Origin of the sequence: Streptomyces blastmyceticus, assembly GCF_039521185.1 — a bacterium.
Lineage (GTDB): Bacteria > Actinomycetota > Actinomycetes > Streptomycetales > Streptomycetaceae > Streptomyces > Streptomyces blastmyceticus.
On the sequence record NZ_BAAABW010000018.1, the window covers coordinates 54694 to 110906 of the forward strand.

The following is a 56213-nucleotide window of genomic DNA, read 5'->3' on the forward strand; positions in this document are numbered from 1 at the left end:
GACCTCATCACCGAACCGTGACCGGCGGCCGCCACGAGCCGCCGGGCCGTGCGCCGCCGCCTCAGTGGTGCGGATCGCCCTCGATCCGGCCGCCCAGGGCGCGCGCCGTGGCGGGGAGATGGCGGACGCGGGTCGCCAGCAGCAGGACGGCGAGGCCCAGATACACATAGGTCAGGACGAGCCGGGCGGACTCCCCCGGCAGGGCGAACTGCACCGCGAAGAGGACGAACAGCCCGGCGGCCTGGAGGCGGGCGAAGCGCAGGTCGAGCAGGACCACCACGGCCAGGACGGTCTGGGCGGCGGTCAGCGCGACCTCGTCGACCTGCCGGGTCACCAGCGGCAGCGCCGCTCCGCCGCCGCCCAGCGCATGGGCCAGGGGAAGGCAACCGACCAGCAGCGTCCACTGGTTGACCTTGCTGGACAGCAGCGCGCCGAGCCCGTCGCTCGCCCGCAGCCGCCAGGCGAAGACCACGGCGACGATGAGCTCCGGGGCCTCCGACGCCAGCGGCGCGAGCCACTGCACCAGGACGAAGCGGTCGATCCCCAGCGAGGCCCCCGCCTCCACCAGACCGTTGGCGAAGGGCTCCGCGCAGGCGAAGACGACGGCCGCCGCGGCGGCGAACAGCGTCGCGGTGGTGGCGCGCCGGCGGGGCGCGGGCAGCGTGGCGAGCCGCGCGGGCACCCCGACGAGCTCCTCCATCTCGCCCGAGCTGCACTTGCCGATCCGGTAGAGGTAATAGCCGTACCAGGGGACGAGCACCACCGGGACGTACCAGCCGATCTCCCGGGTCAGCGGCATCACGAAGGCGAGGACGGCGGCCACCGCGAGGAACGCGACGTCGATGCGCCGGTGCGGCTCCAGCACGATCCCGGTGTCCGGCGCGGACCGCCGGCGCAGCGCGAGCGCCGAGGCGAGCGCGACCAACGGCCAGCCGACGCCGACGAGCAGCCGGTTGGCGCCGGTCATGTTGGCCGCGGCGTAGGCGGCGTACGAGGGGTCGGAGCCGGCCGCGTAGGCGAAGTACAGGTCGACGGCGTACTCGGGCAGCACGGCGATGAAGGCCAGCAGGGCGAGCGCGAGCGCACCCGCCATGTCGGCGCGGGCGGTCTCGGCCGCCCACATCAGCAGCAGCGCCGAGCACAGCACGCCCAGGCCGAAGACGGCCACGGCCCACCCGGGCGAGAGCTCCGTCCCGCTCAGCCGCAGCACCGCCGCCGGGACCGCGCCCGCGCAGGCGGCACCGATCCGTACGCCGCTCGCCGCCGCGGAGGGCACCCCTCGGGTCTCGCGCATGACGGGCTCCTTCGCGTCGCGCCTGTACCCGTCGCTCTATCAGCAGGTACCGGCCAAGCCGCGTGGACAGCCCGGCGCGGAGCCGGGCGACGCCCGTTCGGAGCAGACGGGCACGGTCGCGCGCAGGGGGCGGGACCCTTGGCCCCGCCGTCTCTATAACGCCGCTCGCGGAAGCTGCCGGCGGATGTTCCCCGCCCACTGCTGTCCCTGTCGGTCGGTCAGCGAACGAATGGTGTCCCCCTCCCTCCAGCTCCCTCGCGACCGCAAGATGCGGTGAAGTCGGCCAGGTCAGCGGCACCCCCGTGGCTGCTGACCCGCAGGTAGATCATGCAGGAGGGATGCGATCATTTCTGCTGAGAACTTTTTGCAGGAAAAACTCGCCTATGAAATCGGCTTCCCCTGGCGGCGCCGTTCGTGATATTGGGGGAACCTCCGTTGGACAAGGAAGCCCTTCAGGCATTGCTCCGGGAACGCCGGGGCCGCATCGCGCCGGAGGACCACGGGTTCCTGCGTCCCTCGCGTCAGGGGCGGCGCGCCCCGGGGCTGACCCAGGGCCAGATCGACCAGTTGCTGCACCGCACACACGGCACGTTCAACCGGCTGGAGACGGGCGCCTATCCCCATCCGCCGGAGGACCTGCTGCGCGACGTCGCCCGGCTGCTGGCGTTCACCGAGCACGAGTGGACGTCGCTGTGGCTCTACGCCGTGCACCGCGACCCGCCCTACCCGCTGCACCAGCGCTCGGGCACGGAGGTGCCCCGGGCCTGGCAGGACGTCGTCGAGGGCCAGTCCCACATGGCGTACATCAACGACCAGTCCTGGCGCGTGCTCGCGCACAACGAGGCGTTCACCGAGATGTTCCCGCGCCGCGAGGTGCCGGAGAACACCATGCGGTGGATGACACTCCACCCGGAGGCCCGCACGATCCTCACCGGCTGGCAGGAGCACTGGGTGCCGATGATCCTGCCGCAGATGCGCGCGGCCGTGGCCGCGCTGCCCCACGACGAGACGCTCGCCGAGCTGGAGGCGGACATCCTCGCCGACCCGGTGGTGGGACCGCTGTACGAGGCGGGCGGCCGGGCGTACGTCCACCCCGACGGCGACGAACGGCCGCTGCTGCACCCGGTGCGGGGCCCCGGCTGGGTGTCGCTGTGCAGCGCCGAGCCTCTCGCGTCACCGCGCGCCCGGCTTATGGTGCTGGTCTTCCGCCCCGGTGACCGGAGCGGCCCCACCCGCCGGCCCATGCTGCATGCAGGATGACCGTGCGGGGGCGGCCCGCGCCGGGCACCGGCACCGCCCCCGCCGGCCCAGGCAGAAGGCCGCCCCGACCCGTGGAGCTCCCGTGACAGCGCACGTCTCACGCCCCGCCATAGCCCTCCCCCGGCACCGTGTGACCACCGAGGACATCGTCGAGGACATCCGCGAGCACCACGCGGACCACCCACGGCTGGAGTCCGTGCTGCGCGTCGTCCGCGCCACCGGTGTCCGCACCCGGCAGTTCACCCAGCCCCTGGACTCCCCCACGGTCTCCGGCACCGCGTCGGTGGAGGAGCGCAACCGGGTGGCGTTCGCCGACTCCGCCGAGCTGGCCACCCGGGCGGCGCGGGCCGCGCTCGCGGACAGCGGCCTGGAGCCGTCGGCCGTCGACTGCATCGTCACCAGCCACTCCACCTCATGGGCCGTGCCGGGCCTGGACATCCACCTCATCGGCGCGCTCGGGCTGCGCGCGGACGTGCGCCGGGTCCCCATGACGTCCCTGGGCTGCGTGGGCGGGGCGCAGGCCCTGGTCCGCGCCACCGACCATGTGCGGGCGCACCCCGGGAGCCGGGTCCTGGTGGTCGTCGCGGAGACCATCAGCACCATCTACAACCACCGCAACACCGCCTTCGAGTCGATGATCTACAAGGCGCTGTTCGGGGACGGCTCCGGTGCCTGCGTCGTCACCGACGCCCCGCTCGGGCCCGGCCTGTGCGTCGAGGACACCTGGGAGTACCTGCTGCCGGAGAGCGGCAGCCGCTACCGGGGCCGGCTCGACGAGGCCGGTCTGCACTTCGACTCCACCCGCGCCGCCGCAGAGGCCACGGGCGAGGTGATGCCCGCCCTGGGCGCCTGGCTGAAGACCGTGCAGGAACCGCCCGCCGAGCCGCAGTGGGCGGTCGTCCACCCGGGCGGGCCGCGGGTCCTCGACGACACCGCGCGGGGCCTGGGCGTCGACGCGAAGATGCTGCGGCACTCCTGGGACAGCCTCGCGGAGAACGGGAACCTGGGCGGCGTCGCGGTCCTGGACGTCCTCGCCCGCACCTACGAGGACCCGCCGTGCGACGGCGAGCGGGGGCTGTTGCTGTCGTTCGGGCCGGGTTTTCTGGCGGCCGCGTGCCGCGGTCTCTGGCGCGCGTGAGGAACCCGGGAGCCGTGTCCGCACCGGGGCCGGGGAAAGCCGCCGTCAATGCGCCGAATCCGCGCGGAAGTTCTTCGGGACCAAGATCGCCGCCAGGGCCACCGCCACCGCGACGATGCCCACGGACACCAGCGCCGTGGTGGTCAGCGCGTCGTTGAACGCCGAGCGCGCCGTCGCCAGCAGCGCGCGGCCCACCCCGCTGTCGATGCCGAAGGAGCGGGCCACCTGGTCCGCGCCGCCCACCGACTGCCGCGCGGTCGTCAGGTCCGCGCCCCGCAGCCCTGCCGGGAGGCCGGTCATCCCGGAGCGGAACAGCCTGGTGTGGATGCTGCCGAGCAGCGCCACGCCGAAGCCGATGCCCAGTTCGTACGCGCTCTCCGAGACGGCGCCCGCCTGGCCCGCGCGCTCCGGGCGCACGGCCGAGACCATCACCGCCGCGGAGGCGGTGATGGCCATGCCGTCGCCGATGCCGAAGGTGACCAGGGCGACCGCCACCACGCCGTAGGCCAGCGGCTGCGGGGCCGCGGCCAGCAGCGCGAAGCCGCACAGCAGCGCGGCCAGACCCACCGTCAGCACGGTCCGCACGCCGATGCGGCGCAGCAGCCAGGGGGTCAGCAGTGACGAGGCGAGCAGGGCGAGGGCGACGGGTAGCGTGCGCAGCCCGGCCGCCAGGGCGTCGTAGCCGTGGACGTACTGGAGCCAGAGCGAGATCAGGTAGAGGGCGGCACCGATCGCCATCATCGCGGTGAGGGTGGCGAGCGCGGCGGCGAGGAAGGGGCGGCTGGCGAAGAGCCGGACGTCCAGCAGCGGGTCCGCGGCGACCAGTTGACGGCGTACGAACCAGGTGAGCGCCGCCAGGCCGACCAGCAGCGCGGCCAGGTCGACGGGCCGGAAGCCGGCCGCCAGGTGCTTGATGCCCCAGGCGGTGGCGATGACTCCGGCCACGGACAGCACGGCGGACCAGAGGTCGAGGTCGTGGTGGGAGGGGCTGCGGTACTCGGGGAGCAGCAGGACGGCCGCGACGACGGTGATCACGACGACGGGCACGTTCACCCAGAAGGCCGCCGACCAGGAGAAGGCGTTCACCAGCGCGCCGCCGACCAGCGGGCCGATCGCCGCGCCCGCGCCCGCGACGGCGGCCCAGACCCCGATCGCCAGGGTGCGTTCGTGGGCGTCGGTGAAGATGGTGCGGATCAGCGAGAGGGTGGACGGCATCACCATGGCCCCGCCGATGGCGAGCAGCACCCGGCCCGCGATCAGCTGGAGGACGCTCTCGGTGAGCCCGGCCGTGGCGGCGAGCACCGAGGCCACCCCGAACACGGAGAACCCGGCGACGAACAGCAGCTTCCGGCCCACCCGGTCGCCCACCGCGCCCGCGGTGACGAGCAGTCCGCCCAGCACCAGCCCGTAGATGTCGATGATCCACAACTGCTCCAGGGCGTCCGGCCGCATCTCCTTGATGAGGGACGGCAGGGCCACGTTGAGGATGGTGGCGTCCATGGCCACCAGGAGGAGGCTGGCGCAGAGGACCGCGAGCATCGCCCAGCGGGCGGGATCGGCCGCTTCCGGGCCGGAAGGGGCTGCCGAGGTGCCATGGTCCACGCGACGTCCCGTCCCTTCGGGGATCACGTGCGATCCCGGGACGGGGTGGTCCGCGTCCCGGAACGGAACCTAATCCGTCGTCCGGCGGGCCGCATCCCGGGAAGTGTCCCGCCCGGCGGCCGCGCGGTGCGTCTTCCCCGCCTTTTCCGCCGCTGTCGGTGGCACGGGTTCCGGTGAACTGCCGATTGGGCAGGGTGCCTCTACGGAAAGGAACGGAAAGGAGGTGCCCGTGGGACGTATCGCGGAGTCCGCCGGGGAGAAGGCGCGGAAGCCAGGGCACGGGGCCGGGCGGGATGTGGTCGTGATCGGGGCCGGTGTCGCCGGGACCAGTGTCGTGCTGCACCTGGTGCGCGCGCTGCTCGATTCGGAGCGCCCCCCGGTGCGGTCCGTCCGGCTGGTGGACCCCCACCCGGCGGGCTGGGGGCTGGCGTTCGGGGACACCGACCCGCTGCTGCTGTGCAACACCGCGGTCGAGATCAACTCCCTGCTCGCGGACCGGCCCGGCGACTTCGTCGACTACCTCCGCGAGCGCGGCTGGACGGGCGGGGAGAAGGACTGCGTGGCCCGGGCCCGGATGGCCGAGTACGGTCACGACCGCTACGCGTGGGCCCGGGAACAGGCGGCGGCCCGTGGTGTCGCCGTCGACCAGGTGCACGGCACGGCCGAGTCCGTCCACGTGGGCGGCGCGGACGGCGCGCAGCGGGTCCGGCTGGCCGACGGGCGCGAGCTGCGGGCCGACGAGGTCGTCGTCTGCACGGGCGTGCACCGCCCCCGCATACCGGACGGCTTCGCCGTCTTCGAGGGCCACCCGCACTATCTGGACAGCCCCTACCCGGCCGACCGGATCCGCCGGCTTCCGCCGGACTCGCGGGTGTTGGTGCTCGGCAGCCACCTGTCGGCGGTCGACGCCGCGCTGCTGCTGTGCCGTGACGGCCACCGGACAACGCTGACCTCGCCCTCGGGACTGCTGCCACCCGCACGGGTGTCGCTGTCGATGGCCGTACGCGACTTCCCGCCGCTGGAGCGGATCTCGCTGCTCGACCCGGACGACCCGCTGCTGGAGGAGCGGCTGACGCGCTGTGTGGTGGAGTCGGTCCGGCTGCTGGACCGGCGGCCGCTGCGGCTCCAGACCTCCCGGGCGGCCGACCCCGTACGGCGGCTGCGCGAGGAGACGAAGCTGGTGGAGGAGGGCGCCTGTTCGTGGGCGGACGTGATGGTGCCCCTGATCGAGACCGTGATCGCCCTCGCGCCTTCGCTGCGCCCCGCGCGCCGCCGGGCGCTGATGGCGCGCTTCTCCTGGTTCACCGGCCGTTACGCCACGGCGATGACCGTCGTCAACGCCCGCCGGCTGCTGGCCTGCTTCGAGTCCGGCGCGCTGCGCATGGCGGATTCCTATCCCTCCGGCGTCTCGTTCGCCCGGGGCGTCTGGCGGGTCGAACGGCCGGACGGGCACGTGGACTGCTTCGACTACGTCGTCAACGCCACCGGCTATCACCCGCCCGTGCTCCACTGGGACCGCGAGGGCTCCGCACTGCACCTGGGCGATCCGCCCGCGCGTGCCACGGCCGTCGACCATCTGGAGGGGGACCTCCGGGTGCGCCGGGCGGGCGGGGCGGCGCCGGAGCGGGTCTGGGTGGTGGGGGTGGGGACGCACGTCCGCATCCCGTTCGCCAATCACCTGCGCAATGTGGTGCGGCAGGCACGGCAGGTCGCGCGGGAGCTGTCGGGCGCGGAGATCCCCGTATGAGCCGGGGCGCTATTCCAGCAGCCCCCGCCGCATCGCCTCGGCGACGGCGGCGGCCCGGTCGGACACCCCGAGCTTCTCGTACAGCCGCTGGGTGTGGGTCTTGACGGTGCTCGCGCCCAGATAGAGCTCCGCGGCCACCTGGGGGATGCTCTTGCCTTCGGCGAAGCCGTGGAGCACCTGCCGCTCGCGCTCGGAGAGGACCGTGGTGTCGCGGTCCGCCCGCAGCCGGATCTCGTCGACGAGCCCGCCGGCCAGGTCTTCGGAGACCACCTGCTTGCCGCTCGCGACCTTGAGCACGGCGTCGACGATCTCGGCCCGCTTGGCGTCCTTGGCGAGATAGCCGGCGGCTCCCTCCTCCACGGCGCGGTAGACCACGGCGGCGTCGGTCGTGGCCGACAGCAGGATGGCGCGGGTCGGCAGCTGGTCGCGTACGAGGGCGTGCACGACGGCGATGCCGTCCATCGTGGGGATCCGGTAGTCGATCAGGGCGACCTGAGGTTCCAGCTCCCGGATCACCCGGAGCGCCTCCGCGCCGTCCCCGGCCTCGGCCAGCACCTCGATCCGGCCGCTGAGCCGCAGCCCGCGGGCGATGCCCTCGCGGTAGACGGGGTGGTCGTCGGCGACGACCACCGTCACCGGCGCGCCGGAATCGGACTCCATGGGACCGTCCTCCCGCATGCGCGCCGCCTCCGACAGCGGCGCCGTTCCTGTGGACCACGATAGGCCGGTTCGCCCGGGGCGGCCGGACGTGCCGGACGTGCCGGACGGCGGGGGGCCGGGGCACGCCGGCTCCCGTCAGCCCGGCGCCCCGCGGATGCGGGCCGCGGCGCGGGCCACCCCGCTGAGCCAGGCCTCGGCGTCGGCGATCAGCAGGGCCTGGGTGTCCGGGACGGCGGGCGTCCGGTGCGCGACGTAGCGCAGCGGCCCGGAGTCCTCGGGCGGGCAGGTGGCCGGAGGCGTCCGCGCCGGGTCCGCGCCGTCGCTATCACCGGCCCGCAGCGCGTCCGCGGCGCGGAGGACCTCCGCCGCCACCCGCTCGGCCAGGCCGGTCAGTTCGACGGTCACCGCCGCCGGCAGCGGCCCTTTCTGATGGCTCATCAGCATCAGGTCCCCGCCGTGCACCATGTCGTAGCCGACGGTCAGAACCGCCTCCCAGGGCCGGTCCGAGGGGTGCCGGTCCCCGCACTCGATGTGGTACTGCGCGGAGGACGCCTCCGCGAAGTGCATCGCGTGGCGCACGGACTGCTGCAGGTCGGCCGGACCGGGCGCGCCGCCGAGCCGGGCGATGACGGCGCGGCAGGAGGCGGCGCCCCGGGCGAGGAAGTCGGCCATGTCGCGCCGCAGTTCGCCCTGGCCGCCGTGGGGCCAGGCGAGGAGGCTCGCCACCGCGCCGATCGACCCGCCGAGGAGGACGTCGACGATCCGCACCTCGGAGATCCGCCAGTCCGCGGTGGACAGCTGGGTGAAGATCAGAACGAAGGCGACGGTGAACACCCCCTGGATCCAGGCCGGTCCGAGCAGGGGGGCCACCGTGAAACCGACGAGGACGACGACGAGGAGCGCCACCGCGTAGAAGAGGGGGACCTCACCGACGAGATAGAGCAGCCCCGCGGCGAGCACCGCCCCGACGGCCGTGCCGGCGAAGGCCGGGCCCAGGCCCGCGCGCGTGTCCGCCGCCGAGGTGCGCATCAGGCTGAGCGTCGCCAGCAGCACCCAGAAGCCGTGCGACAGACCGAGCGCGCCGACCAGCAGGCGCGCGCAGGCCAGGGCGGCGGCGACCCGGAGGGCGTTCTGGAGGTGTACGGAGCGGGGCGTGAGGTGCATCCGCAGCCTGCGCCACCACAGGACGGGCGCCGGGGTCGCGGCGTAGGTGAAGGGGGAGCTCGGGGTACGGCCTCCGGGCGGCCGGCCGCCGAGCGCGATCCGGGCGGCCTCCGTGACCAGGCGGGCTCCCTCGGCCACCGCGCGGACGACCGCGTCCTGCCGCAGCCGCCCGGCCGTGGTGCCCGGGAGCGTCTCCGCGCGGGCGGCGTCGAAGGCGTCGAGCTCCTCGGGGAGGGTGCCGTCCTCCTCGGCGGTCCCCGCGCGCAGCGCCGTCGCGGCGCGGCGCAGGGCGCTCTCGGTGTGCCGCAGCAGGGCCAGGGTGGCGGGCGGGGCGCCGGGCGCGCCGCCGGCCTCGGTGAACAGGCGGTCCAGCTGGTCCCTCACGTGCCGGATCGCGGCGTGGGTGTGGCGCAGCGCCCGGACCCGGGCCGCCGGGGAGACGGGCCGTTCCATCAGGGGCACCCGGGAGAGCCGGACCCCGTCCAGGGCCCGGTCGGCGGCCGCGCGCGGGTCGGGGGCCAAGGATGTGCCGGGGCCTGCCGCGAGCCGGTCCGCGGCCGCGCCGGTGCAGTCGGCGACGGCCGCCGCGGCGCCCGCGAGGCGCATCCGGTAGGGCTCCGGGGCCGGTTCGGGCCACAGGAACCGTTCGGCCAGAACGGTGAGCAGGACGCCGAGTGCGAGGCCCAGGAGCCGGGAGCCGAGGGTCTCGGGGGCGTAGGGCGGGAAGCACGGCAGGACGTAGTAGAGCTGGAAGGCGGTGGCCAGTCCGGTCAGGCGGGGGCCGCCCACCGAGCAGTAGGAGATCACGAACCCCACGACGAACATCCCGCAGGCCGCCGCCCAGGAGCTCACCGCGAGCAGGGTGCCGGCGGTGACGAGGAGGACGCCGACGGGCAGGGCGGTCAGCAGCGTACGGGTCCGCTCGCGTGGCGCCCCCGGCACCTGGCAGAACATGATCAGGGGCAGGGCGCCGAAGATGGCGTACAACGCGATAACCGGGTCGTGCAGCCCGTAGCGGAAGAAGTAGAAGCCCGGGCAGCCCGCCGCGGCCACCCAGAGCGCGCGGCGTGCCGACTCCCGCGCGTCCGGCAGCCGCAGGAGCGCGCTCATGCGCATGGGCGGGTACCGGCCGTCACCTTCCTCACGTTAAGTGAACCCTTCTCGACCGCAACCCGGGGAATGCGCGGCGAGCGGTATCGCTTTTCGCCGTCGGTCTCCGGACGGTCCGAAGGGAATTCGGCGAATACCGCGTTCAGCAATTCAGGGGCATGGGAATGTTCCGCGACGTGGACCCCGAATTGCGGCACAGCCCGTAGCCGTCGTCGCGGAGGTCGTCGATGATCCCCGGCAGTGCTTCGGGGAAGTGGGTGAAGAGGTGTCCGAGCACCACTCCGCCCCGCTTGTCCGCCGCCGGGGCTTCACGGACTCGCGCCCGTACGGTGGCCGCGTCGGGGAGACTCCCGCCGGAGCCGTCCCAGTCGAGCGTGTCCACGGTCCATGTGCACATGCGGTAGCCGAGTTCGGAGGCGATCCGGGTCTCCCGGTCCCCGTAGTCGCCGAAGGGCGGCCGCAGCAGAGTGCTGTCCAGCCCGTCGCGGATCTCCGCGCGGGCGTCCGCTTCGGGGAGATCCGGCAGGCGCCGGTGGGAGTACGTGTGGTTGCCGACCCAGTGGCCCTGGGCGCGCAGGGTCTCGGTGATGCCGGGGTACTGGGAGGCGAACTCGTTGATGAGGAAGAACGCGGCGCGGATGCCCCGGCTCCGCAGATAGTCCCCCACCTCCACCGTGAGGTCCGGGTCGTCGTAGGACCAGTCGTCGAACGTCAGCAGCACTCTGCCGGAGGTGTTGCCGCAGCGCTGGTGGTCGTACGGGGCGGCCCGGTGCGGACCGGCGTTGACGGTGGCCGGGGCGAGGGTCAGTGCCAGGGTGGTCAGGGCCGTGACCAGCGCGATGCGCCTGCTCTTCCGATAACCGGACATCCGGGGACTCCTCTTCCGGCCGCCATGAGGGTCCGATCATCCCGGCGGCCGGGGCGCACCGCCAGCAGCGGGGAGGCGTGTCGGACGCTCTCCCGCGGCATGGACAATCGGAGGATGTCCAACACACGCACCACCCCCCTCACCGACGACTGCCCGTGCGGGCTCGGCAAGCCCTACGGCGACTGCTGCGGCGCCCTCCACCGGGGCGCGCGGAGCGCGGCCACGGCCGAGGCGCTCATGCGGTCCCGCTACAGCGCGTTCGCCGTGCGCGACGCCGCTTATCTGCTGCGGTCGTGGCATCCGGACACCCGGCCGGAGAGCCTCGACTTCGACCCGGAGATGCGGTGGACCCGGCTGGAGATCCTCGGCACGACGGGCGGCACGGCGTTCCACAACGAGGGCACCGTGGAATTCCGCGCCCACTTCACGGAGCGTGGCCGCGCGGGCGACCAGCACGAGAACAGCCGCTTCGCGCGTGTGAACGGCGAGTGGGTCTACGTCGACGCGCTCGACTGAGGACTCAGCAAGGCTCGCGCCAGGCGTCCAGCGCCAGCCGCTTGCGCATGGAGCTCAGTCCCAGGCTCTTCGCCTCGGCGCAGAAATCGCCCCGGCCCAGCTCGTACTCCACATGGAACACCGCCTTCCCCTTCTTTACGAACGGCGTCAGCGCGTCGCACTCCTCGAACTGCGCGCACTGCTCGTTCACCGCGAAGTCGAAGTCGGAGACCAGTTCCGGGATCTGTTCGAGGTCGTTCTTCAGCCCGATGGAGAGGCCGCGGTCGTGGGCGAGCCGGGCGAGCATGCGGTTGAAGGCGAGCTGGTCGGCGGCCTTCAGGGGGAAGCCGGTGTGGTTGCGGTAGCCCTCCGTCAGATCCGGTTCGACCGCGTCGAAGCCCTTCTTGCGGCACATGTCCATGCGGGCGGCCATGATCGGGCGGAGGGTGTCGAGGCGGCGGATGTCCAGCCACTTCTCACCGTTCCAGCCCTTGTTCTTGTCGCCGAGCAGGGATTTGGGGTAGGCGCCGCGGTCGGGCCGGAAGTCCTCCCACGCACCGGCGTTGATGTAGCAGATCACCTTCCGGCCGCGGGCGTGGAGCCGGTCGACGACTTCGGCGGAGTTCTCGAATCCGTCGATGTCGTAGACGGGGACGTCCACTCCGGTGTCGACCTTCCCGTCGAGCTGCCACTGCCAGCGGGTGCCGGGCCGGGGCTGCCAGCGGCCGGACGGCGGGTTCTCGGGGCGGGCCGTCGGGTCCGCCCCGCCGTCCGGCTCCCCCTGCGACGGGCCGGTGGACGAGCAGCCGGCGAGGAGCAGCAGCACGGCCGGCAGTACGGCCCACCACTTGCGGCTCATCGCCCCTCCCCCGCGGTCGCGGCGGCCCGGGGCACGGCCTGCCAGGGGTTGGGCCCCTCGCCCGGCACCGCGCAGTGCACGGCCGCTCCCCGCCGCTCGGCGGTGCGCGCCACCTGCTCGGCGCACTCCGGGGGCACTCCGTGGACGAGGTGGCAGAAGCGCTCCGGCGGGTGGTCGGCGGTCCACGGGGGCACCTCGGCCCGCCGGTAGGCCTCCCAGTCGCCCTCGAAGGTGACGAGCAGGTCGGCGAGTCGGGCGTAGCCGGGGTCGGGGTGGGTGCCGGGGTTGAGCACGGCCGTCCGCGCGCCCAGGGCCTTGGCGAGCAGCACCAGCCGTCGGTAGCGGGGCAGCAGCGCCGGGTGGGCCGCGGCCTGGTCGAGGAAGACCCCGTCGACCTCGTACCACCTGCGGTGGCGGCGGATGTCGGCGACGACTTCGCGGACCGGGCGGTGGCCGTAGCCGGTGTCGGTGTAGCCGAGCAGGGGGACGCCCGCGGCGCGCAGGCGCGTAGCCGCGGCGTGGAAGGCGGGGTCGGGGCGGGCGCCCGGCCCGTCGGCGACGTTGAGTACCACTCCGCGCAGCGCGGGGGCGGCCGCCTCCAGCGCGGTCCACGCCTCCGGGTCGACGGCGGGGTGGACGTAGAGCGGGACGAGCAGTCCGCGTGGCTCCGCGGCCGTACGGTTCATGGGGCGGACTCCGGCGGTCGGGCGGTCCCGTCCCACAGGTCGGTGAGGGACTCGGTGAGGGTACGGCGCGGCTGCCAGTGCAGGGCGCGCGCGGCGAGGGTGATGTCCGCCTGCTGCCAGGGTACGGCGGCGGAGCGGTGCGAGCCGTCGCCGTCCTCGTCCAGCCGGCCGCGGAAGCCCGCGGCCCGGATCAGTTCCTCGGCGAGCTCCCGGGCCGAACGGGCGGTGCCGCTGCCGATGTTGACGACGGGCGGCAGCGGCCCGGGGGCGGTGACGGCGCGGACGACGGCCTCCGCCACGTCGCGGGCGTCGACGAAGTCGCGGTGGGTGGAGAGGTCGCCGACGCGGACCCGGCCGTCGGGCCCGGCCCGGCGCAGCTCGGCGGCGAGCCGGCCGGGCAGGGAGGCGGCGGGCGCGCCGGGTCCCACGGGGTTGAACACCCGCAGGACGACGGCGTCGAGGCCGGAGCCGGTGACCGCGAGGGTGCCGGCCAGCTTGGCGGCGCCGTAGAGGCCGGCCGGGCGGGTGGTGCCGGTTTCGGTGAGGGGCGTACGGCCGTCGGTGGCGCCGTACTCGGCGGCGGAGCCGAGGTGGACCAGGCGGGCCCGGGGTGCCGCCTCGCGCAGCGCTTCACAAAGCGCCGCGGGGCCGCGGGCGTTGGTGGCGGTGAGGGTCATGGGGCTGCCGCCGACGGCGCCGGCGCAGTTGACGACGGCGTCGGGGGCGGCGGTCCGCAGGGCGGCGGCCAGCGGGCCCGGGTCCGCGGTGGCCAGGTCGACCGGCAGTGCGGCGCCCGGCCCGCGGCCGGCGTCGAGGACCTGCGCGCCCGGGAGGGCGCGCAGGCTTGTCGCGGTGTGCCGGCCCAGGAAGCCGGTGACGCCCAGGACGAGAATGCGCATGCGGGCCGGTCACGCTCCCTTGATCAGCAGATCGCGGTGGCCGGAGAACTCCCGGTTGGCCCGGTCGTAGTCGTCGGGCCGGCCGATGTCGAGCCAGTAGCCCTCGAAGTCGTAGGCGTGCGGAGGGGTCTTCTCCTCCAGCATGTCCAGGACCAACTCGTCGAATCCGAGCGGGAGTCCGGGGGTGTAGCGGGCGAGGGCGGCGCGGGACACGCCGTAGACGCCCATCGAGACCCGGTAGTCCATGCTCGGCTTCTCGGCGAAGCCGACGACGCGCCCGGCGTCGGTGGTGAGCACCCCGAAGTCGATGTTCACCTGGCGGGCGTAGGTGGCGATGGTGAGCGGTGCCCCGGAGGTCACATGGGTGCGGTAGACGTCACCGAAGTCGAGGTCGGTGAGGATGTCGCCGTTCATGGCGAGGAAGTGCTCGGGCAGCCGGTCGATCATGGTGAGGAGGGGGCCCATGGTGCCGAGGGGGCTCTCCTCGGTGGCGTAGTCGACTCTCATGCCCCATTGGGAGCCGTCGCCGACGTACGCGCGGATGATGTGGCCGAGGTGGCCGATGGCGAGGGTGCAGCTGGTGAAGCCCGCCCCGGCGAGCTGGCGCATCACGATCTCCAGGATCGCGTGTTCCTCGCCTATGGGCACGAGGGGCTTGGGGAGCGCCGTGGTGTACGGGCGCAGCCGGACGCCCTTGCCTCCGGCAAGTATGACTGCGTGCATGGGTGCCGTCCTCTCTGCGTGGGTGACATCGCGGCGGTGAGCGGTCCCGCCGCGTCAGACGTTGTAGATCCCGGCCTTGTAGCGGCCGAGGTTCTGCGGGTCGCGGAAGAATTCGACGGTCCGGGCGAGGCCCTGCTCCAGGGTGTGGGCGGGGGCCCAGCCGGTGGCGGCGCGCAGCCTGGTGGCGTCGCAGACGAGCCGCATGACCTCCGAGTTCTCCGGCCGGATGCGCTCGGGGTCGGGGCGTACGTCCAGGTCGGCGTCCATGAGCTTGCCGATCAGGGACACCAGGTCGCCGATGGAGATCTCCTCCCCCGTACCGGAGTTGAAGGTGCGGCCGACGACCTCGTCCGCGGGCGCGGTGCCGACGGCGAGGAAGGCGGCGACGGTGTCCTTGACGTAGCTGAAGTCGCGGGTGGGGCGGAGGTCGCCGAGGGTGATGAGGCGCTGTCCGGCGGCGACCTGCCCGATGACGGTGGGGATGACGGCGCGCATGGACTGCCGCGGCCCGAAGGTGTTGAAGGGCCGCAAGGTGACCACGGGCACGCCGAAGCTGGCGTGGTAGCTGTCGGCGAGGCGGTCGCCGCCGGCCTTCGAAGCGGCGTACGGGGACTGGGTGTTGATGGGGTGGTCCTCGCTGATGGGCACGGTCTGCGCGGTGCCGTAGGTCTCGCTGGTGGAGGTGTGGACGAGGCGCGGGATGCCCAGGTGGCGTACGGCTTCGAGCACGTTGAGGGTGCCGGTGACGTTGGTCTCCACATAGCTGTGCGGGGCGCGGTAGGAGTACGGGATCGCGATCAGGGCGGCCAGGTGGTAGACGGCTTCGGTGCCGGTGACGAGCCCGGTGACGGAGCCGGGGTCGCGGACGTCGCCGAGGACGACGTCGACCTGCTCCATCACGTCGGCGGGCAGCGTCTCCAGCCATCCGTACGAGGAGAAGGAGTTGTACTGCACCATGGCGCGGACCCGGTGGCCGGAGGCGACGAGCGCCTCGACGAGGTGCGAGCCGATGAAGCCTTCCGCGCCGGTGACGGCGACGAGTGCGGGTGCGGGTGCGGGCATGAGGGTCTCCCTTGGTGACGGGCCGTGCGCTTGGTGGTGCGTGTTCTGTGGGTCAGCGGTGCGTGGTGAGCCGTCCGAGCCGCTGGGCGGCGACGGCCAGCAGGGCGGCCGCCGCGCCCGTACAGATGACGAGTTGGGCCGTGGCCGGTGCCGTGGTCCGCAGGGTGAGCGCGGCCGATTCGGCTCCGGCCGCGCCCAGGCACAGCAGGGCCGGGATCCAGGCGACGCCGAACGCCTGGAGCAGCAGTCCGGCCCACAGGACCGTGCCGAGGGCGAGCAGGCCGGCGAGCCGTACGGCGGTGACCGGCGGTCCGTCCGGCCAGAGCGCGCCGGTGGTCAGCGCGAGGGCGGTGAGGGCGGCCAGGTAGGCGGCCGCGCACAGGGCGAGCACCCGGGCCCCGCCGGTCAGCAGTCCGCGGGGGGTCGTGGCGCGGGTGAGCGCGGTGAGTGCCATGCTCCGGCAGCGGTAGAGCAGCCATTCGGCGGCTCCCATGCTGAGGGTGAGCGCGATGACGGCGGCGCCGGCCGTGCGGGCTCCGGGGCTGTGGCGCAGGACGTCGCCCAGCGCGGCGAGGGTGGTGAGCACTCCGCAGCCCAGGCCGAACAGCCCGTACGGCAGTGAGGCGAGCGGTGACAGCGCGGGCGGCGGGGTGTACGGGGTGTCGGCCTTGCGGGTGCGGAGGATCTCGTACGCCGCGGCGCCGGTCACCGCGGTGACGGTGGCGAGGAGCAGGGCGATCCGCACGGCGGTGGGCAGGGGGACGGCGAGGAGCAGGGCTCCCCCGGCGGCGGTGGGCAGCAGGGTGAGCAGCAGGAGCCGTTCCCTGCCGAGGACGAGCAGGCAGGTGGCCGCCGCGAGATAGACGGCCTGGCCCGCGGCGAAGGCGGTGACCCCGGTGCTCCGGGGTGCCGTCAGGGTCGCCGCGGTGGCGAGCAGGGCGCCCAGCGGCGCTCCCCACTGGAGGCAGCGCCCGGCGGCCGGGCGGCCGACGGCGAGGCGGAGGTAGGCACGGTGGGCGAAGCCCTGGTTCCAGGCCCAGGCCACGAGGGCCGAGACGACGAGTCCGACGGTGCCCCGGGGCAGTCCGTAGCCGTCCCGGGCGCCGGTCATCAGCGGTGCGCCGATGGCGTAGCCGAAGCCGGGCAGGGTGAACACCAGGGCCCTGAGCAGGAATTGGGCGGGGTGCACCCGCCAGGGGTCGGGGCGGGGGCCGGGGTCGGGGTGGCTGCGGGGGACGCGTGCGTAGAGCTCGGCCGCGAGCTCGAAGGCGTCGGCCCGGCCGTAGCGTTCGGTGATCTGTTCCCCGGTCAGCCCGTCGGCCTCCAGGACGGCCGCGATCTCGTCGGGGTGCACGGCGACGGCGCACACCTCGGCCAGTTCCTCGGCGAGTTCGTCGATCGGGTCCGCAGCCCACCGCGGCCGGGGTCTCTGCCGGAGGGACCCCGGGGTCGCGGCGAGGTCGTGGGCGGGCTCGGGTTCGTCGGGCACGAGGCGCAGTAAGCCGCTCATCCGGCGTCACCTGCCGCCATGGCCATGACGGGGCCGAGAGCGGCCTCGTCGAGGACGGTCTGCGGCTGCGGCCGGTGCCAGGGGTGCTCCACGGGCCGCTGTCCGACGCCCGCGAGGTCGCGGTAGATGTCGCGGAAGGCGCTGATCGTCTGGCGGAGGGTGAACTGTTCGATGACGCGGAGCCGGGCGGCCTCGCCCATGCTGGCGCGCAGGCTGTCGTCCCGCAGCAGCTTCAGCGCCGCTTTCGCCATGCTCTCGGGGTCGCGGGGCGGGACGACGAGCCCGGTGTCGCCGACCGCTTCGCAGACCCCGCCGACGTCGGTGGAGACGGTGGCGCGGCCGCAGGACATGGCTTCGATGAGGGTGAAGGGGAAGCCTTCGCTGATGCTGGAGAGCATCACCACGTTGCCCGCGGCGTAGGCGTCGCGGATGTCCTCGACCCGGCCCTCGAAGACGACGGCCTCGCCCACGCCGAGCTCGGCGGCGAGCTTCTCGCAGGAGGTGCGGTAGCCCTCGCCGCCGCGCGGGGTGCCGCCGAAGAGCCTCAGCCGCGCCTCGGGTATCTCGGCCCGTACGAGCGCGAACGCCCGGATCAGGGTCTCCAGTCCCTTGATCGGGTCGACGCGCCCGGCCCAGCTGAGCGTCGGTGTCCGCGGTTCCGGCCCGGCGGGCGGGAACGCCGCCGGGTCGACGCCGTTGTAGACGGTGCGGATCCGGGCGGGCGGGGTGCCCCCGTGCTCCTCCCAGCGCCGGTTGTAGCGGTTGCCCGGGGTGACGAGCGCGGCGCAGCGGTAGCTCTCGACGGCGAGCAGCCGGAACAGGCCCAGCATCAGGGCCTTGACCGGCCAGGTGTACGGCTCCGTGCGGAAGCCGAGGTAGCGCTCGCGCAGGTAGATGCCGTGTTCGGTGAGGAGGAAGGGGGTGCCGTGCCGGTGGTGGGCGATCAGGCCGGGGAGCGCCGCGAGTCCGCCGCTCACCGCGTGGGTGACGCCCCCGGCGGGCGGGTCGGCGGCGAGCGGGCGGAGCGCGTGCTCCAGCAGGTCGGTGGCGGTCAGCGCGTCGTGGAGCGTGGGGCGCGCGGCGGCCACGGCGAGCCCGGGGCGGTTCCAGACGCGGACGAGGGTGCGGGCGGCGGCCTCGCCGCGCAGGGCCGGGGCGAGGATGCCCGCCGCGGCGTGGTCGGCCAGCCGGTAGAAGGCGCGCGGGAAGTGGTGTTCCTGCGCGGGGTCGAGGAGGGCGAGCAGGAACTGTTCGTAGCAGGCGAGGAAGGAGCGCAGGGCCCGGCCGCGCGGGGCGCGGCCGGCCGGGGGCGGGCCCCACAGCGGGTGGGAGGCCACGCTCCGGACGTGGGCCGGGAGTTCCCAGGCGAGGGACTCCCGGCCGGTGCCCGTGACCGCGATGACATGGAAGTCGACGTCGGGCATGCCCTGCACCAACTGATCGCACCACACGCTCACTCCGCCATGGCTGTGCGGGTAGGTCCCCTCGGTGAGCAGCGTCACCGAGGGGGTGTCGGATGCCGTTTCGGCAAGCGGTCCGTGCATGAAATTCGGTTCTCCCGAGGTGACGCGGCCTGAGGTGGTGGGGTGCGCGGAGGGCCTGCGGGCGGGTTCAGCGGCGGGCGGTCGGCACCGGGCCGTACGGCACGGCGTGGGCGACGCCCCGGGGGACGGTGAGCCGGGCCGCCGGGGCCTGCACCCGTGCGGCGTGGGCCGTGGACGACGAGGTCGCGGGTGTCGCGGTGGCGGGCAGGGTGAAGGAGAGCTGGGGCTGCCCGGCGGCGGGGGCGACCCAGCCGGAGCGCGTTCCGGCGTAGGCGGTGCCGAAGGGGGCGGTGGCGCTGCCCTGGAGCTGCACGGTGCCTTCGGGGAAGGTCGCGGTGGTCTGCACACCGCTGGGGGCGCTGACGGTGACGGCGGAGCCGATGCGGTAGGCCGTGACCTTGCCGGAGGCGAGCGCCGACGTCCAGGCGGCCCGCTTGCTCAGCTCCGTGCCGATGTCACGCATGCGGAGGTTGACGATCGGGGTGCTGTCGGCGTAGAGGCCCGCGTAGTCGGAGAGGGTCTTCTCCAGGACCGAGTAACCGATGCGCTCCTCGGAGAGGTTGGACTGGTGCATGAAGTGCGGCCGCGGGTCGTTGGCGAGCACGTGGCCGAGGGCGATCCGGGTCTCGATGGGCACGATGTAGGAGTTGAAGCCCGTCTTCACGTCCAGCGGGGTCTTCAGGCAGGTGGTCACCTTGGAGTTCTCGCAGATGCCGCTGCCGCCGTCGGCCTTCTTGGTGTAGAGCCAGTTGTACTCGTCGGTCTCCTCGGCGGCGGTGCCGGTGTTGTAGAAGATGTTCATCGGGTAGCGGGGCACGGTGAGCGCGGTGCCGACCGGACGCTGCTGCGGCTCGCGCGAGGTGTCGCTGCCGACCCAGCTCACACCGTTGAGCGCCAGCACCGGGGCGAGGTTGGGGTTGTCCTGGGCCTGCTGCGGGAGCGTCTTGAGGCCGGAGTGCTCGCCGGTCACCAGCTCGTCCCGGTCGAGCGTGAAGCCCTGCCGGGCGCCCCAGTTGAGGTTGTCGTTGATCTGGCTGTTGATGAAGGCGCCGCTGACCCACTTGGTGTTGCCGAAGAGGTCGGTCTGGCACTTCCAGGGCACGACGGTGGTGTTCTGCTCACAGCCCAGGAAGGCATGGGTGTAGGTGTGGTTGATCCACCGGAAGGACTTCTGGTCGGCGACGAGCTGGTTCAGGAGCGGGTCGGGCGCCCCGCCGTGGTCCGCCCGGTACTCCTCGCTGCCGACGCCGTTGTAGGCGAAGTCGATGGGGAGGTTGTGGCTCTGCGACCACTGCTTGGCGTACTGCGCGTCGGCCGCGGTCATCCGCAGCGCCGGGTGGTCGGGGGTGGGGTTGCCGGGGCAGTCGACGTCGCCGGGGGTGCACTTGAGCTTGGTGTCCCAGCGGTCGTCCGAGGCGAAGACGTCGTCGACGTGCACCCCGAAGTAGTTGCGGGAGGCGCCGAGGTGGACGCCCTGCGTCAGCCACTCCACGATGCCGCGGGAGACCAGCCGGAACTGCTGCTGGTACTGGTTGTAGACGAAGGTCACGACCAGCTCGCTGCGCCCGTCGTGGGCGTACTGGCCGATCAGCGAGCCGCGCCCGGTGCCACCGGGTATGGGCGCGTCGAGGTAGCTGGTGTACGTGGCACCGTCGGCCTGCTTGGCCAGCGGGGCCGAGAGATAGCCCCAACTCTCGTTCACAGCAGGATCGTTGCCCTCAAAGGGAACGTTTTTCCTCAGGTATCCGAACGGCCCGGCGGCCCCGTCCGCGGTCACCTGCGCGGACTTGCCGTCGAGGCTTCCGCTGTAGCCGGAGTCCTGCGGGCTGTTGAGACCCACGGCCGGACGGGCGTACGTATAGGCGTCGACCTGCCGTATGCCGAAGCGCTTCTCGTAGGACGCCAGCGCCGCCATCTCCGGCGAATTGGCGCCGAACGGGCTGTCGTTGGGCAGCACCACGCCCTGGAACTTCGCCCTGGGTCTGCCGTCGACGGTGTCGCTGAGGAAGGCGTCGTCGATCCGGGCGCGCCCGGAGTCGGAGAGCGCGACGCTCGTGTACGGCGTGCCGGCGCCGTCGAGTTCGGCGCGTATCGCCTCGGTGGCGGGACCGCCGTCGTCGACGACGAGCACCCGCAGATCGATTCTCGGAGTGGTGTCTGCGGCCTGCGCCCCTGCCGCGGGAGCGGCGATGGCGAGCAGGGCGCCCGCAGCGCAGGCTGCGGCAAGACGGGTCGGACGACCCATGGTTTTCTCCCCCCAGAACGGGCCCGCGCACCCCGTGCGCCGCCGTCCGGTAAGACGCGTGCGCGCAGCGCCGGACCCGGCACCGCGGCACATCGAATAAGTCCCCAGGAACGGCCCCTTCGCGGTCGCGCCTCCCCACCCGACCGCCCGCTTCTCTGCACCCGGCGCGGACGCCATGTCCGCCGCCGAAGCCGTACGGCCGGAGCCGGTGCCGTACGACGGTGTGCGCGAGCGCCGGGCACGGCGGTGCCGCGACCTCGAGAGGCACCGATGCCTCTCGACCGCCCAGCCATATAGTGCGCCATGGCCGAACGTCTCGCTGGCGCACTGCCGAGTAGCCCGGACGCATGTGACCGTGGTCTGTCCGGAATTGAGCGCACCACCGCCGGGGCGCCGGACGGACCGGAGGACACCTGGTCCGGCGGTCACCTCCGGGGTGACCTGTGCCGACATTGGTGTACACCGCCGTGGTGCGCGCCGCCGTCGCGCGGTGTCGCACGGGTCCCCCGGGGAACTGAGCGCCCGGAGATCGGCCTGATGACTACTGTCCGGCTTGCCCGTTGCACCCGTCAATTGTCGGATACATCCCCCGCCCGTCGATCTCCGCGACCGGGGTTTTCAAGATCCATTCCAAGCCGGAGAGGCAACCGGAAGCAACGCTCCCCCCTCTAAGTAAGGTTGTCCTCAAATCCTTGGGGGAGGGATCAACTCCGGTTGACCGGCGGCTTGTTGAAGGATCACTCGCAGACGACGGAATCTTATCCTCCACTTGTCTGCTCCCGGCAGATCCGCTCAGAGCTCACAGCACTTCCGCGAACGCCCGTGACCAGGCAGGGTTTCCCGCATGAGGCTATTGATACTGGGCGGAACGGAATTCGTGGGCCACGCCGTCACCGAGGCGGCCCTGGCCCGCGGCTGGGAGGTGACCGTCTTCCACCGGGGGCGGCACGCGGCACCGGCGGGCGTGACCGCCCTGCACGGCGACCGCACGGCGCCGGGCGGCCTCGCGGCCCTGGGCGCGGGCGAGTGGGACGCCGTCGTCGACACCTGGGCGGCGGCGCCGACGGCCGTGCGCGACGCGGCGCGGGCCCTGGCCGGGCGGGCCGGGCGCTACGCCTACGTCTCGACCGGCTCGGTGTACACCTACCCCTCGCCCGACGGGCACGACGAGAGCCACCCCGTGGTCGACGGCTCGCCGGACGCGGACGCCGTGGACTACGCGCGGGACAAGCGCGGCGGAGAGCTCGCGGCGACCGCGGCCTTCGGTGACGACGCGACGCTCCTGGTGCGCTCCGGGCTGATCCTCGGCCCCCGCGAGAACATCGGCCGGCTGCCGTGGTGGCTGAACCGGATCGCGCGCGGCGGGCCGGTCCTGGCACCGGGGCCGCGCGATCTGGAGCTGCAGTTCATCGACGTGCGCGACCTCGCCACCTGGACCCTTGACGCCGTCGCGGACGGGCTCGCGGGCCCGTACAACCTGATCGCCCCGCCGGGCCACACGACGACGGGCGCCCTGCTGGAGGCCTGCGTGCGCGTCACCGGCTCCGACGCGGAGCTGCGCTGGACCGGCCCCGAGCAGATCCTCGCGGCGGGCGTCCAGCCCTGGACGGACCTTCCGGTGTGGGTGCCGCGGGGCGAGCTGTACGACACGCTGCACCGGGGGTCGGCGGCGAAGGCCCTGGCCGCGGGGCTGCGGTGCCGGCCCGCGGAGGAGACGGTGGCCGACACCTGGGCGTGGCTGCGGACGCTGGGGGGCGTGGCACCGCAGCGGCCGGACCGCCCGGCGCCGGGGCTGGATCCCGAGCTGGAGGCGAAGCTCCTGGGCACCGGCGGCTGACACCCCGCATGCCGGGCGGGCCGTCCGGCCCGCCCGGCGCCGGAATCGCCGGGCCGCACCCGCCGACATAAAATGACAATGATCATCGAACGGTAAACCCGTACCGGTCCTGTCCCGTCTCCCCTGGAGAAATCCCCTCCAAGAGGAGTCACCACCGTGGGCCTCACGTCCCAGGCATTGCTGACAGTCCTCGCGCTCATCGCCCTCGCGGTGTGCGCGCTCGTGATCTGGCTGTGGCCGCGCGTCGCGAAGAAGGGGCTCCTCGCCCTGGCGGGCCGGATCGGACTGCTGGTCGTCACCCAGGTCAGCATCCTGGCGCTGCTCCTCGTCGCCGGGAACAACATCTACGGCTTCTACTCCACTTGGAACGAGCTCCTCGGCCGCGCCTCCAGCCGGCAGTCGCTCCAGCCGGGCGCGGAGGGCGGCGAGCGGGTGCCCGCGCTCACGGTCAAGGGCCAGGAGTCCGCTGGCCTGAAGGGCGGCCGGGAGAAGGCGGGCCAGGTCGACCGGATCGAGATCCGCGGACCGGTCAGCGGGCTGGGCATGGACGGCTACGCCTATCTGCCGCCGCAGTACTTCCAGAAGGAACACGCGAACGAGAAGTTCCCCGTGGTCGTGGCGATCACGGGCCAGCCGGGGGTCTCCAAGAACCTCATCACCCAGCTCAAGGTCCCGCAGGCGGCCTCGTCCGCCATCATGGCGAAGAAGATCCGGCCGGCCATCTATCTCCTGGTGCGGCCCTCGGTCGTCGCCGACCGCGACACCAACTGCACGGACGTGCCGGGCGGCCCGCAGGCGCTGACCTTCTTCAACCAGGACCTCCCCCTGGCCGTCTCCGAGCAGTACCGCGCGTCCGACGCCCCGGGAAGCTGGGGCGCCGTGGGCAACTCCACCGGCGGCTACTGCGCGCTGAAGCTCGCCATGACCAATCCCGCGCGGTACGGCGCGGCAGCGGGCCTGTCCGCGGACTACTTCGCCCGGCAGGACGGCAAGACCGGCGACCTCTACGCCGGCAGCAAGGCGTACAAGAACGAGAACGACCTGACCTGGCGCCTCGAACACATGCCCCCGCCGCCGGTGTCCCTGCTGGTGTCGACGAGCAAGACGGGCGAGGAGAACTACGAGCCGACACTGAAGTTCGCGGCCGCGGCCAAGCCTCCGACCCATGTCACCAAGCTCATCCGCGACGAGGGAGGACACAACTTCCAGACGTGGCGCGAGGAATACCCGGTCGTGCTGGGCTGGCTGGACAAGGAGCTCTCCGCGAAGAAGTAGCTCCGAATTCCCTATAGGATCCCGAAAAATCACCCGAACGCGGGAATGCGCGCAAAGTAATGGCAATCTTACGCTGAGCGCATGCCTGGTTGGGGTTTCGCTCTGCCGCAGTCCGTGCTCCGCGCCGCGGCCGCCGTGCTGATCTCCCTGCTGCTGATCCTCGCGGGCGGTGGCGTCCAGGCCGTCGACTACGGCGACGACCGCGAAGAGGGCTCCTCCTCGCTGGAGTTCACACCGTCCGACGACTGCGTCACCTCCATGCTGCTGCTCCCCGGCAGCGCCGTGCGCGAGGGGCGGCGCTGTGGGCACCGCGTCCCCCTGCTCACCGGCCCGACCACCCCGGTCGCCCGCCTGCGCGTCACTCCGCTCGTCTCCCGCGCCGACGCCGCTCCGGCGTGCGCCGCCCGCCCGGGTCACACCGTCCTGCGCTGCTGAGGGTGAGGCGCCCGCCCCTGCCCGGGGGCCACCGCGCCGTCCACCGCCCCGCACATCCAGCAGGTACGAGAGCAGAGAGAGTCGTCATGCCCCTCGACCCCGCGCGTGCCATGGGTGCCTACCTGCGCGCCCAGGTCTACCGCGACCACGCCTCCGGGCCACCGCCCGCCGCCACCCCCGAAGGGCCCTCGGATCGGCCCGAACCCCCCGACCGCTCCCCCTCGGCCGCGGAGCCGGACACCCCGGCCGCCGCCCCGCCGGAACGCGCCCTGCGGGCCGTCCCCCGGCCGCCCGGAAGGCTCGCCCGGCTGCTGCTGTTCCTGCGTCAGGGATCCGCCGTCGCCCCGGACACCCGGCGGCCCTGACCTCGACCGGCGCACACGGCCTGATGTTGAATGCCGGGATGATCGACATCCAGGTGCTCCATGTCTTCACCGGGCCCGACGGCGAGGGTGGCAACGCCCTCGCCGTCGTCCGCGACGGCGCGGCCGTGCGGGGTGACGCCGCCAGGAGGGAACTGGCCGCCGAGCTCGGCCACAGCGAGACCGTGTTCGTCGACGACGCCGAGCGAGGCGTCGTCGACATCTGGACGCCCAGCGTCCGGCTGCCGTTCGCAGGCCACCCGCTCGTCGGCGTGGGGTGGCTGCTGGGGACGGACGTGCTGCGGCCGCCCGCGGGCGAGGTCCGCGTCCACGGGGACGGCGAGTTCACCTGGGTGCGCGGCCGCGCCGCGTGGGCCGCCGGACGGCACACCGAGCAGTACGCGTCGGTGGCCGAGGTCGACGCGCTGCCCGCGCCGCCCGAGGGCGAGGGCTGGTTGTACGCCTGGGCCTGGCAGGACGAGCGCGCGGGCCGGGTGCGCGCCCGCGGCTTTCCCCGCCGCGGGGACGGCATCGTCGAGGACGAGGCGACGGGCGCGGCCGCGCTGGTGCTCACCGGCCGGCTGGACCGTGCCCTCGACATCCGCCAGGGCGCGGCCTCGCAGATCCTGACCCGGCCCCGCGCCGACGGCACGATCGACATCGGCGGGCGGGTGGCACGCGCCGCCTGAGCTTCCGGGGCGACGGCCACAGGTCCGGGGCCGTTTCCTATGCTGAGGGTGTGAACCACTGCCGGATCCGCCTCACCCTCGCCCCCGAACTGCGGCTCTTCGCGGCCGCCGACCGCCGTGCGGAGCGCACACCCGTGGCCACCGACGGCTCGTCCTCGCTCGGTCACGTCGTCGAGTCGTTCGGCGTCCCGCTCACCGAGGTGGGCGCGCTGCTGGTCGACGGGCGGCGGGTGCCGGTGTCGTACGTACCGGGGGCGGACGAGGAGGTCGAGGTGCGCGCGGTCACGCGCCCGCAGGAGGTGCCCGGCGCTCCGCTGCGGTTCCTCCTCGACGTGCATCTGGGCACGCTGGCGCGGCGGTTGCGGCTGCTGGGCGTGGACGCGGCGTACGAGAGCGAGGACCTCGGCGACCCGGCGCTCGCCGCGCTCTCGGCGGCCGAGCGCCGTGTGCTGCTCTCCCGCGACCGCGGGCTGCTGCGGCGCCGGGAGATCTGGGCGGGCGCGTACGTCTACAGCGACCGGCCCGACGAGCAACTGCGCGACGTCCTCGGGCGCTTCGCCCCGCGCCTCGCGCCCTGGAGCCGGTGCACCGCCTGCAACGGCCCGCTCCGCGACGCCGACAAACAGTCGGTCGGCGACCGCCTGGAACACGGCACGCGCTCCACCTACGACGTCTTCGCCCAGTGCACCGAGTGCGAGCGCGTGTACTGGCGGGGAGCGCACCACGAGCGCCTGGAGGCGATCGTGAACGAGGCCCTGCGCGAATTCGGCACACCGGCGACAGCGCTCTAGCCCGGGCGAAGTGCCCCGCGGATCACCTCAGCTCGTGCTCATCGCGTACGTCAGCCGGTGCAACTGCTCCCGGTGCGACGTGTCCGGCAGCCGGTTCAGATGCGTGCGCGCCGTCTCCACGTACGCGTCGAGCATCCCCACCGCCGCCTCGACGGCCTTCAGTTCGTGCATCAGCGCCGTCAGCCGGCGGCGCGCCCGCCGCCCCTCGCCCCGCAGGAACAGCCGCCGCAGCTGCCGGGCCTGCCGCGGGGTGGCCCGCTCCACGGCGAGCAGCAGCGGCAGCGTGGGCCGGCGGTTCCGCAGGTCGCTGGCCATCGGCTTGCCCGGCTGCGACCGTACGTCCTGGCCGCGGTACGGCAGCAGGTCGTCGCGCATCTGGAAGGCGACGCCCAGGGTCTCGCCGTAGGCGGTGAGCGCAGCGGTGATCTCGGGGTCGGCTCCGGTGAGGAGTGCCGCCATGCGGCAGGTGGCCCGCAGCAGGGCCGCGGTCTTGAGGGTGACCATGGCGAGATAGGTGTCGAGGCCGCAGGCCAGGTCGGTGCGCATCCGGTCCTCCAGCAGCTGGCCCCGGCAGATCTCGACGCCCGTGTTGCCCGCCAGGACGATGATGTCGAGCAGCAGTTGGGGGGCCAGGCCCTCGCCGCGGCAGTCGGCGACGTCCGCGAAGGAGCGGCACACGAGGGCGTCGCCCACGAGCAGGGCCTGGTCGGTGCCGAAGCGCGCGTGGACCGAGGGGCGGCCCCGGCGCTCGGCGTCCCCGTCGATGAGGTCGTCGTGCACCAGGCTCGCGGTGTGGTGGCTCTCCAGGGCGGCCGCGATGACCGAGGCCTGGGCGAGGTCGCCGCCGAGCGCCGCGACGCACAGCAGGAACAGCCTGGGGCGCAGGAGTTTGCCGTGCGGCAGCAGCGCGTAGCGGGCCAGGGAGTCGAGGGCGTCGTCGGTCCTGGGCCACAGCTCCTCCGCGCGCCGGGTGTAGTAGCGCGAGAAGAGGGCGGCCGGGGACCGCTCGGGGGCGGCGGAGTGCAGGGGCGGGTCGAGGTTCACGGGTCCTCGCGGGTGCGTTCGGGAATCGGAGGCGTCGGCGGGGCCGGGGCCTCGCGGGTCCAGCTTTCCAGGCGGGCGGCGGGTGCCGGGGGCGCGACGCGATGCGGGCCGGTCCTGTGGGGTGACAGTGACAGGTGGGGAGTTGACGTGAGCGAGAGCCGCCGGGGAAAGGAGGTGCCGGTTCGTGGTGGCGGTCCGGCCGCCCACGGCCGGACCCGGTCGCGGGGCGCGTGTACCGGAATCCCGTCGCGCCCTTCGATCCGGAACGCGCCCTGCTCAAGGCGGGCGCGGTGGGCCGATAATGGGGACGCCGGTGGCTCGCCCGCCGGTACCGCCTGCGCTGCCGGGGAACACCCGGCACACCATGGGGGCTTGGATGATCGCTGAGTTGGAACAGGACGGGCCACCGCGCGACCGGCGGGTGGCATCCGCCGGACGCCGCCGGGGCCGCCGTACCCGCCGCGCGGCCGTCGTCGCGGCCCTGGCCCTGGGCGCCGCACTGCTCGTGCCGCCCGCGTCGGCGGAGAGTCCGGCCCGGACGGTGACCTCCGTCGGCCGGTCGGTGACCGCCGCGGACACCGGCGGCGCGGCGCTCGCCCTCGCGCAGCGCTCGGTGCGGCCGGCCGGGCACGCCGCCGTGGACCACCGGGTCACGGTGGCGAAGGCGAAGAAAAAGAAGAAGGGCTTCTTCGCGAAGCTGGGGATCTTCCTGCTGGTGGTGCTGATCCTCGTCGTGCTCTTCGTGGTGGTGCTGATCGCGCTGGCGATCCGGCTGGCACGGCGGGCCTTCGGGCGCCGCCGTACCTGACCGATCGGACGGTCAGCCGCTCTTGCGGCGGAACGAGCGCTGGCCGCCCGCCTTGCCGTGCGTGCCGTGGATCTTGGAGCCGTCACGGCCCTGGCCGCCCGCGGCGCCGTCGGCCGACTGGCCGCGCTTGCGCTCGAGGGCCTCGCGGAACTTCCGCTTGACCTCGTCCTCGGCGCCGGTCTCGGGCGTGTCCTGGGACGCAGTGCTGTCCGTCATCAAAAACCTCCTGGTCATGGCGGCCGTCGTCCCAGCTTCGCACGACGGCTCGTTCAGTTGAAGTCCGGTTGACGTTCAGCTGAGCCGATTGAAGCAGGTAACGGCGGGAAAGCCGTCATCGGCGGCCGGCAGCGCCCTTGAAGCGGTTTGGCCCGATCTGCCCACGCGCACCGGGAATTGCGGTTCCGGGGGAATCAGTCGATGGTCAGATCACCGTCGGGGAGGTCCTGGACGGTGAGCTTCGACCGGGGCACGCCGAGCCCCGCGGCAACCGCCTTCGCGATCCCTTCGGCATCGGGCGCCGTGGGGTAGGGAACGGTCTCCCCCTCGCCGTAGCTCTCGATGGCCTTGGTGAAGTAGCCGGGATACCAGGCGCCGACCGCCCCCTTGACCTCGACGCGGCTCACGGCCCGCTTGCCGACCCGGTTCTTCAGGGCGGCGAGGATCTGGTCGGAGCGGTATTCGCCGGGCACCTGGAACAGGCTGGCGTGCGCCCCCACCTTGCCGCCGTCCCGCAGCCGGACGGTCACGGTCAGACAGCTCGTCACGCTCGGGTAGAGGATCGGCCGGCCGGGCCCGGCCTCGGCGACCTGGCCCTCGGTGATCCGGACGGCGGCCGTGTCGCTGTTCGCGGCGGCCGCGGCACGCGGCCGGGCCTCGGCGACGGGCCCGGCCGCGAGCGGGACGGCGACGACGGATATGAGGGTGGCGGACAGCAGCAGCGCCCGGCCGCCCGCCGCCATGCGCGGCATGATCGTGGAAGTCATGCCGAAGATCATCCCGCCGATGACGCCTCGGGGCCAAAGCGGCTGCGGACCGCCGTCTGGACCTCGGCCTCCTCGGCCGGGTCGGCGGCGAGTCTGCGGAGCTGTTCGACCACGCGGGCGTCGGCCGTGGTGGCGTGGTGGGCGGCGAGCTCGCGGGTGGTCTCCTCGCAGTCCCACAGGCACTCGACGGCGAAGCCGGCCGCGAACGACGGGTCCGTGGCCGCCAGGGCGCGCGCCGTGCGCCCGCGCAGCTGCGAGGAGGAGGTCTCGCGGTAGATATGGCGCAGGACGGGCGCGGCACAGCCGATCGACAGCCGCCCGGCCCCCTGGACGAGCTCCCACAGCACCGCCGCGTCCGGGCCCTCGGCCCGCACCGTGCGGCGCAGGGCACCGAGCACCAGCGCGGAGTCGTACGCCGCGCCCCGGCAGGCCAGCATGCCCGCGGCGGCGCCGCCCAGGGCGTCGGCGCGGTGGATCCAGCCGCGGGCCCGCTCCAGGGCCGCGGTGCTGCGCATGCGCTCGAAGGCGGTGACGGCGGCCTCCGCGACCAGCTCGGCCGGGTCGGCCGCGGCGGCCTCGATCAGGTCGAGGGCCTGGGGGTCGTGGTGCTCGGCGAGATAGCGCAGGGCGGTGGCGCGCGCGGCCTCGGGGCCGGACGCGGCCGCCTGGATGATCTCCAGCCGGTCCTCGGGGCCGGCCACGGCGGTGAGGCAGCGGGTCGCGGGGACGTGCCGCAGCTGGGTGGGGTGCAGGGCGAGGCCCTCCTGGGCCCAGTCCAGGACCTCGCGCACGCTCCAGCCCGGCCGGGGGCCCGTCGGGCGCAGCTGGCGCTGCCAGCGGTCGAAGGAGCCTTGTTCCCCGGCGGCGAGGACGCGGGCGGCGGTCGAGGGCGACTGCCGCTCGTCGGCCCACAGCCGCCAGGGGCGGGGCTCGAAGGCGTCGCGCACGGCCGCGGCGAGCGCGGCCTCGCCCGCGGGGGTGCCGGGGAAGCGGGCGAGGATGCTCTCGCCGATGCCGAGCAGTCCGGCGTCGTCGTCCCGCAGGGCCAGCTCGTCGAGGGCCCAGGCCCAGTTCGCCCCGGAGATCGCGTAGCGGCGCAGCAGCAGCAGGGCGTCCGTGCGGCCGTAGGACGCGAGGTGGCCGAGGACGGCGAGGGCGAGCCCGGTGCGCTCCTCCGCGGTGTCGAGCAGGTCGTCGACGTGGAAGAGGTGCTGTTCCAGCTCGTCGAGCCCGCCGTCGAGATCCAGGTGGAGGCGCGCGTAGTAGAGCGAGCGGTTCTCGACCTGCCAGTCGCGCCTGGGGTCGTGCAGCACGCAGTGGTGCAGCGCCGCGAGCGCCTCCGCCCGCGGCGCCGCGAGGGCATGCAGGGTCCCGTCGCCGCGGCCTCGCTGAAGGAGGCCGAGCAGGGTGCCGCTGGGCGCTATGTCTGGATCGAACATGGGGTCAGCATCCGGTGCGGGGAGTCGGCTGGCAACGGGATTTCCGTCGTCCGGCATTCTTGCCGGTGTCCACCGGTGCTATGCCTGGTGAACAGGGGGAACTCGCGGTCTTCCGAGCGCCCGCAGCCTACCCGGAGCCGAGCATTCCGCCGAGTCGCGCCCGAATTGCCCTGCTCCGCCCCTCCCGTGGCCGCCCGCCGCCACCGACGCCCGCACCCCCGGACTCCCGGCTTCCGCACCCACGCCGGCTTCGCCCCGGGTCCGCGATCACCATGTAATTGATCTTTGACCGCATTTGACGGCCTTCTCCCCTCGGCATCGCGCCCGACATCGGCCCTCCATGTCCACGACACCCCCCTTCCCTACCTCCGACAGCCCCCTGCCACACGTGCGACGACCCGCCTCTCATGCTCCTGACAAAACCCCCTGTTGCCCACGGCATATGCCGATGACACCACCAGATCGGGTGTTGCCAAACCACTTACAGGCCCTCGCTCCCTGTGCAACAGTCGTTACCGGCCCTGTCCCCGGACCCAGCGCCGGCCGCGCCGCGCCCGTATCGGAGTACGTCATGCCGTCCCCTCTCCACACGGATCGTTCCGCCGCTCAGCCGCCCGAGCAGACCGTCGACGCGCTCATCTCGCTCACGCGCCGGCTCCGTGGCGACATCGACGCCGTGCGCCGCGGGACCGTGGGCGAGGAGCTGCCGACGGACCCCAGGGCGCGCTGGCAGCGCGCCCTGTGCGAGCTCGCCGTCCATCAGCTCGACGACCTCGGCGAGCACCTGGACCAGCTGCGGGAAGGGCCGCCCGACGACGGCCCCGCGGCCCGGCCCGGGGAGCCCGGCCCGCAGGCACTCACGGCGCCGGCGGATCCGGCCGGCGCACCGCTCGGCCGGGCCGGCAGCGCCGAGTGGAACCTCCTCACCGACGACGTCACCTGGTCCGACGACCTGTTCGAGCTCTTCGGCCGTCGCCCCGAGGACGGCGCGCCCACCCTGGACGAACTGCCCTCCTGGGTCCTGGAGGAGGACACCCGGCTGCTGACCGCGATGGTCACCGACTGCCTGGTCGACGGGAAGCCGATCGACGGGGAATTCCGCATCGTGCGCGGCGACGGCTCCCTGCGCACCGTGCACATGATGGGCGAGCCGGTGCTCGACGCCGACGGCGCCACGGCCTCCATGTGGGCGGTCCTACGGGATGTGAGCGAGCTGCGCCGCAGCCGCCAGGCCGTGCACGAGACCCGTGACTCGCTGCGGCACCACCAGCACGCCGCGCGGACCGAGCACCGGCTCGCGGTCGAACTCCAGGAAGCGGTGCTGCCACCGTGGCGCGGCTCCCTGCGCTTCCCGGGCAGCGCGGTGCCGGAGGCCGAAGCGGCCCCCGGCACCCTCGATCTCGCCGCGCACTATCTCCCGTCCGCCAGCAGTGCCCTGGTCGGCGGGGACTGGTTCGACGCCCTCCAACTGCCCGACGGCAGGACGCTGCTGAGCGTGGGCGGCCTCACCGGGCACGGTGTGGCCGCCACCTCCAGCATGGCCATGCTGCTGGGCGCGCTGCGCGGCATGGCGATCACCGGGGCCGAGCCGGGCCCCCTGATGGGCTGGCTCAATCACCTCCTCGACGCCTCCGCGCAGCCCGCGCTCGGCAGCGCCGTCTGCTGTCGTTACGACCCCACGACCATGACGCTGGGCTGGTCGCAGGCGGGCCACCCCGCCCCGCTGCTCTTCCGCGAGGGGAGCGGAATCGCGCTCCGGCCGCCGGAGGGCATGCTGCTCGGGGCGGTCCCCGATGCTTCGTATGCCCAGGCCGAAGAGCGGTTGGAGCCCGGCGATGTGCTGGTGCTGCACACCGACGGCCTGTCGCCCCGCAGCACCGAGCCGGCCGATTCGATCGCGGAGCGGCTGCTGGGCTTCGCACCACGGTTCGCCGTGGCCAGGAGTGCCCAGGAGTGCGTCAGAGCCGTGCTGGAGGAGTTCGGGGGCAAGGAGCGCGAGGACGATGCCTGCGTGCTGATCGCCCGTATTCGCCGCTGAAGGTCCCCGCGCAGGCATCCGCGTGGGGGTCGGCCGCGGGACCGTGCCGGGCCCGCCCTACACGGCCATGCCCTTGCCGCCTTTGTCCGCCCCGGGGTCCTTGCGGGTGGCCTTCCCGGGGCTCTTATTGGGAGCCTTGGGGAGGGCCTCCTTGATCTCCTGCCGGAGTTCCTCGATCCGGCCGTAGCCCGCGTACCGCCCGGTGAGCCGGTACATCACGCGCAGCCGGTCCCAGGTGCGGTGCGAGGACGTCTCGCCGATGGACACCAGCGCCAGCCGGGCATAGGTGTCCGCCTGCTCCGGGTCGTTGCCGATGAAGCAGGCCGACGCCATGGAGATGTAGTCGAAGATCATGGAGCGCTGATAGCCGTTGCCCCGGAGGGCCAGCGCCTCCCTGGCGTGCTGCTGGGCGACGGCGGCGGCCGCCGGGTCGTGCTCCGCGAGCGTGCGGTACGCCAGCGCCTCCATGCCGTGGAGATCCGCCTCGTCGAACGACTGCATCCAGCTGGGCGGTGGCACGTCCCCCCGGTCCGAGACGAAGAGCTCCTCGGCCTCGCCCAGGGTGCGCCGCATGGCCTGGCCCCGGCCCATGGACGCCTGTGCCCAGGCCTCGATGGTGTAGAGCATGGCGCGGGTGCGGGGCAGGGTCTCCTCGCCGGAGCCGGACTTGGCGAGCTTCATCAGGTCCAGCGCGTCGTCGGGGCGGCCGAGGTGGACCATCTGGCGCGCGGCGCGGGAGAGCGCCTCGCCCGCCCGCGGGCGGTCGCCGCCCTCGCGCGCCGCGTGGGCGGCGATGACGAAATACTTCTGCGCGGTGGGCTCCAGGCCCACGTCGTGGGACATCCAGCCGGCGAGCACCGCGAGGTTCGCGGCGACCCCCCACAGCCTCCGCTGGAGGTGGTCGGGGTGGTGGTAGGCGAGCATCCCGCCCACCTCGTTGAGCTGGCCCACGACGGCCTTGCGCTGGAGCCCGCCACCGCGCTGGGCGTCCCAGGCGCGGAAGACATCGACCGAGTGTTCCAGGGCGTCGATCTCGGTGGAGCCCACGGGCGCCGCCTCATAGCGGTCGAGCCCGGCCGCTTCGGCGTGCGTGGAGTCCAGGTGCAGGGGGTCTGTGAAGCGAGGAGCGTCGGAGGCGAGAACCGGATCGGAGTGCAGCCAGTCGTGCATAGCGCTGCTGAGTGCTGAGCCTGCGGCGAGCGCGGCGCCCGCGCCCACCAAGCCGCGTCGGTTGAGCATGAGGTCCATTCCCGTGAATTCGGTGAGGACCGCGGCGGTCCGCTCGGGCGGCCAGGGCAGCCCGTCCGCGGACTGCCCTTTACCCGCGCGCCCTCGCCGGCCGAACCCGAGGTCCTCGATGGTCACGACACGACCGAGCCGCTCGGTGAAAAGGGCTGCCAGCACACGGGGCACGGGATCGCGCGGGGACTCCCCCATGTCGATCCAACGCCGCACTCGCGAGGTATCGGTGGCCAGCTGCGGGTGGCCCATGACGGCCGCCTGCCGGTTCACCAGTCTCGCGAGTTCGCCCTTGGACCAGCCGGCCAGGCCGAACAGATCCGCTAGGCGGGTGTTGGGTTCCCTCGTCACGTCAAGCCCCCAGGTTCTCGGCTGACTTGAAGGTAGCGGGCCGTCATGGGCCAAGCGAGTATTCGCCAGGGTTCGCCAGGGTCCGCCAGATGGTGTGCCACCCGCGACGGGGTGTGATGTAGGAACGCGCCACCCCGGCCACCCCGCAGCCGGAAGGCATTCCCCAGGGTGCCCCATGGCCCGGGGACCGGGGAGCGCCGTAATTCGCCGGCACACGAAGGGATCTGTTCCGCACATGTATGCAGCCTCGTCCTCCGTGTCCGCCCCGCCCCGGCAGCTCCGTCCGCAGCACGCCGGCGGCGGGCCGTACCTCGACCCCTCCCATGCCGCGGGAGCTGCCTTCGGGGGCGGAAGGGCCCGGCGGTCCCCGGGGCTCGGCGGCCAACCGCTCAGCGGGAGAATCGACTTGTCCGGCCCCCAGGGCACGCAACTGCGCACGGCGATCGCCGCGGTGCACCGCATCTGCCCGGAGTTCAACCCGGTCCAGGTGCTGCGCCGCAGCGGCCGCTCGGTCCTGCTGGTCGGATCCACCGGCCGGAGCACGGCCGTGGCCAAGTGTTTACTGGATCATTCACCGGCATGGGCCGAGCGGTTCCGCCACGAAATAGCTACATACCGGGCGTTCGTCCGGCACCGCCCGCCGGTGCGGGTGCCTCGGCTGATCGCCGCGGACCCCGACAACTGCACCCTGGTCATCGAGCGGATGCCCGGCCGGCCGGCCGCCGCCCAGCGGCACCCCGCGGACTCCCCGCCCCGCGCGGACGTCCGCGCGGCGCTCGGGGCGGTCTGCCGGGTCAACCTCTGGCGGCCACCGGCCGGCATGTTCGACATGCCGCTCGACTACGGCAAGCGCATCACCCGCTATCACGAGCTGGGCCTGCTCACCGACCGCGATCTGGGCGACCTCCAGAAGCTGCTGCACGGGCTGGCCCACGTCCAGGGGCAGTTCTGCCACGGTGACGCGCTGCTCTCCAACATCCTCCTCTCCCCCGCCGGTCCGGTGCTCGTCGACTGGGACCAGGCCGGGTGGTATCTCCCGGGGTACGACCTGGCCACGCTGTGGACCGTCCTGGGCGACGCCCCGGGGGCCCGCCGTCAGATCAGCCAGTACGCACAGCAGGCCGGCCCGGTCTCCCGTGACGCCTTTCTGGTGAATCTGATGCTCGTACTGACACGGGAGATCCGCACGTACGAAACGGCCGTTCAGCGCGCCTTGCAGGAGCCCGCGCCGACCGCACCCGGTGCTGCCGAGTCCGGTGAGGAGCAGCGGCTGCTGCTGCGTCGCCTGCATGACGACTGCGCGCTCGCCAGGCGTGCCGTACGGGCGGCGGTCGGCACCCGCTGACCGCCCTCCGCCCGGGTTCGCCCTGACACGCCGCGCTCCCTTCCCGCGCGGCGTGTCGCCGTTCACTGGTACGGATGACGGCCTCCCCATGCGCCCGTGTGTCCCTCACACGGGCGCATCAGCATGATTGACGGATCGTCATCCAGCGGCTACCTCTGGTACGTCCGGTCCCGCACACGCCCGATCGCGCACCTACCATCCCAGCTCGGTGGCACTGCCGTCCCGAGGAGGCCGCATTGCGAGGATCAGCCCCCGCACCCCGGACCAGCCCGCCGAGAGCCCGGCGAAGAAGAGACCGCCGCAGACTCCAGACGGTCGGCGTCGTGGCGTCGGCCGCCCTGTTGCTGCCCGCCCTCTCGGGCAGTTCCACGGCGAGCGCCGACGAGCAGCCGGGCCCCGGCGCGCTGCAACGGGCCTTCGTCGCCGCGTCCGCGAAGTATCACGTTCCCGCGAGCGTGCTGCTGGGCGTCTCCTATCTCCAGTCCCGCTGGAACAGCCATGGCGGCGCGCCCAGCGTCACCGGTGGCTACGGCCCGATGCATCTCACCGATGCCTCCGCCGCGCTCGCCGCGGCCGGTCGGCACACGGATGTTCTTACGGACCCGCGCGGCGACGCCGCCCGGCCGCTCGCGGCGGTGCGTTCCGTCCGTCCGGAGCTTCCGGTGCCCGCCGAGGTCCCGGCGCGGCTGCGCACCCTGGACCGGGCAGCCGAGCTCTCCGGCCTTTCAGCGGAGGCGCTGCGCCAGGACGCGACGGCCAATGTCCAGGGCGGTGCGGCCCTGCTGGCCGCCGCGCAGCGGAAGTTGGGGCTGCCGCTGAGCACCGATCCCGCGGACTGGTTCGGCGCGGTGGCCAGCTATCCGGATGCCACGGACTCGGTGTCGGCCGGCACGTTCGCGCACGATGTCTTCGAGGTGATCCGCTCCGGTGAGCGGCGCACGACGGATGCCGGTCAACTGGTCGCCCTTGAGCCGAGCCCCCGGCTGGCCGACCGCGCGGATCTGGTGCGGCGGCTGGGGCTGACGGCGCCCTCGCGGGACGGCGTGGAGTGCCCGAGGTCGCTGGCGTGCGAGTCGATCCCGGCGCCGTACCAGCAGTTGCAGGGCTCGGACTACGGCAACCACGACGTCGCCGACCGGCCCGAGAAGCCTTCGCAGAAGGTCAGATTCATCGTCATCCACGACACCGAGGGGTCGTGGGAGACGAGCGTCAGGCTGATCAAGGATCCGACGTACGTCTCCTGGAACTACACCGTGCGCTCCGTGGACGGGCACATCGCCCAGCACGTGCCGACGAAGGACGTGGCCTGGCACGCGGGCAACTGGTATGTGAACTCCGCGTCCGTCGGCATCGAGCACGAGGGCTTCCTCGCCCAGCCCGACGCCTGGTACACGGAGGAGATGTACCGCAAGTCGGCCGATCTGGTGCGCTATCTGGCCGACGAGCTGGACATCCCGCTGGACCGGCAGCACATCCTGGGCCACGACAACGTCCCGGGCACGACCACGGCGACCATCAGGGGGATGCACACGGACCCGGGCCCCTTCTGGGACTGGGACCACTACTTCGAGCTGCTGGGCGAGCCCTTCTACCCCACGGGCGGCATGTTCGGCGGGATGGTCACCATCCGGCCCGACTACGACGTCAACACCCCGCCGTACACCGGCTGCGTGGAGCCGGGGAAGCCCTGCGCTCCGCACGGTTCCGGCGCGGTCCGGCTGCACACGGCACCGAGCGAGGACTCCCCGCTGGTCAAGGACATCGGTCTGCGCCCGGACGGGAGCCCGTCGACGACCGACGTCAACGACACGGGCGCCCGCGCCTCGACCGGCCAGCAGTTCGCGGTCGCCGGCCGGCACGGCGGCTGGACGGCGATCTGGTACCTGGGTCAGAAGGCGTGGTTCCGGAACCCGTGGTGGCAGCCCACCGTGGTCAACGCCTATGGGCCCGTGGTCACTCCGAGGCCGGGGGCGGCCGAGGTCCCGGTGTACGGGCGGGCCTTTCCGGAGAAGGAGGCGTATCCCGCGGGCATTCCGGTGCAGGACGTGACACCGCTGCCGTACAAGCTGCTCGCGGGGCAGACGTACGCGCTGGGCGGCCGGGTGCCGAGCGAGTATCTGTGGTCGAAGACCTTCGACCCGGCCGGTCACAAGGTGATCCGGGGCAAGGACGTCTACTACGAGATCCAGTTCGGTCACCGGGTGGCGTTCGTCAAGGCGGACGATGTGACCGTGCGCCCGTCCGATCACTGGGGGCGTTAGGCAGCGAAGGAGCCCGGTACGGCAGGCGTACCGGGCTCCGGTGTCGGTCGAGGATCTCCGCGGGCGCGGTCAGACCTGCTGGAACATCTCCGCGGGCAGCGGCTTGAGCAGCTGGTAGAGCTCGTCGGTGATGGGGCGGTCCCAGCTGGCGATGGTGACGAGGACGCCGTCGCTGCGGTCGAACTGGGTGCAGGAGATGCGGCCTTCGGAGCACTTCAGGCGGCGCACGATCAGCAGATTGTCCTCGTGCATGACCGGGATGTCCTCGGTCTCCAGCACCTGCACGGGCTCGTCGTTGCCGAGCGCCACGAGCAGCTGTGCCACCTCGAAGGGCACCTGGCCCTCGCCGAGCTCCCGGGCCGGGGAGCCCTCGGGCAGATTGCCGATGATCATCGCCGGGCCGCGCCCGCCGAAGAGGTCGTAGCGGAGGAAGACGCCCTGGCAGCTGCCATCGGGCGCGGGCAGCAGCCCGGCGCCGAGGTCGCCGGGCCAGTCCCCCGGGTCCATGGCGAGGACGTCGAAGTCCGGCCCGGTGGGCGTGGCGGCGCTGCGGCGGCGGAGGAACGACATGCTCACATCGTACGTGCCCCGCACCGCGCCGTGACGCCGGGGAGACCCCCGGTGCGGGCCGTGGGGCGGGGTCACGGCGGCGTACGGGGCGGGTGGCGCGCGCGGCGGCCGTGGGGCCGAACGGGTACCTCTTTGGCATGAGCGAGCCAAGCGTGTCGCGGACGGCGGACCCGTCGGCCCACGCACACAAAAGCCCGCCCGGACGCAGCTTGTGGGGGCGCTGTCCGGGCGGACTGACGGCCGAAGATCCGCCGCGCACAGCACGCTACCAGGCGTATACGCACGGTCCCGCCGTCATCACTCAAATGCGCCGCATTAGCGGAGGAATTACCCGGGGCGATGGCGACACTCCCGATATTTCCGTACCGACCGCTCGGTGACGCAAATGAGTGAATGCCCGAAACCTCATCAATTGGGCCCGAGTTACTCAGGTCACTTCCCCTGAGAAGGCGCTAATCGATCGAAAGGCACAGACGTGCTCAAGAAGGTACTCGCCACGGCCGCGCTCACGGCCTCCGCGGTCGGCGCCGTCGCCGCGCCCGCGATGGCGATCGGCAACGACAGCGACGTCGCGAACGGCAACGCTTCCAAGACCGGTTACGGGAACACCAAGACCGGCGGTGAGCAGAGCCCGCAGATGAGCCTGGTCCAGGGCACGCTCAACAAGCCGTGCCTCGGCATCGGCAAGATCGGTCTGCAGTCCCTGATCGCGCTGCTCAACGTCGGCGTCCAGGACGTACCGATCCTCAGCTCTCAGCAGCAGCAGCAGTGCACCGACAACTCGACGATCAGCGACGGGGACGACCCGCTGTCGCACATCCTCGACGAGATCCCGGTCGTCTCGGGCAACGGCTCGGGCAACCGAGGGCTCTAGCAGCGGCGAGACGCTCGAACAGAATTCCCCCTTCCGCGGGTGCACGGGCCCCGCGGAAGGGGGTTTCTCTGTATGCTGACCGGAATATCTGCCGGTCAAGCACCATGCACCGAAATCGTGTATCGGAATTGCATATCGACTTAACAGGGCAGCGGGCCGCCGACGGCCGGCCGCCGACCGGCAGCCCGAGGGCCGGGCGCCCCGGATCCGTTTGTTACGGCGTCGTATACGATGGGCGACGTGACCATGCTCGTGAAACGCCGCCACGTGGACCTCCTCCGCGTCACGAGCATGTCCTGTCGCCGCTACGGCTGACCTTCACCCCGCCCAGCCCGCCTTCCCGGGCCGTGGCCTGTTTTCTTCCTTCCTGCCGCTTCCCGGTCCCCCCGCCTGCCCTGTCCGCACACCCCGCGGCAGCAGCGCGGCCGTCCGGCGCACCGCCGTACGTACCGGGCCTTCACGCAAGTGGATGTCCTCATGAGCAACAGCCTTCCCGTCATCGACCTCTCCGCCGCTTCGGGTGACGCCGCGACCCGCGCCGCCTTCCACGAGACGCTGCACGGCGCCGCCCGCGACGTGGGCTTCTTCCACCTGACGGGCCACGGGATCACCGAGTCCGAGACCGCCGAACTGATGCGCACGCTCCGTGCGTTCTTCGCCCTCCCCGAGGCGGAGCGGCTGTCCATCAGCAACCTCAACTCGCCCCATTTCCGCGGCTACACCCGGATAGGCGACGAGCGGACCGGCGGCAGCCCCGACTGGCGGGACCAGATCGACATAGGCGCCGAGCGCGCGCCCCGCACACCCGGCGCGGACGAGCCCGGCTACTGGTGGCTGGAGGGCCCGAACCAGTGGCCCGCCGCCCTTCCCGGGCTGCGGACCGCCGCCCTGCACTGGATCGACAGGCTGAGCGCGGTCGCCGAGCGGCTGCTGCACGAGCTGCTGGCCTCCATCGGCGCCCCGGCCACCTTCTACGACGACGCCTTCGCCGACCGCCCCCACCTGCACCTCAAGCTCGTCCGCTACCCCGGCAGCGCCCCGGACGGCGCGGCGCAGGGCGTGGGCGCCCACAAGGACTACGGCTTCCTGACGCTGCTGCTCCAGGACGAGGTCGGGGGCCTCCAAGTGGAGGGGGCGGACGGGGTGTTCCGCGATGTGCCGCCCATGCCCGGGGCGTTCGTGATCAACCTCGGCGAGCTGCTCGAGGTGGCGACCAACGGCTATCTCAAGGCCACCAACCACCGCGTGGTCAGCCCGCCCGGCACCCGGGAGCGCTACTCCGTCCCGTTCTTCTACAACCCCCGGCTGGACGCGCGCATCGAGCCCGTTCCCTTCCCGCACGCGCACCGGGCGCCCGGGGTCACCCAGGACTCCTCCAACCCGCTCTTCGCGGAGTACGGCCGCAACGAGATCAAGGGCTGGCTGCGCGCGCACCCGGAGGTCGCCCGCCGCTACCACTCCGGGCTCCTGACGGAGGGCAGCCCGGTCGGCTGACGCGTTGCATCCCGCCGCGGACGGTTCGCCGCCCGCGGCGGGGGTCAGGGAGCGTCGAAGCGGCCGACCCGGGCGCCGCGGACGAAGGCGCGCCACTCCATCGGAGTGAAGACGACGGCCGGGCCGCCCGGCGCCCGCCCGTGGCGCATCGCGATGAAGCCCTCGACGAAGGCGATCTGGACGTCGCCGACGCCCTGGCTGCCCGGCTGCCATGCGGCGTTCGCGAGGTCGAGCTCCGGCCTTGTGCCACCGGTCAGTTGGTCCGTCGTGCTCTTCGCCACGTCCGTAGCTCCTCCCGGTCGTCGTCCCGGCCCACACTAGCGAGCGCGGCGTGCGCCGGACAGGCCGCGCGGCCTCAGCCGGCGGGCGGTTCGGTGCCCACCAGCCACATCGAGAAGAACTGCGCTCCCCCGCCGTAGGCGTGGCCGAGGGCCCTGCGAGCGCCGTCGACCTGGTGCGCGCCGGCCCGGCCGCACACCTGGAGCGCGGCCTCGGCGAAGCGCAACATGCCGGACGCGCCGATGGGGTTGGTGGACAGCACGCCGCCCGAGGGGTTGACCGGCAGGTCGCCGTCCAGTTCGGTCGCGCCGGACACGGTGAGCTTCCAGCCCTCCCCCTCCGCCGCGAAGCCCAGGTTCTCCAGCCACATCGGCTCGTACCAGCTGAAGGGCACGTAGAGTTCGGCCACGTCGATCTCGTGGCGCGGGTCGGTGATCCCGGCCTGGCGGTAGACGTCGGCGGCGCAGTCGCGTCCCGCGCGGGGCGAGACGAAGTCCTTGCCCGCGAAGAGGGTCGGCTCGCTGCGCATGGCGCCGCCGTGCACCCAGGCGGGCGGGTGCGGGGCGCGGGCGGCGCCCCGGCGGCCGGTGAGGACCATCGCGCAGGCCCCGTCGGAGGAGGGGCAGGTCTCGGAGTAGCGGATCGGGTCCCACAGCATGGGTGAGGACTGCACCTTCTCCAGGGTGATGCCGTGCTCGTGGAGGTGGGCGCTGGGGTTCTTCAGGGCGTTGCGGCGGTCCTTGTAGGCGACGAGGGAGCCCACGTGCCCGGGCGCTCCGGTGCGGCGGATGTACGCCCGTACATGCGGGGCGAAGAAGCCGCCGGCACCGGCCAGCAGGGGCTGCTGGAAGGGGACGGGCAGGGACAGCCCCCACATGGCGTTCGACTCGGACTGCTTCTCGAAGGCGACGGTGAGAACGGTGCGTTGCACGCGGGAGGCCACGAGGTTGGCGGCGACCAGTGCGGTGGAGCCGCCGACGGAACCGGCGGTGTGCACGCGCATCAGGGGCTTGCCGACCGCTCCGAGCGCGTCGGCGAGGTAGAGCTCGGGCATCATGACGCCCTCGAAGAAGTCGGGCGCCTTCCCGATGACGACGGCGTCGATGTCGGCCCAGGTCAGCTCCGCGTCGGCGAGGGCGCGCAGGGCGGCCTCGCGGACGAGTCCGGCGATCGACACGTCCCGGCGGGCGGCGGCGTGTTCGGTCTGGCCGATGCCGACGACGGCCACGGGTTCGTTGTTCGCGGGGTTCACCGGCTCTCCCCTTCCAGGACGCCGACGAGGTTCTGCTGGAGGCACGGGCCGGAGGTGGCGTGGGCCAGTGCCCGGTCCGACTCGCCCCGGTGGACGCGGACGGCCGCCTCGCCGAAGCGGATCAGCCCGGTCGCCATGACCGGGTCGGCGGCGAGGGCGCCGCCGGAGGGGTTGACCGACACGTCGTCGCCGAGCCGGAGCGCCTTGCGCAGGATCACTTCCTGCGCGGTGAAGGGTGCGTGGATCTCGGCGGTGTCGACGGGCGCGTCGAACGCCCCGGCGCGCTCGGCGGCGAGCCGGGCGGAGGGGGCGTCGGTGAGGTCGCGCAGCCCGAGGCCCTGGGGGTCGGTGCGGTGGTCCATGCCGCGGATCCAGGCGGGCCGTTCGCACATCCGGCGGGCGGTGTCCCCGGCGGCGAGGACGAGGGCGGCGGCGCCGTCGCTGACGGGCGGGCAGTCACCGGTGCGCAGCGGCCGTACGACGTGGTCGCCCATGGGCACCGGGCCGCGCAGCCGTGCGTGGGGGTTGGCGCGGGCGGCGGTGCGGCTGCGGTCGGCGATGCCCGCGAGGGCCGCCTCGTCGGTCTCGCCCGCGTCGATGAGCGCCTGCGCCTGGAGCGCGGCGAGGTCGACGGGGCCGGGCCAGAGCGGGGCGGCGTAGTAGGGGTCGAGCTGGCGGGTGAGCACGGCGCCCAGGTCGCCGGCCGAGGCCTTGCCGTAGGCGTAGACGAGGGCGGTGTCGGCGGCGCCGGTGAGGAGTTCGACCCAGGCTTCGTAGAGCGCCCAGGCGCCGTCCGTCTCCACGTGGGACTCCGCGACGGGCGGCCACGCGCCGACGCCGTCGAGGGCCATGGTGAAGGAGAAGGGGCGTCCGGCGAGGTAGTCGCTCGACCCCGAGCAGGTGAAGCCGGGCTCTCCGGGCGCCAGTCCGGCCCGGTCGAGCACCTCGCGCAGGACGGGCAGCAGCATCTCGGTCTCGGACACGTCCTGCGAGGAGCGCCGGTGGGCGGTCTGCGCGAAGGCGACGATCGCCACGTCGCGGGCGTACCGCATCACAGCAGCTCCTTGTACGTGTCGTAGGCGGCGTCGGGTTCGCCGGTGGGCCGGTAGTGGTCGGGGTGGCGGGCGTCCTCGGTCCATACGGGCTCGACGCGCAGGCCCATGCGCACCTCGTCGCAGGGGATCCCGGCGATGCGCCCGTGGAGGGCGAGATCGGCGCCGTCGAGGGCGATGTGGGCGTAGACGTACGGGACGTCGATCGTGGCGTTCCTGGCCTTGATGTTGACGACGCAGTAGGTGGTGACGGTGCCGCGCGGGCCGACCTCGACCTGTTCGCCGGTGGCGACGCCGCAGGTCGGGCAGGCGCCGCGGGGCGGTACGTACACCCGGCGGCACTCGGGGCAGCGTTCACCGACGGTGATGTGCCGGGCGAGGGCGGCGAGGTGGCGGCTCTGGGCGCGGCCGGGGGCGTAGGTGTAGTCGAGGCGGGCGGGGGTGGTGATGCCGGTGACGGGGTCGGCGAAGACACCGGTGTGCGGGGTCGCGGGGCCTGCTTCGCCGCCTTCGTACGGTTCGAAGCACGCGATGTCGGTGATCGCCCCGGTGCGCTCCGCGGCCCAGCGGACGCGGACGCGCATGCCGGTGCGCACGGCGTCGGGGCCGGGGGCGTCGAGGGCGTGCAGCAGGGCGGTGTCGGCGCCGTCGAGCGTGACGAGGACCCAGGCGAAGGGGGTCGTCAGGGGCTGCCGGGGGCGGGGGGCGGGGTTCCAGGCCCAGGTGGTGACGGTGCCGGTGGCACCGACCTCGACGAGCTCGCGGATCTCGTCGGCGGTGTACGGGTCGTACTCGACGGGTGGCACGAGGATGCGGCCGTCGGTGGTGCGGACGCCGAGGACGACGCGCTCGCGCAGCCCGGTGAGGAAGGCGCTCTGGACGGGGCCCAGGGAGCGGGTGAAGGGGAACTCGACGACCAGGGGCGCGGTGAGGATCTCGGACACGGCCGCGGCTCTCCTTCTCTGGACTGTCTCGGGCGGCTCGGGTGCTCCCGGCCGTGTTCAGGCGCGCCGGAAGACGGGCGGGCGCTTCTCCGCGAAGGCGCGGGTGCCCTCCTTGGCGTCGGCGGTGCCGAAGATCCGCATGCCGCGCTCGAGTTCGAGGGCGAGGGCTTCGGGCTCGGGCAGGCCGGCGGTCTCGTACGCGCACGCCTTGACGGCCTCGACGGCCAGGGGGCCGTTGGCGTTGATGAGTTCGGCGGTCTCCAGGGCCGACTCCAGGGCGGTGCCGTCGGGCACGACGCGGCCGACGAGCCCGATGCGCTCGGCCTCGCGGGCGGAGTAGGGGCGGCCGGTGAGCAGCATTTCGAGGGCGTGGGTGCGGGGGATCTGGCGGGTGAGGCGGACGGTGGAGCCGCCGACGGGGAAGAGGCCGCGGCGGACCTCGAAGAGGCCGAAAGTGGCGCTCTCGCCCGCGACGCGGATGTCGGTGCCCTGGAGGATCTCCGTGCCGCCCGCGACGCAGGGGCCCTCGACGGCGGCGATGACGGGTTTGCGGGGGCGGTGGTGGCGGAGCATGGCCTTCCAGTGGAGGTCGGGGTCCGCCTTCAGCCGGTCCCGGCAGGCGTCGTCGGCCGTGCCGCCCTGCCCGGCGAGCGCCTTGAGGTCCATGCCGGAGCAGAAGGCTCCGCCGGCACCGGTGAGGACGACGGAGCGGATGGAGTCGTCCTCGTCGGCCTCCGCCCAGCCGTCGTGGAGCCCGACCAGCATCGGCAGGGAGAGGGCGTTCCTGGCCTCGGGCCGGTCGAGGGTGAGCACCAGCGTGGCGCCGACGCGTTCGGCCTTCAGGTGTGCGGTCCCGCCCATGGGGTGTCCTCCTGTCCGGCGACGCAGAACAGGGTGGCGGAGGCGGGGCCGCACTTCAAGGCTTTTCTGACTTCCCGTCAGATTTCTTGGGCGGCTCCCCTTCCCACCCATCGCGCCCGGCGCTCTAATGACCGCCGGGCCGCCGCCGCACCTCGCCGCACCTCGCCGCACGGCAGGAGGAGACATGGACGTGAACCTCGCCGACCTCTTCGAGTCGGTCGTCGACACGGTGCCCGGCCGCGAGGCCCTGGTCCACGTCGACCACCCGGGCGGCGGCGCCGAGCGGCGGCTGACGTACGCGCAGCTCGACACGGCGGCCGACCGTCTGGCCCACCATCTGCGGGACAGCGGCATCCGGCCGGGCGAGCACGTGGGCCTGCACCTCTACAACGGCGTCGAGTACCTCCAGACCCTCTGGGCCTGTCTGAAGCTCCGGGCCGTGCCGGTCAACGTCAACTACCGCTATGTGGAGGAGGAGCTGGCCTATCTCTACCGCGACGCCGATCTCGCGGGGCTGGTCTTCGACGCGGAGTTCACCGGGCGGGTCGCCGCCGCGCTGCCCGGGGCGGAGCGGCTGCGCCACCTCGTCCGCGTCGGCTCCCCGCCCGAGGATGCGCCCGAACCCCGCGTCGAGCCGGTGCCCTTCGCGGACGCCGAGGCGGCGGGCGCGCCCGGGCGCGACTTCGGGCCGCGCTCCGGCGACGACCAGATCATCATCTACACCGGTGGCACCACCGGCCTGCCCAAGGGCGTGATGTGGCGGCAGGAGGACCTCTTCTTCTCGGGGCTCGGCGGTGGCGCGCCGACGGGCGAGCCGGTGCGGCGGCCGGAGGAGCTCGCCGAGCGGGTCGCGGCGGGCGGCGAGGGGCTCGTCTTCTTCCCCACCGCGCCCTTGATGCACGGCACGTCCACGCTGACGGCGTTCGTCGCCTTCGACTTCGGCCAGAAGGTGGTACTGCACCGCAAGTTCGTGCCGCGGGAGGTGCTGCGGACGATCGAGAAGGAGCGGGTCACCTGCGTCTCGCTGGTCGGTGACGCGATGCTGCGGCCCCTGGTGGAGGCGCTGGCGGGGCCGTCGCGGGGCACCGACTGCTCGTCGCTGTTCAGCGTCAGCAGCTCGGGGGCCGTCCTCTCGGACACCGTGCGGGAGGAGTTCGCGGCGCTCCTGCCGCACGTGGCGCTGCTGAACAACTTCGGCTCCTCGGAGTCCGGCTTCAACGGCACCGCCACCGACGACCGCGGCCGGGGCCTGCGGGTGCGCGTCAACGACCGTACGGCCGTGATCGACCCGGCCACATACGAACCGGTGGGGCCCGGCCAGGTGGGGCGGGTCGCCCAGCGCGGCCATGTGCCCCTCGGCTACTACAACGACCCCGCGAAGACCGCGGAGACGTTCTTCCACGCGCGCGGCGAGCGGTGGGTCCTGCTCGGGGACATGGCGACGGTCGGCGCGGACGGCGTGGTCACGGTCCTGGGGCGCGGCTCGCAGTGCATCAACACCGGCGGCGAGAAGGTGTATCCGGAAGAGGTCGAGGAGGCGCTCAAAGCGCACCCGGACGTCTACGACGTGCTGGTCACCGGCGTGCCCGACGCCCGGTGGGGGCACCGCGTCGCGGCCGTCGTACAGCCCCGGCCCGGCGCGGGCCCGCCGACGCTCGGCGCGCTCCAGGCGCACTGCCGCGCCCGGCTGGCGGGGTACAAGGTGCCGCGCAGCGTCGTCGTCACCGACCGCATCGAGCGGTCGCCCAGCGGCAAGGCGGACTACCGGTGGGCGCGGGCGGTGGCGTCCGGCGAGCGGACCCCGTAGCGCCTTTGCCAGGTCTTGACGCGCGGGCCATCTGCTGTGCGCGCGGTGGACACGGCGCACTCCGCGCGCGTTGGGGCGCCGGTGGCCGCGTGGCCCTTCAATCGGCCCGTCCCCTCCCGCCCCCTGCCTCCAGGAGTCACCGTGACCCCCTTGTCCCGTCGTGGTTTCCTCGGCGCGGCCGCCGGCGCCGCCGCGCTCGGCGCCCTGCCGTCCTCGCTCCAGCAGGCCATGGCCGCGAGCTCGCCGTCCGGCGGACTGGACGACGTCGAGCACGTGGTGATCTTCATGCAGGAGAACCGCTCCTTCGATCACTACTTCGGCACCCTCAAGGGCGTACGGGGCTTCGGGGACCGTTCCCTGCTGCGCTTCCCGGGCGGCTCCGACGTGCTGCGCCAGACGGCGCTCGGGCCGCTCGGCGGCAGCGCGCTGCCGCCCTGGCACCTGGACACGGCCACCACCGACGCCCAGCGGGTCCGCGACCTCGACCACGGCTGGTCGGGGACGCACAGCGCCTGGAACGGCGGCAGATACAACAACTGGATACCCGCCAAGAGCGCCTGGACCATGGGGTACTACCAGCGCGCCGACATCCCGTTCCAGTTCGCGCTGGCCGAAGAGTTCACCATCTGCGACCAGTACTTCTGTTCCGTGCAGGGGCCGACCAACCCCAACCGGCTCTACCAGTGGACGGGCATGATCGACCCGGGCGGCAGGAACGGCGGCCCCGTCACCGACAACTCCGAGAAGGGCTACACCTGGACCACCTACCCGGAGCGGCTGGAGGCCGCCGGGATCTCCTGGCGGGTCTACCAGCAGCAGGACAACTACGACGACAACCCGCTGGCCTGGTTCGGCCGGTTCAAGAGCGCGAAGCAGGACTCGCCGCTGTACGTGGGCGGCATGCAGCGGCGCTCGGCCGACGCCTTCAACCAGGACGTCGCGAACGGCACGCTGCCTGCCGTGAGCTGGGTCGTCGCGCCCGAGCGGCAGTCGGAGCACCCCGCCTACCCGCCCGCGTACGGCGCCGACTACACCGCGAAGTACGCCCTGGAGTCGCTGGCCGCGCACCCCGAGGTCTGGGCGAAGACGGTGGTCTTCCTGAACTTCGACGAGAACGACGGCTTCTTCGACCACGTCGCCCCGCCGGTGCCGCCGTCCGGCACCCCGGACGAGTTCATCGGCGGCGCGCCCATCGGGCTCGGGCCCCGGGTCCCGATGACCGTGATCTCGCCGTGGAGCCGGGGCGGCCACGTCCACTCCGAGGTGCTCGACCACACGTCGCCGCTGCGCTTCCTGGAGAACTGGACCGGCGTCAAGGAGCCCAACATCTCCGCCTGGCGGCGCACGGTGTGCGGCGACCTGATGAGCGCCTTCGACTTCTCCTCGAAGAACGCCTCCTTCCCCGCCCTGCCGGACACCACGGCCCTCGTCGCTGCCTGCGACAAGCAGGACTCCCTGCCCGACGCCAAGCCCCCGGCCGCCGCGACCCGGCCCGTCCAGGAGGAGGGGACCCGCCCGGCCCGGCCGACCGGCTACGGCTTCGACACCACGTCCTGGACCGACACCTCCACCAACCGCCTGTGGTTCAAGGTCGTCAACACCGGCCGGCTGGGCGCGGGTTTCACCGCCTACACGGTGAACCACCGGGCGTACGAGGCCTGGCACTACACCGTCCCGGTGGACGGCAGCGCGAGCGACTACTTCAGCGCCCTCACCTACGGCGGCGGCAAGTACGACATCGACCTGCACGGCCCGGACGGCTATCTGCGCGGCTTCAAGGGAGACGTCCGGACGTGGACGAATCCGGCGAAGGGGCATCCGGAGGCGGCCGTGACGGCTTCTTCGCAGGGGCTGCGGCTGACTCTGAGCAATGGCGGGGGTGCGGGGGTGGTCTTCACCGTGTCGGACGGTACGACTGCCACGGTCGCGGGTGGCGGGCGGGTGGAGGTTTTGGTTGCCGTGCCTGAGTCCGGTGCGTATGACGTGACCGTCACGGCCGATGCGGGCGACGGCTTCGAACGGCGCTTCGCGGGACGGGTCTTCGGCTGACCCAGCCCGTGGGGGCACCTCTGGGGGCACCCCCGGACGGAGTCTGGGGGAGGTAGCTGGAACGGTACACCCCTTGGGATACATGTCACTTTGAGACTGCCTGACCAGCACGAAGCCCCGCCCCGGCGCAGCGGATGCGTCAGATCGGGGCAGACCCTTCAGCGAGGGCGCGCCGTTTCGTGCGTGCACTTGTCGCAGACGTACCGGGAGCGGAGCACCAGCCGCATGGCTTGCGGGTCCCGATGTATGGGGCAGAGCCAGGACAGCTCGGTGTCTTCCGGCAAGTCGTGCTTGAGGAACTGCCGCAGCGTGGCGCGCGTGCCCTCGCCGTCGGGGGTGTTGCTACTTGTCATCTCCGTTGGTGTCCTCGTCGCCGCTGGTGTCCTCGGGCGGATCGACAGGGGTGATCGTCTCGTTCGCCCCCAGGTCGTACCCGTTGACTTCGTCCCTGCCCATGACGGGCCTCCTTCGGTTGTAGCGGGTTGGGGTGGGTGCTTGGAACCCCACGTCTCTGTCGTCGTGCGGGTGGTGCACCCGCCCGGCCAAAACTCCCCAGGATCGACCGAACGGGCGTTTGAGGCCCGCCCCTGTGCCGGGGGGAGGAAGAGCCAACTCCCTCGGGGGGTGAGGGATTCGTCCGGCAGAGGGGCGGGCGGTCTAGGGGGCGCCGTGCTGGTGCGGCAGGCAGAACGCCTCAAGGCGCGCAGCGGCATCGACCAGCGCACGCAACTCGTCCATGTCCTCCTGCCACCCGCGCAACCGTGCGATGACGACCCGGGCGAACTGATCGCGGAATTCCTGGGTGTCGTAGACGGTCGGGCTGTAGGCGGGGGTCAGCGCGTCCGCCGTCACGTCACCCGCAGGGGGCGCGGGAGGTTCGGCCGACCCGTCCCGCGCGACCACGAAGGGTGGGCGGACGCTCTCAGCGTCAGCAGGATGCGACTTGGCCACGTGTTCGCTTCCGTCCAAGGCTTCCATCAGACCGTGCTCCGAGGGGCGAGACCAAGGGTGCGGCGCTCCGCTGATGTCGCGACGCGCAGACGCCTCATAGGGGCGGTCCACTCCTCGCCGTGGTGGTCACCCACTCCCCGGATGAGGAACCCGTCATCCCGGGGCCCGTGCATCACGCCCATGGCGTCGGTCCCCGTGTCCACCACCAGCGCCCCGGAGCGGTACCCGGTGCTGCCCCAGAGCGTCGTCGTGGCGCCTGTACCCCAGTGGGATCTCTCGCCGTCCATGCGCTTGAACCGCCCTCTCCGCCAACTTGACTCGGTGTGGCGACCAGCGTCCGTCCGTTCGTGATCCAGAACTAGCGGCCCCGTGTAGGCCAACTGTCGGCCAGACTTGCGACATGACAGGCAGCATCGGGGCCAACATCCGTCGCCTGCGCGAACAGCGCGGGTGGAGCCAGGCGCGCTTGGCGCGGGAGACGTGCCGTGCGGCTGGTGTCCAGGGCGAGCCGATCGGACGGCAGGAGATCAGCCGGTACGAGACGGGCAAGCGCACTCCTCGTGAGTGGCTGTCGTTCATCGCTGCCGCTCTCGGTGTGCCCGTGGACGTGCTCAGGACGCCCCTGGGCCCCGCAGAACCACCCCCGCCGGCACTGGCCGACTACTTGCCCGAAGGTGACCCGCTCGCCCCGCTCGGCGGCTGTGAGGGGCGTCGCGTCGGCGTAGGTGCCGTGGGTGATCTACAGCAGCGCGTACATGGGCTGAGGCTTGCCGACGACGTGATCGCGGGCGGGGACTTGCTGCGCCCCGCTCTTCGTGAACTCCGTTCCGCTGTAAGGCTGTTCAGGGAGAGCAGCCACACGGAAGCCATCGGCCGGTCGCTCCTGCGGGCCATCGGGGAATTGGCACAGATCGCCGGATGGATCGCGAGTGACGCTGGTCAGCACGCGGAAGCCGAACGGATCTATCGGCTTGGCCTGTCGGCAGCACACACGGCGGGAGACACGACGCTGGCGGGCAACTTGCTGGGTTGCCTGGCCTACCAGCGAACAAACACGGGTGACGTACGCGAAGGTCTCATCATGGCCCGCGCAGCGCTGGAGAACGCCGACGGAGCACCGCCTCGAGCGCGCGCCCTGTATCTCGACCGGGTGGCATGGGCCCACGCAAAAGCCGGGGAACCTCAGCCCGCCATGCGGGCGCTCGGCGAGGCAGGCGAGGCGCTGACGGGGCACGGCGAGGAAGAAGAGCCCGGCTACCTGTACTGGGTGGATGCCGGAGAACTCCAAGTCATGGAGTCACGCGTCTACACAGAGCTGCGCCGACCACTGCGCGCCGTCCCGCTGCTCCGGGACGTGCTCAGCCGGTACGACGCCACGCACACGCGGGAATTTGCGCTCTACCTGTCGTGGCTTGCCGTCGCTCTCGCGGACGCCAACGAGCCGGAGGAAGCAGCGGCAACGGCGGAGCGCGTCATCACCCTGTCCGCTGACGTGGCGAGCGAACGCACGGCGGCGCGGGTGAAGGTCGTGCTCGCACGGCTGGAGGAGTTCCGAGACGTGGCAGAAGTGCGCGCCGTACTTGAGGGCGCTGCGTGAACCGAGCCCCTCAGAGTCGTACGCGGGCGGTGCTGCTATCGACTCCCGGTGCCTTTACTGGCCTTACGGGGGGGGCGGCCGGACCCCAGCCAGCAGCCCTGGCGGCGCAGCCGCTTCGGGGGGTCCGGGGGTCTCCCCCGGTTTCGGGGAGGGGCGGGGTTGGGGAAGATCCTCGCTATGGTCGACGCAGTGGAGCAGATGTCACGTGCCGAGCTCGAGCAGCTGCAACTGACGCGTCTGCGTGATACCTTGCGGCGCGCTTATGAGCGCGTGCCCTTCTACCGGCGCGCCTTCGATGCCACCGCCACCCGTCCCGAGCAGTGCCAGGCGCTTGCCGACCTCGCCCGGTTCCCGTTCACCACGAAAGCCGACCTCCGCGAGAATCACCCTTTCGGGATGCTCGCCGTGCCGGAGAGCGAGGTGCGGCGCGTCCATGCCTCCAGCGGCACGACGGGTACCCCGACCGTCGTCGGCTACACCCGGGGCGACCTCGACACCTGGGCCGAGGTCGTCGCGCGCTCCCTGCGGGCAGCGGGTGTCCGGCCGGGGGACAAGGTCCATGTGGCCTATGGATACGGCCTGTTCACCGGCGGTCTGGGTGCGCACTACGGCGCGGAGCGGCTGGGCTGCACGGTGATCCCCGCGTCCGGCGGGATGACCGCGCGCCAGGTCCGGCTCATCCAGGACCTCCGCCCGGAGGTCATCATGGTGACGCCGTCCTACATGCTCACCCTGCTCGACGAGTTCGAGCGCCAGGGCGTCGACCCCCGTTCCACCTCGCTGCGGACCGGGATCTTCGGGGCCGAGCCCTGGACGGAGGGGATGCGCCGGGAGATCGAGGAGAGGTTCGCGCTCGACGCGGTCGACATATACGGCCTCTCCGAGATCATCGGGCCGGGTGTCGCGCAGGAGTGTGCGGAGGCCAAGGGCAGCCTGCACATCTGGGAGGACCACTTCTACCCCGAGGTCGTGGACCCGGTCACGGGCGAGGTGCTGCCCGAGGGCGAGCGCGGTGAGCTGGTCCTCACCTCGCTCACCAAGGAGGCCATGCCCGTCGTCCGATACCGCACCCGCGATCTCACCCGGCTGCTGCCCGGCACCACCGCCCGGGTGTTCCGGCGCATGGAGCGGATCACCGGGCGCAGCGACGACCTGATCATCGTGCGAGGGGTCAATCTCTTTCCCGGACAGGTCGAGGAGATCGTGCTGCGCGTGCCGGACGTCGCGCCGCACTTCCGGCTGCGGCTGACCCGTGAGGGCCGGATGGACCACCTCACCGTGCGCGCCGAGGCCCGCCCCGGCGCGGATCCCGGGCAACGCGCCGAGGCGGCCCGGGAGATCGCCCGTCGGGTGAAGGACGGCATCGGGGTGACGGTCGCCGTCGAGATCGTGGACCCCGGGACCCTGGAGCGCTCGACGGGCAAGCTCGGGCGCGTCGTGGACGAGCGCGCGCCGAAGCCCTGAGCGGCTGGGTCACAGCGCGCGCCCCCGGGATTGCCAGTGCGGGTCGCGCAACCGGCGTTTGTAGAGCTTGCCGTTGGGGTCGCGGGGCATGGCGGCGATGAAGTCGACGGACCGGGGGCGTTTGTAGCCGGCCAGGTGGCGGGCGCAGTGGGCGAGGAGTTCCGCGGCCAGGGCGGCGCCGGGCGCGTGCCCGTCGGCCGGCTCCACGACGGCTCGTACCTCCTCGCCCCAGTCGTCGTGCGGGACGCCGAAGACGGCGGCGTCGGCCACGGCGGGGTGGGCGAGGAGCACGGATTCGATCTCGGCGGGGTAGATGTTGACCCCGCCGGAGATGATCAGGTCGATCTTGCGGTCGCGGAGGAAGAGATAGCCGTCCTCGTCCAGGAAGCCGAGGTCGCCGACGGTGAAGTAGTCGCCGATGCGGTTCTTGCGGGTCTTGTCGTCGTCCTTGTGGTACGCGAAGCCGCCGGTGGTCATCTTCATGTAGACGGTGCCGAGTTCACCGGCGGGGAGCCGTGCGCCGTTGTCGTCGAAGACTGCGAGTTCGCTGATGGGCCAGGCCTTGCCGACCGTGCCGGGCTTCTTCAGCCAGTCGTCGGCGGTGGCGAAGGCCCCGCCGCCCTCGCTGGCCGCGTAGTACTCCTCGACGCAGCTTCCCCACCATTCGATCATCGCGCGCTTGACGTGGTCGGGGCACGGCGCGGCCCCGTGGATGGCGTGCCGCATGGAGGAGACGTCGTACGCGGCCCGGACGCGGCCGGGCAGCCCCAGCAGTCGCTGGAACTGTGTGGGGACCATGTGGGTGTGGGTGCAGCGGTGGGCTTCGATGAGGCGCAGCATCTCCTCGGGCGTCCACTTGTCCATCACCACGACCCGGTGGCCGACGTGCAGGGAGGCGCCCGCGAACTGGAGGACGGCGGTGTGGTAGAGCGGCGAGCAGACCAGGTGGGTGTTGCCGCCGGACGGCTCGATGCCGAAGATGCCGAGGAATCCGCCGAGATGGGATTCCTCGGGCGGCTTCCCGGGCAGGGGGCGGCGGATGCCCCGGGGCCTGCCGGTGGTGCCGGAGGTGTAGTTCATGACCCAGCCGAGCGTGCGGTCGGGCGGCGGGCTGTCGGGGTGGCCGGCGAGGAGCCCCTCGTACGGGCGGAAGCCGGGGATGTCGCCGACGGCGTAGCGGCGGGCGGCGGGCAGTCCCGCCTCGTCGGCGGCGGCGGTCGCGGTGGCGGCGAACCGATCGTGGGCGATGAGCGCCCCCGCCCCCGAGTCGGCGACGATCCAGGCGATCTCCGGGCCGAGGAGGTGGTGGTTGACGGGTACGAGGTAGAAGCCGGCCTGGGTGGCGGCGAGGTAGGCGGTGAGGAGTTCGGCGCCGTTGGGCAGGACGGCGGCGAAGGAGTCGCCCGCCCGCAGGCCGGCGGCGCGCAGGCCCCGCACGAGCCGGTTGGCGGCGCCGTGCAGCTCGCCCGCGGTCCAGGCTTCGCCGTTCGGGGTGATCAGTGCGGTGCGGTCGGGGTCGGCGGTGGCCTGGGCCCAGAATCCTTGGGGTGGGTGCGGCATGTGGGTGCGGGCTCCTTTCGGGTGCGGCCCCGGGGCGGGGGGCGGAGCCCCCGGTCACGGGAGGGGGCGGGGCCGGGGAAGAGGCTCCGGTGTGTGGTCGGCGATCCGGGCGAGGCGGGTGACCGCTCGCTCGAAGCCCGCCGTCAGGTCGTCGAAGACCGCCCGGACGCTGCGCCGGGAGTCCATCCGCCCCACGATCTGCCCGACCGGCGTGCCCAGCAGCGGCTCCACCTCGTACTTCTGGATGCGGGACAGCGCCTCGGCGACGAGCAGGCCCTGCAGCGGCATGGGCAGCGGGCCGGGGCCGCCCGGGTCGTCCCAGGCGTCGGTCCAGGCCGTGCGCAGCTGGCGCGCCGGTTTGCCGGTGAGTGCGCGGGAGCGCACCGTGTCGCCGGAGCCGGCGGCCAGGAGCTTCGCGGTCAGGGCGGGCGAGTGCAGCTCGGCCTCCTCCGTGGTGAGCCAGAGCGATCCCAGCCAGACGCCCTGCGCGCCGAGCGCGAGCCCGGCGGCGATCTGTTCGCCGCTGCCGATGCCGCCGGCGGCCAGGACGGGCAGCGGGTCGACGGCCCGTACGACCTCGGGGGTGAGCACCATGGTGGCGATCTCGCCGGTGTGGCCGCCGGCTTCGTAGCCCTGGGCGACGACGATGTCGATGCCCGCCTCGGCGTGGCGTACGGCGTGCCGGGCGCTGCCGGCGAGGGCGGCGACGAGGACGCCGTGGGCGTGGGCCCGGCCGACGACGTCGGCGGGCGGCGGTCCCAGGGCGTTGGCGAGGAGCTTGACGGGGTGTTCGAAGGCGACGTCGAGCTGGGCGCGGGCGACCTCTTCCATCCAGCCGGTGATGCGCCACCCGGAGCGGTCCCCGGCGGCGAGTTCGGGTACGCCGTGCCGGGCGAGGGTCTCGTGGACGAAGCGCCGGTGCGCGTCGGGGATCATGGCCTCGACGTCGGCCTCGGTGACCCCTTCGACCTTCTTCGCGGGCATGACGACGTCCAGCCCGTACGGCTTGCCTTCGGTGTGCGCGGCCATCCAGTCGAGGTCCCGGGCGAGGGCGCCGGGGTCGGTGTACCGCACGGCGCCGAGCACACCGAGGCCCCCGGCGCGGGTGACGGCCGCGGCCACCGCGGGGAACGGGGTGAAGCCGAAGATCGCGTGCTCGATTCCCAGTCGCCGGCTCAGGTCCGTCTGCATGGGCGGCAGGATCCCGCAGCGGGCCGGGCGAGGGAAGAGGTTTTCTGACGCAACGTCAGTTCTCGGTGGTCATCTCCCCCGGGTGGCCCGCGTCCGGCGCAGCGCGGCGACCTGGCGGTGGAGCTCGACGGCCTCGGTGGAGCGGCCGAGCTGCTCCAGGCAGTGGGCCTCGTCGCTGCGGCTGGTCAGGGCGTCGGGGTGGTCGGCGCCCAGCACCCGCTGGCGGGCCTGGGCCACCTCGCGGTAGCGGGCGAGGGCCTCGGTCCAGCGGCCGAGCCAGCCGAGGGCGACCGCGATCTCCCGGCAGCTGACGAGGGTCTCGGGGTGGTCGGCGCCCAGCACCCGCTCGCGGATCACGCACACGTCCCGCGCCTCGGCGAGGGCCTCTTCCCAGCGGCCGAGCCGGCCGAGGTTGACACCGAGGCAGTGCCGGGCCCGCAGGGTGTCGGGGTGGTCCTCACCCTGGGCCTGGGTGCGCTCGTCCACGAGGTCGCGGAAGAGCCGG

52 protein-coding genes (2 of these 52 only partly in view) are annotated in these 56213 nt (G+C 72.9%); 22 read left to right on the top strand and 30 right to left on the bottom strand.

The features are described from left to right. Positions 1-21: the 3' end of a carboxylate-amine ligase gene (locus ABD269_RS17415; protein ID WP_344118778.1), read on the top strand. It extends 1062 nt beyond the left edge of the window; the window shows 21 of its 1083 coding nt (coding positions 1063-1083); the start codon falls outside the window, past its left edge; it ends in the stop codon at positions 19-21. Positions 22-61: 40 nt separating this feature from the next. Here the strand turns inward: ABD269_RS17415 and ABD269_RS17420 are convergent, their stop codons facing one another. Next, a complete protein-coding gene (locus ABD269_RS17420; RefSeq protein WP_301889662.1) occupies positions 62-1294 on the bottom strand; it encodes a hypothetical protein in 1233 nt (410 codons plus the stop codon). 435 nt (positions 1295-1729) lie between these two features. Between ABD269_RS17420 and ABD269_RS17425 the strand changes: the two genes are divergently transcribed. Both ABD269_RS17425 and ABD269_RS17430 read left to right on the top strand, forming a co-directional pair. Beyond that, the gene (locus tag ABD269_RS17425; RefSeq protein ID WP_301889661.1) at positions 1730-2554 is read left to right on the top strand and encodes an MmyB family transcriptional regulator; all 825 of its coding nucleotides are present in this window, start codon (positions 1730-1732) and stop codon (positions 2552-2554) included. 82 nt (positions 2555-2636) lie between these two features. Beyond that, entirely contained in the window at positions 2637-3692 is a 1056-nt protein-coding gene (locus ABD269_RS17430; RefSeq protein WP_344118782.1) for a PhlD, read from the top strand. A 45-nt stretch (positions 3693-3737) separates the two neighbouring features. Here ABD269_RS17430 and ABD269_RS17435 read toward each other — a convergent pair whose 3' ends face one another. Further along, positions 3738-5294 carry an MFS transporter gene (locus tag ABD269_RS17435; protein ID WP_344118784.1) on the bottom strand — a complete coding sequence of 519 codons (1557 nt, stop codon included), beginning with the start codon at positions 5292-5294 and terminating at the stop codon, positions 3738-3740. 229 nt (positions 5295-5523) lie between these two features. On the opposite strand from ABD269_RS17435, the gene ABD269_RS17440 reads away from it, so the two are divergent. Next, positions 5524-7041, top strand: coding sequence for an FAD/NAD(P)-binding protein (locus ABD269_RS17440; RefSeq protein ID WP_344118786.1), 1518 nt, complete (start codon positions 5524-5526; stop codon positions 7039-7041). 9 nt (positions 7042-7050) lie between these two features. On the opposite strand, the gene ABD269_RS17445 is transcribed toward ABD269_RS17440, so the two are convergent. From ABD269_RS17445 to ABD269_RS17455, 3 genes are all read right to left on the bottom strand, one after another. Further along, the gene (locus tag ABD269_RS17445) at positions 7051-7701 is read right to left on the bottom strand and encodes a response regulator transcription factor (protein ID WP_301890508.1); all 651 of its coding nucleotides are present in this window, start codon (positions 7699-7701) and stop codon (positions 7051-7053) included. 135 nt (positions 7702-7836) lie between these two features. Next, positions 7837-9975 carry an FUSC family protein gene (locus ABD269_RS17450; RefSeq protein WP_344118791.1) on the bottom strand — a complete coding sequence of 713 codons (2139 nt, stop codon included), beginning with the start codon at positions 9973-9975 and terminating at the stop codon, positions 7837-7839. 142 nt (positions 9976-10117) lie between these two features. Then, complete coding sequence (locus tag ABD269_RS17455) at positions 10118-10843, bottom strand: polysaccharide deacetylase family protein (RefSeq protein ID WP_344118793.1); 726 nt, start codon at positions 10841-10843, stop codon at positions 10118-10120. A 114-nt stretch (positions 10844-10957) separates the two neighbouring features. Between ABD269_RS17455 and ABD269_RS17460 the strand changes: the two genes are divergently transcribed. Next, positions 10958-11359 carry a YchJ family protein gene (locus tag ABD269_RS17460; protein ID WP_344118795.1) on the top strand — a complete coding sequence of 134 codons (402 nt, stop codon included), beginning with the start codon at positions 10958-10960 and terminating at the stop codon, positions 11357-11359. Between the two features lie 4 nt (positions 11360-11363). Here the strand turns inward: ABD269_RS17460 and ABD269_RS17465 are convergent, their stop codons facing one another. The 8 genes from ABD269_RS17465 to ABD269_RS17500 form a co-directional block, all read right to left on the bottom strand. Beyond that, positions 11364-12197 (bottom strand): endo alpha-1,4 polygalactosaminidase, encoded by an 834-nt coding sequence (locus tag ABD269_RS17465; RefSeq protein ID WP_344118797.1) that lies wholly within the window; start codon positions 12195-12197, stop codon positions 11364-11366. Then, complete coding sequence (locus ABD269_RS17470; RefSeq protein WP_344118799.1) at positions 12194-12883, bottom strand: spherulation-specific family 4 protein; 690 nt, start codon at positions 12881-12883, stop codon at positions 12194-12196. Before ABD269_RS17470 ends, ABD269_RS17465 begins: the two co-directional genes overlap by 4 nt. Next, positions 12880-13782: an NAD-dependent epimerase/dehydratase family protein gene (locus ABD269_RS17475; protein WP_301889641.1), complete on the bottom strand. Its 903-nt coding sequence runs from the start codon at positions 13780-13782 to the stop codon at positions 12880-12882. Before ABD269_RS17475 ends, ABD269_RS17470 begins: the two co-directional genes overlap by 4 nt. Positions 13783-13791: 9 nt before the next feature. After that, a complete protein-coding gene (locus ABD269_RS17480) occupies positions 13792-14505 on the bottom strand; it encodes a nucleotidyltransferase family protein (RefSeq protein ID WP_301890517.1) in 714 nt (237 codons plus the stop codon). A 54-nt stretch (positions 14506-14559) separates the two neighbouring features. Continuing rightward, positions 14560-15567 carry an SDR family NAD(P)-dependent oxidoreductase gene (locus tag ABD269_RS17485; RefSeq protein WP_344118803.1) on the bottom strand — a complete coding sequence of 336 codons (1008 nt, stop codon included), beginning with the start codon at positions 15565-15567 and terminating at the stop codon, positions 14560-14562. Between the two features lie 52 nt (positions 15568-15619). Next, complete coding sequence (locus ABD269_RS17490; protein ID WP_344118805.1) at positions 15620-17077, bottom strand: hypothetical protein; 1458 nt, start codon at positions 17075-17077, stop codon at positions 15620-15622. Next, complete coding sequence (gene pelF, locus ABD269_RS17495) at positions 17074-18621, bottom strand: GT4 family glycosyltransferase PelF (protein WP_344118807.1); 1548 nt, start codon at positions 18619-18621, stop codon at positions 17074-17076. The genes ABD269_RS17490 and pelF overlap by 4 nt, the downstream gene beginning before the upstream one ends. Positions 18622-18688: 67 nt before the next feature. After that, entirely contained in the window at positions 18689-20866 is a 2178-nt protein-coding gene (locus ABD269_RS17500; protein ID WP_344118809.1) for a hypothetical protein, read from the bottom strand. Positions 20867-21710: 844 nt separating this feature from the next. On the opposite strand from ABD269_RS17500, the gene ABD269_RS17505 reads away from it, so the two are divergent. The 6 genes from ABD269_RS17505 to ABD269_RS17530 all read left to right on the top strand — a co-directional run bounded on the left by ABD269_RS17505 (position 21711) and on the right by ABD269_RS17530 (position 26255). After that, positions 21711-22703, top strand: coding sequence for an NAD-dependent epimerase/dehydratase family protein (locus ABD269_RS17505; protein WP_344118811.1), 993 nt, complete (start codon positions 21711-21713; stop codon positions 22701-22703). A 156-nt stretch (positions 22704-22859) separates the two neighbouring features. Continuing rightward, entirely contained in the window at positions 22860-23978 is a 1119-nt protein-coding gene (locus ABD269_RS17510) for an alpha/beta hydrolase (protein WP_344118813.1), read from the top strand. 81 nt (positions 23979-24059) lie between these two features. Beyond that, positions 24060-24413 (top strand): hypothetical protein, encoded by a 354-nt coding sequence (locus ABD269_RS17515; protein ID WP_344118815.1) that lies wholly within the window; start codon positions 24060-24062, stop codon positions 24411-24413. A gap of 86 nt (positions 24414-24499) precedes the next feature. Next, positions 24500-24778, top strand: coding sequence for a hypothetical protein (locus ABD269_RS17520; RefSeq protein ID WP_344118817.1), 279 nt, complete (start codon positions 24500-24502; stop codon positions 24776-24778). Positions 24779-24816: 38 nt separating this feature from the next. Further along, positions 24817-25464, top strand: a complete 648-nt coding sequence (locus tag ABD269_RS17525; RefSeq protein ID WP_344118819.1) for a PhzF family phenazine biosynthesis protein — start codon at positions 24817-24819, stop codon at positions 25462-25464. A 50-nt stretch (positions 25465-25514) separates the two neighbouring features. Continuing rightward, a complete protein-coding gene (locus ABD269_RS17530; protein WP_344118821.1) occupies positions 25515-26255 on the top strand; it encodes a Mut7-C RNAse domain-containing protein in 741 nt (246 codons plus the stop codon). Between the two features lie 27 nt (positions 26256-26282). Here the strand turns inward: ABD269_RS17530 and ABD269_RS17535 are convergent, their stop codons facing one another. Then, on the bottom strand, positions 26283-27299 hold the full coding sequence (locus ABD269_RS17535; protein ID WP_344118823.1) for a polyprenyl synthetase family protein: 1017 nt from the start codon (positions 27297-27299) through the stop codon (positions 26283-26285). Positions 27300-27675: 376 nt separating this feature from the next. Here ABD269_RS17535 and ABD269_RS17540 point away from each other — a divergent pair, with 376 nt between their 5' ends. Continuing rightward, positions 27676-28107 carry a hypothetical protein gene (locus ABD269_RS17540; protein ID WP_344118825.1) on the top strand — a complete coding sequence of 144 codons (432 nt, stop codon included), beginning with the start codon at positions 27676-27678 and terminating at the stop codon, positions 28105-28107. 12 nt (positions 28108-28119) lie between these two features. Here ABD269_RS17540 and ABD269_RS17545 read toward each other — a convergent pair whose 3' ends face one another. The 3 genes from ABD269_RS17545 to ABD269_RS17555 all read right to left on the bottom strand — a co-directional run bounded on the left by ABD269_RS17545 (position 28120) and on the right by ABD269_RS17555 (position 30529). Then, on the bottom strand, positions 28120-28323 hold the full coding sequence (locus ABD269_RS17545) for a DUF5302 domain-containing protein (protein ID WP_301889619.1): 204 nt from the start codon (positions 28321-28323) through the stop codon (positions 28120-28122). A 194-nt stretch (positions 28324-28517) separates the two neighbouring features. Beyond that, on the bottom strand, positions 28518-29090 hold the full coding sequence (locus tag ABD269_RS17550; RefSeq protein WP_344118828.1) for a hypothetical protein: 573 nt from the start codon (positions 29088-29090) through the stop codon (positions 28518-28520). Positions 29091-29098: 8 nt separating this feature from the next. Beyond that, entirely contained in the window at positions 29099-30529 is a 1431-nt protein-coding gene (locus ABD269_RS17555) for a HEAT repeat domain-containing protein (protein ID WP_344118830.1), read from the bottom strand. Positions 30530-31100: 571 nt separating this feature from the next. Between ABD269_RS17555 and ABD269_RS17560 the strand changes: the two genes are divergently transcribed. After that, positions 31101-32567, top strand: coding sequence for a PP2C family protein-serine/threonine phosphatase (locus ABD269_RS17560; protein ID WP_344118832.1), 1467 nt, complete (start codon positions 31101-31103; stop codon positions 32565-32567). 57 nt (positions 32568-32624) lie between these two features. Here the strand turns inward: ABD269_RS17560 and ABD269_RS17565 are convergent, their stop codons facing one another. After that, entirely contained in the window at positions 32625-34157 is a 1533-nt protein-coding gene (locus tag ABD269_RS17565) for a DNA-binding protein NsdB (protein ID WP_344118834.1), read from the bottom strand. Between the two features lie 235 nt (positions 34158-34392). Between ABD269_RS17565 and ABD269_RS17570 the strand changes: the two genes are divergently transcribed. Then, positions 34393-35502 (top strand): aminoglycoside phosphotransferase family protein, encoded by a 1110-nt coding sequence (locus ABD269_RS17570; protein WP_344118836.1) that lies wholly within the window; start codon positions 34393-34395, stop codon positions 35500-35502. A 236-nt stretch (positions 35503-35738) separates the two neighbouring features. Further along, the gene (locus ABD269_RS17575) at positions 35739-37763 is read left to right on the top strand and encodes an N-acetylmuramoyl-L-alanine amidase (RefSeq protein ID WP_425572914.1); all 2025 of its coding nucleotides are present in this window, start codon (positions 35739-35741) and stop codon (positions 37761-37763) included. A 69-nt stretch (positions 37764-37832) separates the two neighbouring features. Here the strand turns inward: ABD269_RS17575 and ABD269_RS17580 are convergent, their stop codons facing one another. Beyond that, on the bottom strand, positions 37833-38333 hold the full coding sequence (locus ABD269_RS17580; protein ID WP_301889609.1) for a hypothetical protein: 501 nt from the start codon (positions 38331-38333) through the stop codon (positions 37833-37835). A gap of 475 nt (positions 38334-38808) precedes the next feature. Between ABD269_RS17580 and ABD269_RS17585 the strand changes: the two genes are divergently transcribed. The 3 genes from ABD269_RS17585 to ABD269_RS17590 all read left to right on the top strand — a co-directional run bounded on the left by ABD269_RS17585 (position 38809) and on the right by ABD269_RS17590 (position 40701). Continuing rightward, positions 38809-39207, top strand: a complete 399-nt coding sequence (locus tag ABD269_RS17585) for a rodlin (RefSeq protein WP_301889608.1) — start codon at positions 38809-38811, stop codon at positions 39205-39207. 231 nt (positions 39208-39438) lie between these two features. Next, positions 39439-39522: a putative leader peptide gene (locus ABD269_RS35390; protein WP_367621043.1), complete on the top strand. Its 84-nt coding sequence runs from the start codon at positions 39439-39441 to the stop codon at positions 39520-39522. A 162-nt stretch (positions 39523-39684) separates the two neighbouring features. Next, the gene (locus ABD269_RS17590; RefSeq protein ID WP_344118842.1) at positions 39685-40701 is read left to right on the top strand and encodes an isopenicillin N synthase family dioxygenase; all 1017 of its coding nucleotides are present in this window, start codon (positions 39685-39687) and stop codon (positions 40699-40701) included. 44 nt (positions 40702-40745) lie between these two features. Here ABD269_RS17590 and ABD269_RS17595 read toward each other — a convergent pair whose 3' ends face one another. From ABD269_RS17595 to ABD269_RS17615, 5 genes are all read right to left on the bottom strand, one after another. Beyond that, entirely contained in the window at positions 40746-40982 is a 237-nt protein-coding gene (locus tag ABD269_RS17595; RefSeq protein ID WP_301889605.1) for a DUF397 domain-containing protein, read from the bottom strand. 74 nt (positions 40983-41056) lie between these two features. Beyond that, the gene (locus ABD269_RS17600) at positions 41057-42208 is read right to left on the bottom strand and encodes a thiolase domain-containing protein (RefSeq protein WP_344119082.1); all 1152 of its coding nucleotides are present in this window, start codon (positions 42206-42208) and stop codon (positions 41057-41059) included. Between the two features lie 20 nt (positions 42209-42228). After that, positions 42229-43284, bottom strand: coding sequence for a thiolase domain-containing protein (locus ABD269_RS17605; RefSeq protein WP_344118845.1), 1056 nt, complete (start codon positions 43282-43284; stop codon positions 42229-42231). Further along, positions 43284-44228: a Zn-ribbon domain-containing OB-fold protein gene (locus ABD269_RS17610; protein WP_344118847.1), complete on the bottom strand. Its 945-nt coding sequence runs from the start codon at positions 44226-44228 to the stop codon at positions 43284-43286. Before ABD269_RS17610 ends, ABD269_RS17605 begins: the two co-directional genes overlap by 1 nt. Positions 44229-44285: 57 nt before the next feature. Beyond that, entirely contained in the window at positions 44286-45089 is an 804-nt protein-coding gene (locus ABD269_RS17615; RefSeq protein ID WP_344118849.1) for a crotonase/enoyl-CoA hydratase family protein, read from the bottom strand. 184 nt (positions 45090-45273) lie between these two features. Between ABD269_RS17615 and ABD269_RS17620 the strand changes: the two genes are divergently transcribed. Together ABD269_RS17620 and ABD269_RS17625 are read left to right on the top strand one after the other, a co-directional pair. Continuing rightward, on the top strand, positions 45274-46896 hold the full coding sequence (locus tag ABD269_RS17620) for an acyl-CoA synthetase (protein WP_344118851.1): 1623 nt from the start codon (positions 45274-45276) through the stop codon (positions 46894-46896). A 141-nt stretch (positions 46897-47037) separates the two neighbouring features. Beyond that, positions 47038-48945: a phosphocholine-specific phospholipase C gene (locus tag ABD269_RS17625; RefSeq protein ID WP_344118853.1), complete on the top strand. Its 1908-nt coding sequence runs from the start codon at positions 47038-47040 to the stop codon at positions 48943-48945. A 158-nt stretch (positions 48946-49103) separates the two neighbouring features. On the opposite strand, the gene ABD269_RS17630 is transcribed toward ABD269_RS17625, so the two are convergent. The 3 genes from ABD269_RS17630 to ABD269_RS17640 all read right to left on the bottom strand — a co-directional run bounded on the left by ABD269_RS17630 (position 49104) and on the right by ABD269_RS17640 (position 50183). Then, positions 49104-49298, bottom strand: coding sequence for a hypothetical protein (locus tag ABD269_RS17630; protein ID WP_344118856.1), 195 nt, complete (start codon positions 49296-49298; stop codon positions 49104-49106). 304 nt (positions 49299-49602) lie between these two features. Continuing rightward, positions 49603-49923 (bottom strand): hypothetical protein, encoded by a 321-nt coding sequence (locus tag ABD269_RS17635; protein WP_344118859.1) that lies wholly within the window; start codon positions 49921-49923, stop codon positions 49603-49605. Continuing rightward, positions 49923-50183: a hypothetical protein gene (locus ABD269_RS17640; RefSeq protein WP_344118861.1), complete on the bottom strand. Its 261-nt coding sequence runs from the start codon at positions 50181-50183 to the stop codon at positions 49923-49925. The genes ABD269_RS17635 and ABD269_RS17640 overlap by 1 nt, the downstream gene beginning before the upstream one ends. Positions 50184-50296: 113 nt before the next feature. On the opposite strand from ABD269_RS17640, the gene ABD269_RS17645 reads away from it, so the two are divergent. Together ABD269_RS17645 and paaK are read left to right on the top strand one after the other, a co-directional pair. Then, positions 50297-51493 carry a helix-turn-helix transcriptional regulator gene (locus ABD269_RS17645; RefSeq protein ID WP_344118863.1) on the top strand — a complete coding sequence of 399 codons (1197 nt, stop codon included), beginning with the start codon at positions 50297-50299 and terminating at the stop codon, positions 51491-51493. 168 nt (positions 51494-51661) lie between these two features. Beyond that, on the top strand, positions 51662-52957 hold the full coding sequence (gene paaK / locus ABD269_RS17650; RefSeq protein WP_344119084.1) for a phenylacetate--CoA ligase PaaK: 1296 nt from the start codon (positions 51662-51664) through the stop codon (positions 52955-52957). A gap of 9 nt (positions 52958-52966) precedes the next feature. Here the strand turns inward: paaK and ABD269_RS17655 are convergent, their stop codons facing one another. The 3 genes from ABD269_RS17655 to ABD269_RS17665 form a co-directional block, all read right to left on the bottom strand. Then, positions 52967-54517 carry an acyl-CoA synthetase gene (locus ABD269_RS17655; protein WP_344118865.1) on the bottom strand — a complete coding sequence of 517 codons (1551 nt, stop codon included), beginning with the start codon at positions 54515-54517 and terminating at the stop codon, positions 52967-52969. Positions 54518-54571: 54 nt separating this feature from the next. Further along, entirely contained in the window at positions 54572-55708 is a 1137-nt protein-coding gene (locus tag ABD269_RS17660) for a nitronate monooxygenase (RefSeq protein ID WP_344118869.1), read from the bottom strand. A 69-nt stretch (positions 55709-55777) separates the two neighbouring features. Further along, positions 55778-56213, bottom strand: partial view of a serine/threonine-protein kinase gene (locus tag ABD269_RS17665; RefSeq protein ID WP_344118871.1) — the final stretch only. It continues 1811 nt past the right edge of the window; only the last 436 of its 2247 coding nucleotides appear in the window; the start codon falls outside the window, past its right edge; the stop codon is at positions 55778-55780.

Bases quoted from the DNA above. Each gene is read 5' to 3' on its own strand.
- ABD269_RS17420 (WP_301889662.1), bottom strand. From the start codon at position 1,294: ATGCGCGAGACCCGAGGGGTGCCCTCCGCGGCGGCGAGCGGCGTACGG.
- ABD269_RS17445 (WP_301890508.1), bottom strand. From the start codon at position 7,701: ATGGAGTCCGATTCCGGCGCGCCGGTGACGGTGGTCGTCGCCGACGAC.
- ABD269_RS17450 (WP_344118791.1), bottom strand. From the start codon at position 9,975: ATGAGCGCGCTCCTGCGGCTGCCGGACGCGCGGGAGTCGGCACGCCGC.
- ABD269_RS17455 (WP_344118793.1), bottom strand. From the start codon at position 10,843: ATGTCCGGTTATCGGAAGAGCAGGCGCATCGCGCTGGTCACGGCCCTG.
- ABD269_RS17460 (WP_344118795.1), top strand. From the start codon at position 10,958: ATGTCCAACACACGCACCACCCCCCTCACCGACGACTGCCCGTGCGGG.
- ABD269_RS17465 (WP_344118797.1), bottom strand. From the start codon at position 12,197: ATGAGCCGCAAGTGGTGGGCCGTACTGCCGGCCGTGCTGCTGCTCCTC.
- ABD269_RS17470 (WP_344118799.1), bottom strand. From the start codon at position 12,883: ATGAACCGTACGGCCGCGGAGCCACGCGGACTGCTCGTCCCGCTCTAC.
- ABD269_RS17475 (WP_301889641.1), bottom strand. From the start codon at position 13,782: ATGCGCATTCTCGTCCTGGGCGTCACCGGCTTCCTGGGCCGGCACACC.
- ABD269_RS17480 (WP_301890517.1), bottom strand. From the start codon at position 14,505: ATGCACGCAGTCATACTTGCCGGAGGCAAGGGCGTCCGGCTGCGCCCG.
- ABD269_RS17485 (WP_344118803.1), bottom strand. From the start codon at position 15,567: ATGCCCGCACCCGCACCCGCACTCGTCGCCGTCACCGGCGCGGAAGGC.
- ABD269_RS17490 (WP_344118805.1), bottom strand. From the start codon at position 17,077: ATGAGCGGCTTACTGCGCCTCGTGCCCGACGAACCCGAGCCCGCCCAC.
- pelF (WP_344118807.1), bottom strand. From the start codon at position 18,621: ATGCACGGACCGCTTGCCGAAACGGCATCCGACACCCCCTCGGTGACG.
- ABD269_RS17500 (WP_344118809.1), bottom strand. From the start codon at position 20,866: ATGGGTCGTCCGACCCGTCTTGCCGCAGCCTGCGCTGCGGGCGCCCTG.
- ABD269_RS17505 (WP_344118811.1), top strand. From the start codon at position 21,711: ATGAGGCTATTGATACTGGGCGGAACGGAATTCGTGGGCCACGCCGTC.
- ABD269_RS17515 (WP_344118815.1), top strand. From the start codon at position 24,060: ATGCCTGGTTGGGGTTTCGCTCTGCCGCAGTCCGTGCTCCGCGCCGCG.
- ABD269_RS17520 (WP_344118817.1), top strand. From the start codon at position 24,500: ATGCCCCTCGACCCCGCGCGTGCCATGGGTGCCTACCTGCGCGCCCAG.
- ABD269_RS17525 (WP_344118819.1), top strand. From the start codon at position 24,817: ATGATCGACATCCAGGTGCTCCATGTCTTCACCGGGCCCGACGGCGAG.
- ABD269_RS17540 (WP_344118825.1), top strand. From the start codon at position 27,676: ATGATCGCTGAGTTGGAACAGGACGGGCCACCGCGCGACCGGCGGGTG.
- ABD269_RS17545 (WP_301889619.1), bottom strand. From the start codon at position 28,323: ATGACGGACAGCACTGCGTCCCAGGACACGCCCGAGACCGGCGCCGAG.
- ABD269_RS17550 (WP_344118828.1), bottom strand. From the start codon at position 29,090: ATGACTTCCACGATCATGCCGCGCATGGCGGCGGGCGGCCGGGCGCTG.
- ABD269_RS17555 (WP_344118830.1), bottom strand. From the start codon at position 30,529: ATGTTCGATCCAGACATAGCGCCCAGCGGCACCCTGCTCGGCCTCCTT.
- ABD269_RS17560 (WP_344118832.1), top strand. From the start codon at position 31,101: ATGCCGTCCCCTCTCCACACGGATCGTTCCGCCGCTCAGCCGCCCGAG.
- ABD269_RS17570 (WP_344118836.1), top strand. From the start codon at position 34,393: ATGTATGCAGCCTCGTCCTCCGTGTCCGCCCCGCCCCGGCAGCTCCGT.
- ABD269_RS17580 (WP_301889609.1), bottom strand. From the start codon at position 38,333: ATGTCGTTCCTCCGCCGCCGCAGCGCCGCCACGCCCACCGGGCCGGAC.
- ABD269_RS35390 (WP_367621043.1), top strand. From the start codon at position 39,439: ATGGGCGACGTGACCATGCTCGTGAAACGCCGCCACGTGGACCTCCTC.
- ABD269_RS17590 (WP_344118842.1), top strand. From the start codon at position 39,685: ATGAGCAACAGCCTTCCCGTCATCGACCTCTCCGCCGCTTCGGGTGAC.
- ABD269_RS17605 (WP_344118845.1), bottom strand. From the start codon at position 43,284: ATGCGGTACGCCCGCGACGTGGCGATCGTCGCCTTCGCGCAGACCGCC.
- ABD269_RS17615 (WP_344118849.1), bottom strand. From the start codon at position 45,089: ATGGGCGGGACCGCACACCTGAAGGCCGAACGCGTCGGCGCCACGCTG.
- ABD269_RS17620 (WP_344118851.1), top strand. From the start codon at position 45,274: ATGGACGTGAACCTCGCCGACCTCTTCGAGTCGGTCGTCGACACGGTG.
- ABD269_RS17630 (WP_344118856.1), bottom strand. From the start codon at position 49,298: ATGACAAGTAGCAACACCCCCGACGGCGAGGGCACGCGCGCCACGCTG.
- ABD269_RS17635 (WP_344118859.1), bottom strand. From the start codon at position 49,923: ATGGAAGCCTTGGACGGAAGCGAACACGTGGCCAAGTCGCATCCTGCT.
- ABD269_RS17640 (WP_344118861.1), bottom strand. From the start codon at position 50,183: ATGGACGGCGAGAGATCCCACTGGGGTACAGGCGCCACGACGACGCTC.
- ABD269_RS17645 (WP_344118863.1), top strand. From the start codon at position 50,297: ATGACAGGCAGCATCGGGGCCAACATCCGTCGCCTGCGCGAACAGCGC.
- ABD269_RS17655 (WP_344118865.1), bottom strand. From the start codon at position 54,517: ATGCCGCACCCACCCCAAGGATTCTGGGCCCAGGCCACCGCCGACCCC.
- ABD269_RS17660 (WP_344118869.1), bottom strand. From the start codon at position 55,708: ATGCAGACGGACCTGAGCCGGCGACTGGGAATCGAGCACGCGATCTTC.